The sequence below is a fragment of the Acinetobacter sp. ANC_7513 genome, from assembly GCF_056779915.1.
Genome location: NZ_JBWYIW010000008.1, coordinates 57,672 through 115,342, shown reverse-complemented (window position 1 = coordinate 115,342; position 57,671 = coordinate 57,672). Strand labels below are relative to the sequence as shown.

Below are 57,671 nucleotides of genomic sequence, written 5' to 3'. Positions count from 1 at the left end.
GTTGGAAATGAGTACGTACCCACTCGACAAACTCCTTAGCGCCTTCAAACGGTCCCATATCTGCAATAACAGCTTGAATGTCATTTAAACCTAAACCATGCTGTTTAAGAATATTTAAACGCTGAGTCATGAGCACATCGTAGTCTGGAATATCTCGAGTTGTTGCTTCAAGCTCTTTAATTCCTGTTTTTTTTGCAAAATTAATCCAAATTTCAGGAACCAAAACGCCTTCAAGATCTAGACAAACGATTTCCATGATACTGCCCTCAGCATTAATAAAATTTGCAATATCATAGCCGAAGATTGTTGAATATCGATGTAATTTTTTAAATCTATTTTATTCATAAGTATTTATTTTTATTTCATAAGATAAATCTCTGAATTCAACTAAAATATACATCAAATATTTTAATATAGGACTTGTTGTTTCCAAGCCTATATCGCCAGGATTCTCATGACTACCATTCCAAGCATAGATTTAATTGATGCACTTGCATCAGAGTATGAAGATAAATCCCCTTCGGAAATTATAGCCTTAGCTTTAAATCAAACAGGTGAAATTGCCATTTCATTTTCAGGTGCTGAAGATGTTGTATTGATTGATATGGCTGCAAATTTAGGTAAACCTTTTCGCGTGTTTAGTCTAGATACAGGTCGCTTGCATTCAGAAACTTATCAATTTATCGAGACTGTTCGTAAACACTATAATATCAACATTGAAATATGTTTCCCGGAAGCTGAAGCTGTTCAGAATCTGGTCAACGAAAAAGGACTGTTTAGCTTTTATCAAGATGATCATAAAGAGTGTTGTGGTATCCGTAAGGTTCAACCTCTTCGTAAAAAGTTAGCAACACTTGATGGTTGGATCACGGGTCAACGTAAAGATCAAAGTCCGGGTACACGTACTGAAATTCCAGTCATTCAAGCTGATCTAGGTTTTTCAGGTGAAGGTAAACAACTCATTAAATACAACCCTTTGGCGAATTGGACGAGTGCTGACGTTTGGAATTATATTCGCATGATGGAAATTCCATATAATCCATTGCATGAAAAAGGTTTTATTTCAATTGGATGTGAACCATGCACGCGTCCAGTACTTCCAAATCAGCACGAGCGTGAAGGTCGTTGGTGGTGGGAAGAAGCAACGCATAAAGAATGTGGTTTACATTCAGGTAATTTAAAAAAGTAAAAACTGTCTCACAAAGTTTTAAGCCACTGATTTAAAGTGGCTTTTTTGTACTGACCATTCATTAAAAAAATTTATGCCCCCTCCAACAAATACGTCTATACTGATCTCTTGGATTGATAATTCTAAAAAACAATTTTAGAAATTTGCAGTGAGGCAAACCTAGACTATGCGCCCATTACACCCGCTTGATTTTATTTTCTTATCTTTGGAAAAAAGACAACAGCCCATGCATGTTGGCGGATTATTTTTATTTGAAATTCCAGAAGATGCGCCACCAACCTTTATTCAAGATTTAGTGGCAGATATTCGCAACTCAAAATCTATTCCAATTCCACCGTTTAATAATAAATTAAACGGACTGTTTTGGGACACAGACACTGAATTCGATCTTGATCATCACTTCAGACATATTGCTCTACCACATCCTGGTCGTATTCGTGAGCTACTCACCTACATTTCCCAAGAGCACAGTTCATTAATTGATCGAGCTAAGCCATTATGGATGTGTCATATCATTGAGGGCATTGAAGGCAATCGTTTCGCCATGTATTTCAAAATACATCATGGGATGGTCGATGGTATTGCAGGCATGCGTTTAATTGAAAAATCACTCTCTCATGATCCAAATGCAAGAAGTATCGTTCCGCCATGGTGTGTTGAAGGTCCGCGTGCTAAGCGACTTAAAACACCTAAAGTAAGCCGTGCAAAACAAATCTTGTCTAATTTGAAAGGTCAAGTGCAGTCTACACCGGGTGTATTCAAAGTGCTGTCTGAAACTGTCTTTAAAGATATGGGACGTAATCCGGACTATGTATCTAGTTTTCAAGCCCCAAGTAGTATTCTGAATCAAAAAGTCAGCTCATCACGTCGTTTCGCTGCTCAGTCATATGAGTTTAAGCGTCTCAACCATATTTCAAAATCACTGGGTGTGACCATTAACGATATTGTGCTTGCGATTTGTTCCGGTGCTTTACGTGAATATTTAATCAGTCAAAGTGCTTTACCAGAAAAACCATTAATCGCTATGGTTCCTGTCTCCGTTCGTACGGATGATTCAGATATGTCAAATCGTATTACGATGATTCTGGCGAACTTAGCGACACATAAAGCCGATCCATTAGAACGACTCGATCTTATTCGTCGTAGCGTAATGAATGCGAAACAAAAATTCAAACGCATGACTTCAGATCAGATTCTCAACTATAGTGCCTTCGTATATGGTCCTGCAGGTTTAAATATCATCTCTGGTTTAGCACCTAAACGTCAGGCATTTAACCTCGTTATTTCTAACGTACCAGGGCCTAAAGAGCCGCTATATTGGAATGGTGCACGTTTGGACGCACTTTACCCTGCTTCTATCGTACTTGATGGTCAAGCGTTGAATATCACAATGACCAGTTATATGGATAAATTAGAAGTCGGTTTAACCGCATGTCGAAATGCTTTGCCTAAGATGCAAAATTTATTGACCCATTTAGAAGATGAGATTCAAAGATTTGAAAAAATTGTGGGTCTACCTGAAGATGACAAACGGCAGATTATGAAAAAGGCTACTAAGCGTAGTGTAACAAAGAAACAAGTAGTAGCGGATATAGAAGTTGCAAATGAAAAACCAGCTTAAGTCTGTATATTTCGATATTTACAAAAAAATTAAGGGGCTTTAAAAAGGCCCCTTAATTTTTAATATTACGACACTGCTTGATTAATTGCTGACAGAGCGAAACGACCATCGCTTGTGTAACTCGAACTTCTTGACCTTGATCGTTGAGCATCAAGCAAGCGCTTTTGTTTGAATCCACAATTTGACGATGGCTACCCGCTAATTGTTCCGTTAAATTCATACCCACTTTGACCTCACTTTGCTAAGACAACATCGCTGTCTTTGGCTATTCGATTTGATTTCTTAAGTATTGAGAAATCGAGATCGAATGTAAAATCTCAGTTGTAACAAGTGTTTAACGATATTCTGTTACAATTTCAATTCAAAATGATATCGTATTGCTCTTGCGTGTATAAATTTTCGACTTGGAACTTAATGACACGTTTCACAAAATGCTCTAAATCAGAGACGGCCGCAGCTTCTACGGTTAATAATCGATCCACAACCGATGGATGCGCAACGACAGTAAAGTCAGTCTGAGACTCAAAATCTCGAGCATATCTTAATATCTCTCGAAAGATTTCGTAACAAACAGTCTCGGCACTTTTCACATAACCACGTCCCTGACACGTTGGACAAGACTCACATAACAAATGTTCAAGTGATTCACGCGTCCGTTTACGCGTCATTTCTACTAAGCCAAGCTCAGACACTTGGGTGATTTTAGTTTTTGCATGGTCACGTTCTAAGACTTTTTCAAATTGCTTAAGCACTTCATCACGGTGTGAGGCCTCTTGCATATCAATAAAGTCAATAATGATAATTCCACCTAAGTTGCGCAGTCTGAGTTGACGCACAATGACTTGTGTCGCTTCCATGTTGGTCTTAAAGACGGTGTCCTCAAGAGAGCGTCCACCTACATATGAGCCTGTATTGACGTCAATAGTGGTCATGGCTTCTGTCTGATCAATCATGAGATAACCACCAGACTTTAATGCAACACGTGTTTGCAGTGCTTTTTGAATATCTGTTTCAACATTGTATAAGTCGAATATCGGACACTCACCAGGATAATGTTTCAGACGATCAACCATATTTGGTACAAACTCAGCCACAAACTCTTGTAGCTTGCCAAACACTTCTCTTGAATCGACTTGAATTTTTACCGTATCTTCATTTGCCAGATCACGGATGATACGTTGAGGAAGTGGTAGCTCTTCAAAGATAAGTGATGGCACCACGACACTTTTTTGTTTACGTTGAATAAATTCCCAAAGTTTTGCCAAATACGCCATATCTTGCGCAATAGCGGCTTCTTCGATCCCCTCTGCTGCAGTTCGTACAATGACAGAACCGGGTAACTTATGTTCAGCTTGAATACGCTCAATGATCGAACGTAAACGATCACGCTCTTCTTCTGATTCGATTCGCTGAGACACGCCAGTATGATGTCCATAAGGCATCATCACCAAATAGCGAGAAGGAATGGAAAGATCAGTACTTAAACGCGCACCTTTCGTGCCTAACATATCTTTCATGACCTGCACTGTCAGAATCTGACCTGGTTGCAGAAGATCAAAGACATTTGGCGTCGGTTGATTACGAGGCCAAATCATGTCATTGATATGTAAAAAAGCAGTACGAGATAAGCCAATGTCTACAAATGCCGCTTGCATACCAGGCAATACACGTACAACTTTGGCTTTATAAATATTCCCGACTAAACCACGTTTAGCGTTGCGTTCAACAAATAGTTCGTTGACCGTCCCATTTTCAACTAACGCCACCCGACACTCCATTGGGGTGACGTTAATCAACAACTCGTCAGACATAAAAAACACTCAAAACATTATAAAAATTTTTTAAAAGGTTAATTTAGTGCCTTAACCACTTTTCAATATTTGATTCAGTAACTGTGATGTTTCATGTAAAGGCAAACCCACCACATTGGTGTAGCTACCTTCAATACGAGGAACAAACTTTGCGGCGATTCCTTGTATTGCGTAAGCCCCTGCTTTTCCTACAGGTTCCCCAGTTGACCAATATTCTTCCATATCATGATGACTGAGTGATTGAAAATCAACCTTTGTGCTCACTACCGTACTTATTGTTTTATGTTGTGAAGCCACACAAAGGCCACTGAGAACTTCATGCTGACGTCCTGACAAGGATTGCCAAATTTCAAACGCATGTTGCTTCGAGTCAGGTTTGCCAATAATTTGCCCATCTAAACTGAGGCTTGTATCTGCAGCAATGACCACCGCATCTGGAAATTGTGCTAAAACAACCTGAGCTTTTTGTTCTGCCAAACGTCGAACATAATCATGTGCTTGCTCACCATCATGTACAGACTCATCGATTTCTGGACTAAAAATATCAAATTTAAGTCCAAGCTGTGCAAGCAGTTCTTTACGCCGAGGCGAGCTCGACGCCAGGATTAAATTCGCCATTTTCTAAGCAAATAATACAAGATGGGCCAAGTTAAAATACTGCTCATTAGTGGCTGCCAATGACGAGTTATCGAAAATTGCATATCGGAAATAATTTGTGCAAAAAGGACGTAAATCAAATGTGCCAATATAGCAACACTAGCGATTGCCCAAGTATTTCCAAACGTCATTAAACGGCGTTCACGCACAAACCAACGGATGCTAAATGTTAGTAAAACGAAGCTTAACGCATGTAATCCAAGGGGTGCATCAAGCAGTAAATCGGTAAATAATCCGACTGCAAAAGCAAACCAAACACCACACCATGTCGGTTGAAGCAAGATCCAATACATCGTAATCATCAGCATGATCAGCGGTCGCCATCCTGCCAATGAATAAGACAGCGGATACACCACCAAGACTGAACCAATAATGATTGAAAGCACGATGATCCATAGTGGATCACGTGTTTTAACTGATGATATTTTTTTAGCGCTGAGCATGAGGTTGCTCCATGGCTAATGAGTCTGAGAACAGTACCACTACATGGTGTCCACCGGCCAACTGAGCTGCAGGTTTCACGTCTATCTGCGCAAACTCACCGGTATTTTCACGCTTAACTTTGGACACTGTTCCGACCAAATAACCCGCAGGAAAATGTTGTCCTAAACCTGAACTATACACCTTGTCCCCGACTTTGACGTTAGCGCTGGTCGGTACATATTCCATTTTCAGACGACCTAAATCACCAGTGCCTGACACAATGGCACGCATGCCAGAGTTTTCAAGACGTACTGATAGGGAGTGTTCTTTATCAGACAATAACATGACACGGCTACTGTGCGGATAAACATTGATGATCTGCCCCATGATACCGTTATCATCCAACACCGTTTGCCCGACACGCAGTTGGCTCGCAGCACCGCGGTTAATGATAATGATATGACGTAATGGATCAGCATCTGTGCCGATCACCTCAGAGATTTCCATACGACCGTCAATGATCAAAGGCGTATCCAATAATCCACGTAAGCGCGTATTTTCAGCGGAGAGTTCTGAGAGTTTTTGAAGGCGAACCTGAGCCTGAAGCAGCTCTGCCTGCATCGCAGTATTCTCACGACGCAATTGCGCTTCAGACTTGGTTTGTTGACTGAGCCATTCTTTCGATAAAACGGGATAACTTGCAATGGCATAAATGGGATTGTATGCCGCGTACAAGACATCTCTTGCTGGTTGAATCAAGTGTGGAGCACGCCAATTAAACATTAACACGAACAAACACACGATGACTGCAATGATGAAAGAGCGAAAAGATGGCGGTTGTCTTGAAAACAGATTCGGTTGCACCGCCTCGTCCTTAAATTAAATTACAGAAAATTAACCAACAAACAGCATGTCATGGTTCGGGTTGTCAAAGAGTTCTAAGACTTTACCACCACCACGTGTTACGCAAGAAAGCGGATCTTCAGCAACTACTACTGGCAAACCTGTTTCTTGTGACAATAACTTGTCTAAGTTACGTAATAGCGCACCACCACCAGTCAATACAATACCGCGCTCCGCGATATCTGATGACAACTCAGGAGGTGTTTGTTCAAGCGCAGATTTCACTGCAGAGACAATGCTTTGCAATGGATCAGTGATTGCTTGAGTAATTTCATCAGAAGTCACCGTAATTGCGCGCGGAACACCTTCCGCCAAGTTACGACCTCGAACTTCGATTTCTAGCACTTTGCCATCTTCATCCGGAAGTGCCATACCCACTTCTTTTTTGATGGTTTCAGCTGTCGTTTCACCAATGACGCAACCGTGTGCTTTACGAACATAATGAATAATTTGTTCGTCAAAAACATCACCACCAATGCGTAATGAGTCTGCATAGACACAACCTTGCAATGAAATGATTGCAATTTCAGTTGTACCACCACCTACGTCTACGACCATCGAACCACATGCTTGCTCAACTGGCATGCCTGCACCAATCGCTGCTGCCATTGGCTCTTCGATTAAACGTACATCACGTGCGCCTGCATTGAATACAGCCTCACGAATCGCACGACGCTCAACCAAAGTTGATTTACATGGCACACACACCACAACACGCGGCGCTGGTGGGAAAAGACGCTTTTCATGCACTTTACCAATAAATTGGTTTAACATGGTCTCAGTGACTTCGAAATCCGCAATCACGCCATCTTTCATTGGACGAATTGCAGAAATATTCGCAGGGGTACGACCAAGCATTTGCTTAGCATCCAAGCCAACAGCGGCAACTATTTTTTGTGAACCACTGTGACGAATTGCCACAACAGTCGGTTCATTTAATATAATGCCCCGTCCTGGCGCATAAATTAGTGTATTAGCGGTGCCTAAATCTATGGCTAGATCTGGCGAAAACAAGCCAATTAGTCGTTTTAGAATCACGGGTCGTTCTCAGTTCAACGTTATATAGACGTAAGATGGCAACTTTAACTAAATGTGATGCTTTGGACAAGTCAATCGCTTATTATAACGCATGATATTTTGAATATTTTTATTACTGATTAGGTGAGACAGCATGTCAGCATCAGATGCTCAGCAATCTGCAGATTTAAATGCACAAACCGTTTCAAGCATTGCACACTTAGCACGCTTGTCTTTGGATGATACTCAATCTGCTGAATATGCTCAAAGTTTGAATAAAATTTTAGGTATGATGGAAACCTTGAAAGGCATTGATACCGAAGGTGTTGAGCCATTAAAGAGCCCATTTGACCATCCACAGCCATTACGTGAAGACGCTGTGTCTGAACAAAACCATCGTGATGACTATCAAGCCGTTGCACCAGCTGTGCAAGACGGTTTGTATCTTGTTCCACGTGTAATTGAATAATTGTTCAGTTTTGCCCTATTTAAATTTTAGTTAAGAATTTTTCTCATGACAGATTTACATCGCTTATCGGTTCGTGAACTTATCGATGGTTTAGCAACCGCTAAATTCTCTTCACGTGAATTGACGCAACATTATTTAAACCGTATTGAAAAAATTGATGCACAAGTCAAATCATATGTCACTGTGACTGCTGAACAAGCATTGGCTCAAGCTGATGCAGCTGATGCAGCGATCAAAGCAGGTACAGCGACCACTTTGACTGGTTTACCTATTGCACATAAAGATATTTTCTGTACGCAAGGCATTAAAACCACGGCTGGTTCTAAAATGCTAGACAACTTTATCTCTCCGTACGACGCAACCGTTGTAGCGAAAGGTAAAGCTGCGGGCCTAGTGACTTTAGGTAAAGTGAACATGGACGAATTTGCCATGGGTTCTACATCAGAATCATCTTACTTCGGTGCAACGGCGAACCCTTGGGCTTTAGATCGTGTCCCAGGCGGGTCATCAGGTGGTTCTGCTGCGGCTGTAGCAGCTGACCTTGCACCGTTTGCGACTGGTACAGATACAGGTGGTTCAATCCGTCAACCTGCATCGTTCTGTGGCCTTACAGGCTTAAAACCAACCTATGGTCGTGTATCACGTTTCGGTATGATTGCCTATGCATCATCACTTGACCAAGGCGGTCCAATGGCACGTTCGGCAGAAGACTGTGCGTACCTTATGAACGTGATGGCAGGTCATGACGCAAAAGATTCAACATCTGTACAAAAAGATGCTGATGACTACGTTGCAAACTTGAACGGCACGTCTGTAAAAGGATTACGCATTGGTATTCCTAAACAGTACTTTAATGTTGAAGGTTTGGCTGCTGACGTTAAAGCACGTGTTGAAGAATCTCTAAAAAAATTGGAAGAGATGGGCGCAACGCTTGTTGAAATTGACCTCAACATGACTGAAGCTTATGTTCCAACCTATTACCTGATTGCCCCTGCTGAAGCATCTTCTAACTTGTCACGTTTTGACGGCGTACGTTATGGCTACCGCTGTGAAGATCCAAAAGACATCATGGACTTGTACAAACGTTCTCGTTCTGAAGGTTTTGGTGCTGAAGTTCAACGCCGTATCTTGATTGGTACTTATGCGCTGTCTGCAGGTTATTACGATGCGTACTATGTCAAAGCACAAAAAGTACGTCGTTTAATCCAACAAGATTTCTTAAAAGCATTCGAGTCTGTTGATGTGATTGCTGCGCCTGCTGCGCCGACAACGGCGTATAAGATTGGTGCAAACCTTTCTCCAGTTGAAATGTACTTGGGCGATATCTATACCATCGCGGTCAACCTTGCAGGTCTCCCTGCGATTAACGCGCCTGTTGGTTTTGATCAAAATAATTTACCTGTTGGCTTACAGTTGATTGGTAACTACTGGTCAGAATCTCAATTGTTGTCTGTGGTGCACCAATACCAACAAGCAACTGATTGGCACACCAAACGCGCTGCAATTGCTGAGGAGAATGCATAATGGCGAAGAACAATGCAAAACCTAAGTCAAATTTGATTGATGGTTGGGAAGTCGTTATTGGTATTGAGATTCACACTCAACTTGCGACTAAATCTAAAATCTTCTCAGGTTCTTCAACTGAATTTGGTCAAGACCCAAATACACAAGCGAGCCTTGTTGATTTGGCAATGCCGGGCGTACTGCCTGTATTGAACAAAGAAGTGGTTGATCTTGCCATTCGCTTTGGTTTGGGTATCGATGCTTACATCGACCAAGCGTCTGTATTTGCACGTAAAAACTATTTCTACCCTGACTCTCCTAAAGGCTACCAAATCAGCCAAATGGACAACCCGATTGTGGGCTTGGGTCATATCGACATCCAACTTGAAGATGGTACAGTTAAACGCATTGGCGTGACACGTGCGCACCTTGAGGAAGATGCAGGTAAATCGATTCATGACCAATTTGAAGGTATGTCAGGTATCGACTTAAACCGTGCAGGTACGCCACTTCTTGAAATCGTATCTGAACCTGATATGCGTTCGGTTGAAGAAGCGGTTGCCTATATTAAAGCGATTCACACGCTTGTACGTTGGTTAGGTATTTCTGACGGGAACATGGCAGAAGGCTCTTTCCGCGCCGACTGTAACGTGTCTTTACGCCGTCCAGGTCAACCATTCGGTACACGTTGTGAATTGAAAAACTTGAACTCATTCCGTTTCATTGAACAAGCGATCAATGTTGAAATTGAACGTCAAATGGAAATCTTGGAATGGGACGGTACCATCGACCAAGAAACTCGTTTGTTCGACCCGGTGAAGATGGAAACGCGTTCAATGCGTTCTAAAGAAGAAGCGAACGATTACCGCTACTTCCCTGACCCAGACTTGTTGCCTGTGATCATTGCAGACGAACAAATTGAAGCGATTAAAGCGACTATGCCTGAGCTTCCTGCTGCACGTCGTGCGCGCTTTGTAGCTGACTTTGGTGTGACTGAATACGATGCGCACGTTTTAACATTGACTCGTGAAATGAGCGAGTTTTATGAGGCTGTGGTCAACGCTGCTGGCGGTGCTGCACAAGGTAAGATTGCGGCGAACTGGGTAATGGGCGAATTCTCAGGTGCTTTAAACAAAGCGGGCTTAGAGTTGGTTGACTCTCCTGTAACAGCAGAGAAACTTGGTGGCATGATTGCACGTATTGTGGACAACACGATTAACGGTAAGATTGCGAAACAAGTGTTCGGCTTTATGTGGGAAGAAGGCAAAACTGCGGACGAGATTATTGCTGAAAAAGGCCTGAAACAGGAAACTGATACAGGCGCAATTGAAGCAATTATTAAGGACGTACTTGCTGCGAATGAGAAGATGGTTGAAGAGTATAAATCTGGTAAAGAGAAAGCCTTTAACGGTCTTGTGGGTCAAGTAATGAAAGCAGCGAAAGGTAAAGCTAACCCTGCTCAAGTGAATGAATTAATGAAGAAATTGATTGGTTGATCTGATCAGTTTTGAAAAAGAAAACCCGCGAAAGCGGGTTTTTATATTAAAAAGCTTTTTTCTCATGCAAAATCTGGAAATTCTGATTAGCCAATATAACTGCTTTTTGAGTGACAGGAGAAATTTTATTAATATCATCAAAACCATATAGATTAATCAGTATATCTAACTCTGGTAAATTTTCTTTAAGTGCTATTTTAGATTCTTCATCACTACTTGTTTGAATATTTAATTTACTTAAAATGATTTTAGATGTGGACTCTCTATAGCTCTTCAAATCACTTGAGAAATACCCCTTAGATTCAAGATATTCAACATTAATTTCTTTAGGATTTTGACTAATAAAATAATTTAAAAATCGCTGATATCCTTTTTTCATTGCATCAAAATACAACCTTTTTAAATTTTCTTTTTTCTCATTACCTATATCAACTCGGCTATCAATTTTCTGATATTGCTGTAATACATCTTCTTTAAGATTAATTGAACGGATTAAATGTGCAAATGAAATAAAATTGATGTGATTTTTGGAAAGAAACTTTAGTGACTCTATCATTTCATCAATTACATAATTATCATCGTCATTTTCTTCATCAATTTTGCTTATTAATAAATTAGCCAATAATTCTTTTGGGGCTTTATCTTTATATCTAACGATAGTTTCTACACTACTATTTAAAAGATATTGAAAGTTAGAGTCTGTAGCCTTTTTTAAAAATTGCTTAATAGCTTTCGAATCCTCAGTATCAACTTTTTCCAGTACTTCTGTCAGTTTTCTATTAATGTCATTCTTGAATTCAAAAACTTCCTGATTAACAATTTTGTTTTGTTCTTCAAAAATTGTAGGTGCATGTTGTAAGATTAGTTGAGGTACTCGGCGATCAATTTGATAATCAATAGCTTCCATAATCTCAACCATCTTTGGTCCTTGGTGAATGGTTAAGTCTCTACCTGCTTGCTGAACTAAACTATTATCTGAGGCTTCCGCTTCCATCTTAACTTTTTCTAACATACTTACTTTCCACTCTTACTTTTAATTTTTTTCTTTAATTTTACATCACGACCTGCCTGAATAACTGTTGATCCATTAGTCGCCTTTGCTGAAATACTTACGCCTGACTTACCTCCAAATAGTGCAATTATAGCTGCTAATAGACCATGTAAAGCTGAAAATATAATAGCCCATGTATTGTAGTCATATCCCAACCAATCAATTTTAAAAAAAACTGCACTTCCTATTGTCAAAACCCAAGCAACAGCCACTAATAAATATAAAATTTTCAAAGCACAGCCTTTGTTTTTAAATAAAGTTAAGTTATATCAGAAACATGCATCGATTTCATAAAATTTATTAACTTCTAAATATCAGTTTTTAGTTATGTATTAAATCATGAGCATCAAAAAAGTATCCTCTATCGCCAAACTCAAAGACTTACGACTTGCCCAACTTTCAAAGTCTTTCTATATGCCTGAATTAAATCCTCACCCTCTTGCACAACAGTGTCTCTCATCCCATAGGGAGATGGAACTTTCAATACTTATCAAATGTCATCCTATATTCTGCAATGGAAATCCCCTCTCCTTCTAGGAAAGGGCTAGCGAGAGGTTAAACAAAATTTAAGAGAAAACACTGTCCTATTTTTAGCCCTTCAATCCCCTTACTTTGGCTCTCTATAATCAATCCATACATTGCAAACCACGCAAAGCAAACTAGGCAAATGAAAATGAACAGTACAATTCTTCTTGCACAAAGCTACGGACAACCCGAAGTCCTTGAATTTACAGACTACACACTCCCACCATTAAACCCTGACATGGCACGCATCCAAGTCAAAGCCGCAGGAATCAACCCCATTGATGCACGTCGAATGACAGGCGAATTCAAACACGCACAACTCCCACAAACCTTTGGAACTGAATTTGCTGGAGTAATCGTAGACGTACCTGAAAACAGTACTTGTAAAGTCGGTGACGAAGTTCTTGGTTCAGGTGGTGCATTTACCCATGCCACAGTGATTGATGTGCCTATCGCAAATTTAGTTAAAAAACCTAAAAATTTAGACTGGTCGATTGCAGGCTCGATTGCAGGAGCAGCTCAAACTGCCATGACCATTTTAGATGAAATTGGTCCAATGCAGAGCTTATTGGTACACGGTGGGTCAGGCGGTGTGGGTTCAATCACCATTCAATTGGCAGTGAGTCGCGGCATTACAGTTGTGGCAACAGCATCAGCAAAAAACCAAGACTATATCCGCAGTTTAGGTGCGATTCCTGTCATGTACGGCGAAGGTTTAATTGAGCGTCTGAAACAAGTCCATCCAGGTCAATTTGATGCTTCGATTGATATGGCAGGTAACGAGGATGCCACTCAAGCCTCATTGGCAACAGTGAAAAATGGCGGATTTATGGGCACGATTGCAGGACGCAAACTGTCATCTGCGAAAATCCAAGCGGTCTGGGTTAAACGTAATGTTTCCAATTTAAAACACGTGGTCGAAGGCGTTGCAGATAATACCTTCAATTGGACAGTCAGTCGTGAATATCCTTTTACAGAAGCACAGCAAGCCTATCGAGACATTTTAGAGGGTCATACGCAAGGTAAAAGGGTACTGTTATTCAAATAGTTTCTATGCGTACAATGTGAAAAGGCAGGATATCATCCTGCCTTTTCTCTAGTTTGAATTATGATGTTGAGTAACGCCACCCTACATTCATCAATCGATAACTTATTTATTTAATTACCATTTATTAAAATAAGAGATTAGCGAGTGATCCCAAGCTTGTTCCAAATATCTGGGGTGAGGAATGTTGTCACCAATTTATTTAAATCAATATAACGCACCACCCCTTTCAGCTGATTATTCACTTCAGGGTTTTTAATGATTTCTTCGCCTGCACTACGACCCAATGCTTGGAAACTGTCACCAACAGCTTGAATACCCTCAGCTTGAATCACCGCTTTAGTCTGTGTTGAACATTGCTCTACGATCACACGTTGCAAGACTTGCGCTAACTTTTGATCCAATGCCGTACGTTGCTCAGCACTGACATTACTAAAGCCTTTTAAATCAGGATGAGTAGATAATGCTGAATATGTCCACTGTAGTACTGTCGTTTTATCAGCAGCGGTCGTCGACTTGACCAAACAATCACTCAATTGATCTACAGCGGGTCCCGCTTTCGAAAATGTCGATACGCCCATGATCAAAGCCGATGCACACAGTGTACGTAAAGCAGTTTTATTCATTTTTAATGTCATCACTTAAACTCAATTTTCATCGTTGTCATTATGTTTTTGTTGTATCACATCCTGAACGCATTTCCCTACAGATTCACTGTAAAACAAGTAAGCACATGAAAATTTAGGTAGTAAATTTGCTAAATCACGCACATCAATGATCATCAATAAAGCTTCAAAACTAGTGGGAATAGACGTGAATTTCAAACTATCAATTTTTTAAATAGTTTTCACCAAAATATATAAATTGGATAAGTAGTCAAAAATCAGTAATGATCTTATTCAGGGCAAAAAACTCGGAATTAAATCATGGAAAGAAGAATTAAGATTGCGCTCATTGGTGGTGGTATTGCTGGATTAGCTTTAATGACCAACCTAGTAAAAAATAAAAAATTTGATGTGCATTTATATGAGTCAGCAGCACAGTTTTCAGAAATTGGCGCAGGCATTTCATTTGGTGCCAATGCTGTTAAAGCAATTGAGCTTCTAGGCTTGGGTGAAGAATATCACGCCATTGCGGATACAGTTGCTGCGCCTTATCAAGATATCTGGTTCCAATGGCGTAATGGCTATACCGATGAATACCTATCGGCTTCGATCGCACCTCAAGTCGGTCAATCTTCTGTGCATCGTGCTGATTTTTTAGATGCACTTATTCCATTCGTTCCTTCACAAAATGCACATTTCAATAAACGTGTACAATCTGTTGAAGCTTCAAGCGCTGGTGTTCGTTTAACTTTCCAAGATGGTGAAGTGGTTGAAGCTGATTACGTGATTGGTTGTGATGGTATCCATTCTGTTGTGCGTGATCATGTATTGGCATCGAATCAACTTCCAAAAGTCGATCCTCAGTTTTCAGGAACATGGGCTTATCGCGGCATTATCAAGTATTTAGATTTTAAACAGGTCATTGCAGAACTTGGACACGATCCTGAACTTGCAGATGTCCCACAAATGTTATTGGGGAAAGACAAACACATCTTAACTTTCCCTATTCGTAAAGGTGAAGAAATCAATATTGTTGCCTTTAAGTCAGATCGCAAGAATACAACTCTGCCAGAAGGTACCCCTTGGACACGACCAACAACCAAAACTGAAATGCTAGCTGATTTTGCGGATTGGAGTGAAAGCTGTCGCGCATTACTGAACTTAATTGAAAAACCTACCATCTGGGCCCTTCATGAGATTGAGCCACTTAAGACCTATCAAAACAGCGAACACAATGTCATTTTGATTGGTGATGCAGCACATGCGATGTTGCCACACCAAGGAGCTGGTGCTGGTCAAGGTCTTGAAGATGCTTTAATTCTTTCTTCATTATTCAAACATCTGGAACATCACTCAGCGCAAATCTGCACTGAAGACCTTGCACAACTCTCTCATGTCTATGAGCAACTGCGCAAAGAGCGTGCCATCCGTGTACAAAACACATCACGAGAATCTGGTGAGATTTACGAATTATATTCACCCCTGTATCCAGACTTTGACAGTGTAGGTCAACATTTGGCACACCGTTTTGATTGGTTATGGCAACACGATTTAGAAAAAGACGTTGTACTCGCACAACATCGCTTAGGCCAAGCAATAGAGAAACATCTCGTGGCTGAAGCCATATAAATAAGCAAAAACATTAACAGGACTGTTATCAACCGATTCATTGACCAGGGAGGTCTCCATGAATACGTTAAATGCAAATGAAATTATTGATCATGCCAAACTCAAAGCCATTCACTGGCGAGTCATCTTACTCAGCGCATTGATTATTATTTTTGATGGCTATGACTTAGTCATCTACGGTGTGGCATTGCCTAAACTCATGCAAGAATGGGCAATCGATCCAATGACGGCGGGCTTCTTAGGAAGTCTTGCCCTCTTTGGCATGATGTTTGGAGCCATCATTTTTGGCAGTATGAGTGACAAACTTGAAAAATATGGCTTTAGCCGTAAAAAACTGATTGCAGTTTGTATTGTCATTTTTAGTGGTTTTACCGTGATGTGTGGCCTAGCGAGCAATCCTCAAGAGTTCGGGATCTATCGCTTTATTGCTGGCTTAGGTCTAGGTGGCGTGATGCCGAACGTTATTACACTAATGACAGAGTATGCGCCTAAGCGTTTACGCTCCACCTTAGTGTCATTGATGTTTAGTGGTTACGCTGTAGGCGGAATGTGCTCTGCCATTTTAGGTATGTGGCTAGTACCGCAATTTGGCTGGAAAATCATGTTTATGATTGCAGGTATTCCACTCATTCTATTGCCAATCATTTGGAAGTTATTGCCTGAATCCATCGATTATTTGGTTCGTCAAAATAAGCATAAAGAAGCTGCTCATATCTTAGAACAAATTGACACAAATCTAAGAATTCCTGCTGATATGCGCATTAGTCTGCATCAAGAAAACCAAGAGTCGTCTAAATCACCAGTGAAAGACTTATTTACTGAAAGTCGTGGTGTAACTACTGTTCTATTCTGGGCAAGTGTCTTTATGGCATTGGTATTGGTATATGCACTTGGTAACTGGTTACCTAAACTGATGATGGAAGCTGGCTACAACCTCTCAACCAGTTTAGTGTTCCTATTTGCGCTCAATATTGGTGGTATGCTGGGTGCAATCTTTGGTGGTTTTTTTGCTGATAAATTCAGTTTACCTAAAGTTCTTTGCACCTTGTTTGTGAGCGGCGCAATTTCCCTATTCTTGTTAAGCTATAACTTGCCAACCATGGTGCTTTACTTCTGTGTAGCAGTCGCAGGTGCAGCATCGATTGGCGGACAAATTTTATTGTTGGCTTATATGTCACAGTATTATTCATCTAACATACGTGCGACAGGTCTAGGTATGGCACTTGGCGTAGGTCGTTTAGGCGCAATTTTGGGTCCAATCTTATGTGGATGGTTACTTAGCCTTAATTTGCCAGTGCAATATAATTTCATTGCCTTATCTATCCCTTGTATGATTGCAGTGATCAGTGTGACTGCGATCCATCTCCGCAATAAAAAAATTGCAGGCGCAGCAAACGGCGTTAAAAACGTGGCTTATGAGTAGATGATTCATCAATAACATCTAAGTCATTAAAAATAAAAGAGAGAGTTAACTCTCTCTTTTTTTGTTACAGTGGTTATTCGATATAGCGACTGTCTCTAAATATTTACAAGGAATGTAAAGTTGATCGATTTAAGTCTGATTAAAGTTTTTATTATTATTTATCAAACTCAAAATATCAGTCACGCCGCAGAGCGCTTGAATCTCAGTCAACCTTCCGTCACCTATAATTTAAATCGACTGCGGAAAATGCTGAATGATCAGCTTTTTGTACGTGACAAGTTTGGTGTTAAACCCACTAAGCTTGCACAAAGTCTTTATCCAAGTTTTTACGAAGCGATTGTTAAAATTGATATGGCGATTGATTCTGCCAAGCATTTTGACCCGTTAACCTCTTCAAAAGTATTTCGTTTAGGCATTTCTGATTTAGGAGAAATTTGTTTACTTCCCTCGCTGATTGAATATTTAGAACAACATGCTCCCAATATCAAACTTGAAATTGAGGAAATTCACTCAGAAAAAGTAGAGGAATGGCTGGTTGAAGGCTTTTTGGATGTGGCTGTTTTTAATAGCAGTCACACCATTATGCCCAAAATTGAATCTCGAAATTTGTTTGAGGAACGTTATGTCTGTATCGCTAAAAAAGAGCATCCGCGCATACAGCAAAAGCTCAGCATGGACGCGTATTTATCGGAAAAACATGTTGCGATCAAATCGAGTACTGGTCATATTGAAATTGATCAGCGTTTAAAAGAACTCGGTCATTCTCGTCAGATCATGCTTGAAGTCCCCCACTTCAGTGTTTTGCAGAACGTGGTAAAACACTCAGAACTTCTGGTTACTCTGCCTTCGAGAGCCGCGAAGGTTTATCAGCAGCATACGGATATACAAATTTTTGAACTCCCTTTTGAGGTTCGTCCATTCAATGTCAGTGTTAACTGGTATAACCATAAGGATGACTTAGACGCACGTAAGTGGTTTTGTAAGATTCTAAAAAATATTTTCAGCACGCTCTAAGTTCCCACTCAGACATAAAAAGGCTCGTCTATACGAGCCTTTTTTTAATAATTTAAATCCATGATGGGCACTACTTTTCCAAAATAGATTCAAATGCTTTTAGACGTTTACGGATAGAAAGTAGTTCAATAATCGTTTTCCACGAACTCACCAAATATTGGAATGACTCACGAACACGATTGAATACACCCATAATTTGTTGGATCAATCCCAGTGTCAACAGGCCTGCTGCAATCGCGGGGAACAACACAAATAACATATAGAGATTGTCCAGTTGTCCATACCAACGTGCAAACAAGTTGAAATAGGCATAATGGAAATACAATTTGAAATAGTTAGCACGAATATTCTTAAAAAGTTGTTTTAAGGTTGCAGGTTGCGCACGATTTTCATGGTCTTCGCCGTACACCAACTCTTTACGATATGCCGCTTCTACTTTTTGATTATTAAATTCTAATCCTGGCAGTTTCATACCCACCACCATCAATAAGACAGTACCAAATACCGCCCATCCAATCGCAGCCCATACTAAAGAATATTGCAACTCACCAATAAACGGTAAAACAGGCACTTTCGCAGACAATGCAAATAATAAAGGAAGAAAGGCAATTAACATCAGTACTGCACGGACTAACTCGACCCCTAAATCCTCAACGATCGTTGCAAAACGCATGGTGTCTTCCTGTACACGTTGCGAAGCACCTTCGATATGACGTAATTTCTCCCAATGCTGAACATAGTATTCGTTCATTGCTGTACGCCATCTAAAAATATAGTGACTGGTAAAGAAAGCGCTGATGACGCCTGATGTCACTGAAATACTGGCCAAGCTGATAAAAGTCCATGATTCCGCATAGAGTTTATCCACCTCACCACCACCAGAATTTAAAATCTGTTGAATAGAATCCCAAAATGGTACATACCATGCATTCACAGCAACGCTGACTTGTACTGTTAACCAAATATTAAAAAGGATAAATGCAGATCCCCATACTGACCAACGCTGCCACGGATTGTCTGATTTTATTTTCCAAAACAGTGCAAATAAGGCGGTCGCCACCAAGAACCATAGATAGAACCACAAAAATTGCGGTGACCAAAAACGACTGATATTAATCGCAAGTTCAGCTTCTGCATAACCTTGAGGAAAACCTAAATATTCGCCCCATTGTTTTCCATCCGCAAAAAACCATAAAGCGAGATTAATAAAAAACCATAAGACGACAGAGAGAAAAAACCACTTTGGGTTTGGAAAAAATGACTTAAACATTCAGCGCTTATATCCCTAATTTTGTTTGAATGAATTTTCTGAATAGTAATCCTAATTCTGCTGAGTCGGTGCGTTTTTTAGAAATTTTTTGTTATATCTATTGCACGCTCAGCATTGTTGTAACATAAAAAAGCCCCGCAATGCAGGGCTTTTCATCGACTTTAATTAATCGCGAGTTTTCACATCGTACAATTCAATTTCAAAGATTAGATTAGAATTGGCTGGGATAATATTCCCCATTTTACGCTCACCATAAGCCAAATGTGCTGGCACAATCAGTTTACGCTTACCCCCAACTTTCATTCCAATAATACCTTGATCCCAACCTTTAATGACACGACCTGTACCAATCACAGTCTCAAAGTAATTACCACGGTCTAATGATGAATCAAACTTCGTACCATCTTCCAACCAACCAGTATAATGAGTGGTAATTAAAGCACCTTTTACAGCCTCTTTACCTTCACCTACCACCAAGTCAATAATTTCTAATTCAGCCGTCATGTGCTTACTCCAAATTTAATCTTTAAAATCTTAGTGGCTTACTGTAATTGAGTCCACTCAATCTCAGCTTGACCTTGATCTGAAATCAATGTCCACTCGCCATCCATCACATTTAATTGCAGTTGCATTGTACGTTCGCACAATGCTTGGATTTGTGCCGTTGTTTTTTCACTGAGTTGCCAGATTTGCACATTTTTCAATGTTTTCAATTTACTGTTGCGCTTATACCATTCATCCACTGATGATCCATAAGTGACCACCGCAACTTCCTTACAACGCGCACTCGCTTTTTTTACTTTATCTTCGTCCGGACTACCCACTTCAATCCATTTTTCTAACTGACCTGTTAAATCTTTCTGCCAAAGTGCTGGCTCATCAGTTTCAAATAAATCTTTAGTAAATTCTAAATGCTCATCTGCAAAACGAGCATATGCCAATACTCGAACCATCAAACGTTCAATCGTTTCCGACGGATGTAGAGCCATCGTTAACTGATAGTCGCCATATTGATGAACATCCATATTGGCTATGTTTAAATCTGCTTTATAAATCGTCGCTTTTAACGCCATAAGGGGTATCCTCAAATTTGGTGCTAAGCATACCCGATTCAGCGTACATTGAGAAAATGCTTTTCAATCCGTCTGTATTCTGAGTTGAATGATCTAACGATTTTATTGATCATCGATTCGCGCCTTAAGAATTGATTGCTCTAAATGCTCCCAATCTTGATTCTGCTGGGTTATCACTTCAATCCGATTATCAATATTCTCTTCGCCTGATTTGTAATTGAATTGATCAGGATTAAAATTGAATGTCATCCAACCTTGGTTGGTATTGAAGATGCCTTTAATACGTACCCAGTGTTTTAGCTCACAAAGGATGTCTAATAATTCATAAAAATCAAACTGCCAACGTTTTGGAAGCTTCCATCCTGCCACAATATACCCTTGAGCCTGTTCGACGTAATGATACGGCAATTGCTTTACGGCTGGCATTTCCTCATCAACTTTGAACTGTCGCTGAACCTTGAATAAGGGTTGCATTGAACGCTGAATTCCCACATAAGGATAATCAATTTGTTCTAAGCGAATATTGCCTTGATCAGCTTCAAGCCAATGTGGAATATAAGCTAAATATTGTTGTTTTAAATCAGCCAATTCTTTTCGATCCATGTCATTCATGTCCGAAGCATGAGACACAACCACAACTTGAGCCGCTTTTAACTGATCTTGATATAAACTCTGCCTCATCCAATCAGAGTCATGTAAACGAGATCCATCAATCACGGTCACTACAGAACGCATGGCAACTAGATGTTGCCAATGTGGTTCAGTCAGTTGTTCAACCAACTGTGCAGGATGACCCAACCCTGTCGGCTCTATAAATAGCCGATCTGGGTGAGATTCTTGTAATAACCGAGACAATGCAATTTGCATTGGCAATTGACTTGTACAACACAGACATCCACCCAATAGCTCTTTGATTTCATAGCCATCATTATTTGGCAATAACTGTTGATCAACGCCAATTTGACCAAACTCATTCATCAATACAGCCCATCGCTCATTTTTAGGTTTAAATTTGAGAAGTTGTTGTAAAAGCGTGGTTTTCCCTGCACCTAAAAAACCTGTAATGATATGTGTAGGCACTGACTGAGTTGCAAGTACTTTCAAAATGGATCTCTGAATTTGAAGAGGTGTACGGATTCTTGTCGGAATTTATCTAAAAAACAAGTCTAGGATAATTTTCCTCATAATTTATATGAATGCATGAATTCAAAAGACTAAATGATTGGAATTAAATAGGATAAGTGAACTGTTGAATCAAAATTGAAAATATGTAAATCTATTTCACAGATCATTACTCTGAATTTAATTCAAAACTTCAATTTTGATTTTCTAATTTAACCTTTTCAAATGTAAAACTAAGTAAAAAAATTGCTGTTTTTTTCTTCACCATGACATATTTTTTGACAACTTTATGAGGCATATTGACTCTCATTGAGACAAAAAAACTACATTACACCTTGGTTTGTTAGTCGTGCGTTAACTATCGTGTTTCACTTTGTTGCATTGATTGCCCAATTGAGCTTCTGGACTTAGGATGAATTTCGTTGACTCGCTAACCGTATTAGATGCGATTCAGCTTTTAACATTTTACGCGATGATCTAGATTTAATTTCATATTCGCTTCTCTCCTCGGAAAGCTTATGAGATTAAATTCTAATTTATTTTATTGAATAAGGATGCCACTCATGAATTTAGTTAAAACTTTATTAGCAACTACACTTGCCTTCACAGCTTTCTCAACATTTGCTGCAACAGAAGCAAAAGATGAAAAAAAACAGGAAGTGTTGATTTCTTCTCAAGAACAACCAGTGAATGCTGAAACTACTGCTGCTGGTCAACCAACAGCTGCTCAACCGGGTACAGAGGTTGCAGCTGAAGAAGGTACTGAAGCTCCTGTAGCTCAACCTGCTCAGTAATTAATCAAAAATAAATTGACTGAATTTTAGACCAAGTCTTCCCCCGATGGCTTGATCTGATTAAAAGTAGAGCTTTGCTACAGCTCTACTTTTTTATGCCTGTTTTTTTTGAATAATTCTCTATAAATTACGATAAACACATATACATAATTATTATAAAACGATATAAATGAAAAATAAATCACATATTTTAACCAAAAAGCCAATTTAATTCTAATCACGTGACATGAAAATGAAGAAATTTCTTGGGATAGCTATACTCAGCCTATGGCTGGTTGCATGTTCCAAACCTTTACCAGAGGATAAACTGGATTATGTAGGACATTGGATTAGCGCGGACAGTCGTGTTCAATTGAATATTACTGCTAATGGTCGTATAGAATATAGTAACAATCAGCTCAGTAAAAAAACCGCCGTTTCAGCTCCAATTAAACAGTTTTCAGATACTGGATTTGAAACAGGTTTAGGTCCTATCAACACGAAATTTATTGTCACTCGTCACCCCTACAAGGATGCACAAGGGAATTGGTACATGATTGTCGATGGACATACCCTCGCCAAGCTACAAAATCCATAAAAAAAGACTTCACCATGTGAAGTCTTTTTTCTTAAACCGATTTCTTATATATGCTGCAAGAAGGATGATGATTTTCATTCAAACGAGCAATTTTACGATGCTCAGCAGCTTCAAAACGACAGCGTTTCCAGTCATTATCTAGGTTTAGCGGTGGAATTTGTTTTGGTTTCCCATGTTCATCCACAGCGACCATTGTGAAATAACAACTATTGGTATGTCGTACCGTACGTTTTTGAATATTTTGTGCTTCAACGCGGATCCCAATTTCCATTGAGGTACGCCCCACATGATTCACACTGGCTAAAAAAGTCACCAACTCACCCACGTGGATTGGTTCTTTAAAGTTCACTTTATCAACAGATAAAGTTACCACATAAGAACCTGAATATCGACTTGCACACGCATAAGCAACTTGGTCAAGCAGCTTTAAAATTGTTCCACCATGTACATTACCTGAGAAATTCGCCATATCCGGCGTCATTAATACAGACATCGTTAATTCAGACTGATCATCTGCAAGCGGTAACGCTTGGTTAAATTCGGACATAAATATTAGAACTCAATCATGACAGGAGATTTAATACACTATTATAACTTTTTTCTTGATTATAAAATGTTTAAATCAGAAACAAACTCCAATAATTTCAAGACTTGATAGCTTAAAAGTATCAGAGGAAATCATTCGCTCTCAGAAACTATGATAAATTTGCTTAAAATTTATTCATCTTTGACTAAACGAAGCATCTCAGCAGAAATATTATCGTATTTTAACTTTAACGATGCTTGATTCTTGACTTGGATTTCATAGGTTTCATCATAGTTAATTCGTATTATTTCGAATGTAATATCTGAATTTGACGCTAAATAAACAATTTGACCAACTTGAAAAACTGACACACTACACCTTAATTTATATTTCATCTTTTTAAGGGTTAGATAAAGTACTAACCCTCATTTTTATGACCCCAATATAACAATCATTCAATTTATAACAATGATTTTACTTATTTTTTTTATATATTTTATGAGACAATTAAGATCTGATTCAATTTAGCAATTTAAACAAACAGCTCTTTTACTATCATCATGGGCAGGATACTGATGAGCATCATATTGTCCTATCGTCCGATGACGTATCTGATCTAATAAACTAACTTTGTTCAATGCTGCAGTCATACCTGCTTGAATCGTATTTTCACGACCCTTAACATCAAAGATATGTGCTTTTTCTCTTAGATCTGGCTGTATCACAATATCTGCATTTTTTAGCTCGTTATACGCGATCTTATTTTGCATAATATTTATATTTTGATTAAACATCCCCCACACATTCGAGGTTTCCGTGTGCTCTGGCTGGGCCAAAATATCAACAGCAATGACAATATCTGCCCCTAATTCTCTCGCCACATTGACTGGTACAGGGCTCACTAAACCGCCATCAACATAATCCTTATCAGCAATTTTTACGGGAATAAACATACTTGGAATAGAGATAGAAGCTCTCACTGCTTGCCCAGTATTACCATAGTTAAATACTGTTAAATTTCCATTTTTTAACTCTGTTGCCACCACATACATTGGAATAGGAAGCCGTTCTAAGGGCATAAAGTCCACTTGTTTATTGACATAGTTCTCAACCTTAGCGCCATCAAAAAATCCTTGAATACCAATGTTAAAATCACGTACATCATTGACTTGCATATTTAATGCAACTTCACGTAACGATTTTGCTGATTTTCCACTGGCATATATTGACCCGACTATACTCCCTGCGCTGGTACCAACAATAAAATCAGGCTTGATTCCACGTTGCTCTAAAACTTCAATGACACCAATATGCGCATAGCCTCGCGCTCCCCCACTCCCAAGCACCAATGCAATACTTGGAGCATCAGTTTTCTTATGCTTATTTTTAATGATATGAGATGAAGCATCCACCAAAGGTGTAGACACAGATTTTGAAAGCTGAGCTTTGGCTACAACCTGTTGACAGGCTTGTAAGCCAATCAAAGGTAAGAGGGAAATCAGGAGTACAAACTTCTTCATTGCATCAGAAATTAAAAATCAAAACTGAATGAAAGCATATCATTGACAAGTCGTCTGTATGAATTTTTTATGACAAAAAGCCCCAGATGCGGGGCTTTTTGTACATGACATTTTATTAAGAAGATTTTATGTTAAGCAAAGAATTTTAAAATCATCTGAATTACAGTTGCATTAATTAAGTCAACAAAAAATGCGCCACATAAAGGTACAATGAGGAATGCTTTATGTGAAGGACCATACATATTTGTAATCGCCTGCATGTTTGCAACAGCTGTTGGTGTTGCTCCCATACCGAAACCACAGTGACCTGCTGCAAGAACTGCTGCATCGTAGTTTTTACCCATCACACGGAAAGTGATAAATGCTGCGTACAAAGCCATAGTTAAGGTTTGAGCTGTTAAGATTACAACCAATGGGCCTGCAAGATCAGCCAATTGCCACAACTTAAGTGAAAGAAGTGCCATTGCTAGGTATAACGATAAAGAGGCATTACCAAATACATCAATTGCACGATCGAAGATTTCCACTTTCATGAGACCTTCGAGGATGTTACGCAGGATAACACCACCACCTAATGCCCAAACGAAAGTTGGAAGCTCAAACCAAGTGCCTTTACTATAACCTGTCATAAATTCAGCAAATGCCAAACACGCAGCAAATAACCCTAATGTGGTAATCGCATTGTCCGCAGTGATTAAACGAACTTGATTACGGTTTTCAAAAGGCACAAACTCGCCTTGATCATTCGGATTTGCAATTGCATTCGCATCACGTGTGTCTTTTTCAACCGAATTCGTCACTGGTGATGAAAGCTGGTGCTTATTAATCAATAATTTCGCTAATGGACCACCAATCAAACCACCAATAATCAAACCAAATGTCGCACTTGCCATACCCAGTGCTAAAGCACCTTGAATACCATGCTCGACTTCTAAAATCTCACCCCATGCACCAGCAGTACCATGACCACCCGTTAAGGTAATAGAACCTGCAATTAAACCTATAAGTGGATCAATACCAAGTAACGTTGCAAGGCTCATACCGACAAAGTTTTGTACGATAATAAATGATGCGACACAGATCAGGAAGATCACCAGTCCCATACCACCTTCTTTGAGTTTGGCGAAGTTTGCACTCAAACCAATCGAGGCAAAAAACACCAACATGAAACTGGTTTGCAATTCACTACTCGTGGTAATGCTGTAACCCCACAAATTGTGAACAATTAACGAAACTATGGCAGCAACCAAACCACCAGCTACAGGCTCTGGGATATTGTATTTTTTTAAGAAGTCGATTTTGTTGACAAGAAAACGGCCAAGCAATAAAACTATTACTGCAGCAATTAACGTGTAAAAAGCGTTAAAAGTAAATTCCATCATTAATTCTCAGCAAATACAGATGACTGTTAATTCATATTATGCTTGTTTTTTAATCAATAAGATTTATTTCGAATCTCACATCCAAAAATAAACATATCCTTATTCAATATTGATTATCTAAAAGAATAGATAAATTTTTTAATTGAGTAACAATATATTAATTCCTCGATTTCATTGGATTCAATCTTGTTAATAAAAAACATACACTTTTCAAAATAAATCAGTTGCTCAAAACGCACTCTATTCTTAGACATACGTTTGGCTAGATACAATTGATTTATGGCTCAAACAAACACTTAAATATGTTTTAGTGAACTTAAAATGATTAAGAAATTCCTGATGATCAGGACTGCTCACTGTTTAAGCCGAACATTATGCACTTTTTTTTATAATTCGCATTACTTTTGTTTATTCAATCAGCAAAATTCAGACATTCTTTAGTCTGAACTGATGAATGACAAGTGAATAAAAAAACCGAGACTATGCTCGGTTTTTTATAACTCATGCTTAGAAGCTGTATTTCGCCATTAAGCCTACACGGTCATCATTATAGCTTTGACCTGCGAAAGTTTCACGCTTACCATTGATATATTCAACACCTAAATCAACAGGTTTCACAGGTGTATAGATAAAGTTAATCCATGCTTGTTGAACAGTTTCATTTGCACTTGGGTTCGCTTTAGCATATCCCGTGCTGTCATCAGCATAGTGTGCGCCATAAGCCAGTGTTGAGCGTAACTGAGGTGAGAACTTATATGTAGCACCAAGTTGGGTTGCAATAAACTCATTTTGTTCAATATTGTTATTTGCATCGACAACATAAGCACTATTTGAGCCATATAAATAGTTGCTGTTTCCTTTTACATAAGACACGTCAGCAGATACTTTGAGTGGTTCGCTAATTTGGTAATTTGTACCGATCGCTACACCAAAACCAGTCTTATCATCACCAGCGGTATCAGATTTATAATTTTCGATTAAGGCACGAGCTGAAGCATTACCTTTACCCTCTGCATAAGCTTGCGTGACTTTTGCAGTTAAAGTTGGAAGACGGTATTTAATACCATCTCCAGTAGAATTACCCTCTTCAGCTGAAATAAATAATTGAGTTGTTGGCGCTAATTTGTGAGACCAACGCACTTGCGGTAAACGGTTTGTTCCGCCACCAATGTTGGTACCAAAATCGATCATTTCTGGAGCATGATTTGACAAGAAGTTTGAAGTAGTTTGACCGAATAACCAATTATTTAGTGTTAAATACGCATGACGAATACGTAATGCTTCATTTGAGCCTGCAAAGTCCACTTCTACTTTACCACCAACGTCTGCCCCTTCTACTTTAGATTTGAAATCTAAACCAAGACGTGTTGTTTTTGCAGTTGCACGTAATTTATCTTCAACTAACGGATTATTACTCGTTCCAACGCTGTTTACAGCATTAAAGTCATTGTCAGCACCTTCAATGATATAGTTCGCATCCCCACGTACAAAACCATATAGATTCACTTCAGCACCTGCTTTAGTTTTCAAGTTTGTAGGCGCTGCTGCTACTGGTTGAGCTTTAACTTCAGCCAATCGTACTTGCTGCTGTTGTTGTACTTGATGTTGCTGTTGAATTAAAGCTTTTAACGCTTCAACTTCTTGGCGTAATTTTTGAATTTCATCTTTTTCAGTCGCTGCTTGTGCAGTAGAAACTGCAAAAGTTGCAACTGCGATTGCTAAACTTTTCTTTAAAAATGTTTGATGTTTTGATTGACTCATTAAAAATCTCCAATTATTTCATCTTGCATCCGTGCACATATGCTTGGTCAACCTGCTGAATCCCAATCACAACGTTTGATTAATTTAAAATAATCAACGATGCACTAAACTGCTTTTTTTTAAATTTGATGAATTGATTAAAATAAATACGTAACATAATGTGTATTCGTTGTAACTTAATCTAGCAACTTATGTTTCATAATTAAATGTTTTTTATTGTCAAAACCAATTTTCTCAATCACAATTTCTGATGATGAATTGAAAAAAGTTTATATCTGTATAATTTATAAAATCTTTATTTAAAAGCATATTCAAAATTATACCTTAGTCGTAGAGACATCATGGATCATCCAAAATTATTCAAATAGGAGTTGCAATGTCCACAGAACATACTCAAGCCGTTGATGAAGTGATCACTGGCCGCCAATCTATACGTGCCTTTTTAGATCACCCCGTAGACACAAAACTTATCCAAGAAATCTTAGAAGTCGCATCAAGAGCACCTTCTGGCACAAATACTCAACCCTGGAAAGTCTATGTGGTGACAGGCGCACGTCGTCAACGTTTAATTGATCAAGTTTGTCATGCACAAATGCAACTTTATCAAAACCCTGAACTTGCTCAACAATACAACGAGACTTTTGCTTATTATCCAGAAACATGGATTTCCCCGTATATCGATCGTCGTCGTGAAAATGGTTGGGGACTTTATGGGTTGCTGGGCATTCAAAAAGGTGAAAAGGATAAGATGGCTGCACAACATCTTAGAAACTATCAATTATTTGATGCACCTGTTGGCATTTTCTTTACCGTGGATAAAGCCATGGGCATTGGCTCTAAAATGGATATTTCCATGATGATTCAAAATGTTATGCTAGCAGCAAAAGCACGTGGTTTAGATACATGCCCTCAAGCGGCATGGAATCATTTTCATCAAATCGTCACTGATGTTCTGGATGCTCCTGCCAACGAAGAACTCGTTTGTGGGATGGCTTTAGGCTATGCCGACCCTGATGCGCTTGTGAATACTTTCAGAACACCTCGAGTTCCAGTTGAAGAGTTTGCTGTTTTCTTGGAAGACTGATTTTTTAAGGATCAAAACGCTCATTCAGTTAGGGTGGTTTTATAAAGACAAACAGTTAATTTCAAGCATATAATCCCTATTTAAATTAGATGAATATTCAACTTATATTCATCTCCCCCTATCCTCTATTCATAAAGGATTCTGGTTTGAACAAATGGCTGATTCAGCTTAAAAAAGCGACCTATAATACTTCATTTATGTATAACCTGCGGATGATCGTCGCTTTCGCAGGTACCGCGTTTATTCCCTATCTGTTAGATCAGCAATTGATGACGATCCCATTAACATTAGGGGTTGTTGCTGCTGGGCTGAGCGACATCGATGATCGCTTCTCAGTACGTATCATGAATCTGATTTATACCTATATTGGTTTCTTTATTGCGGCAGCTTCTGTTCAACTGTTATTCCCGTATCCTGTGCTTTTTGCTTCAGGCCTGATCATCTCTTGTATTGGTCTCATTTTACTAGGCTCATTAGGCAGACGTTATGCCACCATCTCATATGGTTGCTTAGTAATTTCTGTATATGCCATGCTAGGTGTTGATATTTTTGACGAATGGTACATGCAACCTAGTCTTTTGGTGATTGGTGCCATTTGGTATGGGATTTTGTCTACGCTTAGTTTCTTAATTTTTCCAGCTCGACAAGTTCAAGATCAGCTCTCGAAAAGCTATTCTTCACTCGGTGATTTCCTTTTTGCTAAATCCAATCTCTTTGATGTGGATATGACAGCGAATAGCTACCAAAAAAGTATGATCAGCTTGTCGCTGGAAAATGGGAAATTAGTAGGTATCTTTAATGATATGAAAACCACACTCCTTACCCGATTAAAAGGAGATCGTGGTCAAAGTGATACCCGTCGCAGCTTACAATATTATTTTATTGCACAGGACATTCACGAGCGAGCTGACTCGGCACATATTGATTATCAACAATTAACCAAAGCCTTTGAACATAGTGATATTTTATTTCGCTTCCAACGTATTCTTACACTGCAAGCAAAAGCATGTAAAGATTTAAGTGAAAGCATCTTAAATCGCACAACTTACCAGCATAATCCACGTTTTGAACATGCATTTAGTAATCTCAGAAAGTCATTAGAAAAAATCCGTGATGAACAAAAACATGATCTTATCTGGGTTAATGCTCTTTTTGCCTTACTCCAGAACTTAAAAGCCATCGATGCTCAATTACGAAATCTTGAAACTGAACGGCATATTAAATTTGACCGCACTAAACATTTAGAAAACCAACTTAAAGATGACGATCTGAAAGGTTGGGAAGATATCGTTTCTCGTATCAAACAAAATTTAACCCCTGAATCCGTACTCTTTCGACATGCAATTCGTGTTTCCATCGTACTTTTCATCGGATATGTTTTTGTTCAAGTCACCAATATCGAATACGGTTATTGGGTACTGTTAACAGCCCTATTTGTTAGTCAACCAAACTTCAACGCCACAAAACGTCGACTCAGACTCAGGATCATGGGAACACTCGGTGGCATTATTCTTGGTTTTGCAATTCTGTATTTCGTTCCTTCTGTCGAAGGTCAACTCTTATTATTAATTGTGAGTGGCGTCCTATTTTTTGAATTACGCAGTAAGCAATATGCGCAAGCCACTGCCTTTATTACGATCTTAGCCTTAATTAATTTCAATTTGGACGGTTTAGGTTTCCAAGCGGCATTTCCTCGAATGTTAGATACTTTAATTGGCTGTGCATTGGCATGGTTTGGGGTGAGCTTTATTTTTCCAGATTGGAAATTCAGACGACTCCCCCATTCAATCAGACGTTCACTTGAAGCTCAATGCCAGTATCTTACTGAAGTCGTACAACAGTATCATCATGGACGTAATAACAGTTTGAACTACCGCGTAGTCCGCCGCACTGCACATAATCGTGATGCTGATGTTGCATCACTCATATCGACATTAGCAACAGAACCTGATTTTGATCCAACACAAAAAGCTTTAGCATTTGAGTTCCTCTGTCTCAATCATACGTTTATCAGCTATATTGCTGCGCTAGGTGCACACCGTGAAAAAATTCAAGATCAGTCAACATTAGAACTACTTCAACAAGCGTTAAATGATATCCAAGGTGCTTTTTTGCGAGATGAATTCCCTGAGCTAAATCTGACAAATTTGGAGTCCTCGATTCGTGAACGTTTGAATAAAGATGATCAGGATTCACATAAATCATTGATTGTTTTACAGCAACTTTCTTTAATGCTTGGTGTATTAAGACGATTAAGTACCTTAAAACAAAGTTTAAGTCATGAACATGATACTCAATCCAGCGCATTGGCATCACTGTAAATGTTGAATTTTCAAGGCAGTAAATTAGTACAATATACTCCCTGATTGTATTAATTTAATGCTAAACTCTGCTCAGATATACACATTTTGTTAACGAAACTATGACTGCAAAAAACTTATACGCCTACACTTTACAACCCGTTCCTTACGAGGTTACTGAAGCTGAACAACGCCATGCGCAACTCGCAATCTGGCGCAGCACAAATAAAATTGGAACTAAAGCTTGGGCTATTATGGGTGCAATTACTGCGCTTGCAATTTTGGGTCTAATTTTTATTAAAAATTACTCTACTGTATTTTGCTGGGTGGCTTTAGTCTGTGTGCTGACATACTTTTTAGTGCGAAAGTTTGGACTAGAATGGTACGCTAAACGTAAAATGAATGAGTTTCCAGTACAAGAAATTACTGGAATTAAATTAGGTGTTCAGCCTCATGGTATCGTGATGCGTCAAAAAATGGGACTACAAGAAGGTGTAGGTTCAATTGGTTGGAAAGATATCTATGAGTGGTATAACACGCCAGATTTCATTTTGGTGAACTTTAAAGTTAAAGGTCAGCAAGGCGCTTATATCTTGCCAAAACGAATGAACAGCAAAAATTTCTCTTTCGAGACCATCCGTAAACATCTAAAAGAAAGCGTTGGTGAGCCAAAATCACTGTAAATACGGCTTTATATTAAAACCTCCAACTTTGGAGGTTTTTTTATCACAATTTTTTATATGAGAATGAGAATAAATATTATCTTCAAATACATTCCACTTTTTTTGAGTTAGGTTATAATCGCACCATTCAAAAATTCCAATTCACTCAGACCCTTATGTTCAAGAAAATATTTTTCCAGTTACACTGGTTTTTCGGAATAACAGCAGGCCTTATTTTGGCACTTATGGGTGTCACTGGGGCAATATATTCTTATGAGCAGCAAATTATCAAGCTGATCAATCAGGAAAGTTATACAGTTGTTACTGAACAACGCCCAAAATTAACGCCAGCTGAAATTTATCAACATTTCCAGCAGGAGCATCCTGATCTTAAAATCAATAGCATTACGATTGCTGCTCAACCTACTGACTCATCGAGTATCAATGTTGCGAAGGAAGGTGAACGTCGTGGTTTAACCATGATGATCAATCCCTACAGTGCTGAATTACTTCCTGAAATTAAAGGTCGAAAATTCTTTGCATTCGTACAACAACTTCATCGTAACTTGACAGTCGGACCAGTTGGAAAACAAATTACCGGTGCATGTACACTGATTCTTATTTTCTTTGTCCTCAGTGGCTTATATCTACGTTGGCCGAAAAAACACAGTTTCAAACAATGGTTTTCAGTTAAACCCAAATTAAAAGGTCGAAACTTTATTTGGGATTTACACGCAGTCGTTGGAACATGGGTGGCCATTTTCTATCTCATGTTGGCTTGTACAGGTTTATATTGGTCATATGACTGGTGGCGCAACGGCATGTTTAAAGTGCTTGGTGTTGAGCGCCCGCAACCCCAAATGCAAGCGGGTGGTCCTGGTTCAAATGCTGGCCCAAACGCTCATCGTGAAGGACGTGAAGGACGTGAAGGACGTGAAGAGCGTAAATTACTCCAAACAGAACAGATTCAATTTGCGCTCAACCAATCTTGGTCCACTTTTAATCAACAGTTTAAAAATCAATTTTCTTCCGTAACCTTCAACATTCCTAAACGTGCAAACGGTGAATTAGAACTGAGTTTCGTTGATCCTGTTCCGCAACATGAACGCGCTCGTAACAAAGCAACTGTCGACTTAAATACGAATCAATTGAAAGATGTTGAATTGTACGAAGACAAAAAGCTCAATGAAAAAATCATGAGCAGCATGTTACCTGTACACCGTGGCAGCTTCTTTGGTCCTATTTACCAGTTCTTCGCGATGTTTGCTGCACTCGCTATGCCGTTATTCTTTGTGACGGGTTGGATGCTCTATCTCAAACGCCGCAAGCAAAAACAATTGACCCGTGAAGCGAAGCAAAATTTAGCAGTGGTTGATGTTGATCCAAATGCAAAACCTTGGCTCATCGCTTATGCAAGTCAAACTGGTGTATCCGAGCAATTGGCTTGGCGTACAGCTTCAATTCTGCAATCAGCACGCCAACCCGTCACTGTTAAATCAGTGCAAAGCCTGACCACTGATGAGCTACAAACAGCATCTCAAATTCTGGTGGTCGCGAGTACTTATGGTACAGGTGAAGCCCCCGACTTAGCTGCAAGCTTTGAAAAGAAATTGATGTCTCATCCACTGAATCTAAGTCATGCTCAATTCGCAGTTATGGCACTTGGTTCAAGTGAATATCCTGACACTTATTGTAGTTTTGGTCATCGTATTTATGATTGGTTCAATGCATCTGGTGCAACTCCGCTCTTTAATGTGATTGAAGTAGACAATGCCAATAACCAAGATATTCAAAAATGGACAGATGCACTCGCACAAGCTGCTCAATTGGAATTAGCAACATTATCTATTGATAAAGTCTTTGATCAATGGAAACTGCAAAAACGCACACTGCTCAATCCAAACAGTTTGGGTCAACCTGCTTATAATTTAGAGCTTGAGTCTGATCACGACGCGATCTGGCAAGCTGGAGATATTGCAGAAATTCAACCAGGCAATAGCATTGAACGTATTCAAGCATTTTTACAACAACACAACTTAGATGAGGCTTTAGTTCTCGAAACTACAGGCCAAACCTTAGTTGAAAGCCTGTGGAATAAAAATTTAAATAGTGAGACTCAGCCATTTAATACAGCTGAAGAACTCGTTGAGCAGCTTGAAAACTTACCTACTCGTGAATATTCGATTGCTAGTATTCCAACTCAAGGCATGATGCGATTGGTGGTACGTCAACAACGTGATGAACAGCAGCAACTCGGCTTAGGCTCAGGCTGGTTAACACATCATGTTGCGGTTGGTGCTCAGGTACAACTTCGTATTCGAACCAATGAATCATTCCATTTAATTGATGATAATCGACCGATTATCTGTATCGGTAACGGGACAGGGATCGCAGGGCTAATGAGCTTGATTTCAGCTCGCGTACGCTTGGACTACACTGACAACTGGCTCATCTTCGGTGAACGCCAACGCGAACATGATTTCTTTTATAAAGAAACAATCGAAGCTTGGCAAAATACAGCGATGTTAAAGCGTATTGATCTTGCGTTCTCTCGAGACCAACCAGAAAAAGTCTATGTACACCATATTCTGCGTCAAAATGCGGATGAAGTCGTTAAATGGATTCATCAAGGTGCTGTCATCTATGTGTGCGGCAGTATCAATGGTATGGCAAGCGATGTTGATCTAGCCTTAATTGAAATCTTAGGTGAAACTACTGTAGATGAATTAAGACAAGCTGGTCGCTACCGTAGAGACGTTTACTAACACGGTTATTATGATCAGAACCGAGCACGATTTTTACTTAATCTGCTCGGTTTTTTTTATGCGATATACTTTTTCTCATTTCCTACTAGTGATGACATCGAATGTATACAAGGATTTTAAAATTTTTCGCTTGGTTAATAGCATTGATACTATTAATCGATGGAATCATTTTAATGAGTCAAAATAAAATTCATTTGGGTACTGTACTTCCAGCATTTATTGGCATAGTGATCATTGTATGTCTACTTTTTAATAGGAAAATCCAACACTACCGTTTGAATCACTCTAACTTTAACTTGTTTTGGAAAATGGGATGGACAATTTTTTCCATCTGGTTAATCAGTTTGGCTATTTTTTTTAATTTTTTAGCCAAATCGAATCATTCCCCCATCATGAATACACCACCTGATGCGATTATTATTTTAGGTAGTGGTTTAATCAATAACCAACCCTCCCCAACGCTTCAGGCTCGATTAGACCAAGGTGCAATGATCGCCGCTCAATATCCCAGCAGTTCTGTTATTGTGACTGGCGGTTTGGGATTTGATCAGAAAATTACTGAAGCTGCAGTGATGAAAGCATATTTGATCAACAAATATCGTATTCACCCACAGCGTATAGTTGAAGAAAGTCAAAGCACCAGCACCGAACTCAATTTAAAAAACACTGTTCCGCTGCTAAACAGAATAGGCTTAAACCAAGATAGTCGTATTGTAGTTGTCACTAGTGATTTTCATACACCACGTGCTGCAGCCATTGCCCGATTTCAAGGTTATACCCAAATCACATCAATCAGTGCTGAAACTCCTTTAACCACACGATATAACGCATGGCTTAGAGAATATTTTGCTTATATTAGTGGCTGGATCTTAAAAGAATACTAAATTTTTTATTTATCATGTATTCGGATTTTTCGAGGAGAAGGAACCCCTTCTCTATTTAATTTTTCAGGTTGATCGATCGATAACTGGTATAGATAAGCTTTTAGGTCAATTAGAAATTGTCGCCCCGATACCAAAACATTTTGACCTTCTGGCATCAAGTTCAGTGACAAGTGAGTATTATGTTGTCGAATATAAGGAACAACTTGTTCAATAAATGGTATCAGTTGGATTTCCTCCACATGATATTTTTCCCACTTATCACGAACCAATAATTGTGCCATTCCTTTACTTTGCCAAACAGCAAGCGTGCGCTGACCAGATGGAGTGGAGCACAATGCCCAACCATCATTATATAAACTATAAACTTTAGCCTGAGCTACAATTGTTTCCATAAATTGTTGGTATTGTTCTTTTGGAGAGACAACTGTAGAGGCAATAGAGGTACTTGAAGGCTTACGCTGGTATGGATTTCTCATAATTCTATTATAAACATGAATTCATCATATTTTATATAAATTATAGAAACTTAAAAGACTTTTTATAGAAAGAATATGGTGGGCGCTGACGGGATCGAACCGCCGACATTCTGCTTGTAAGGCAGACGCTCTACCAACTGAGCTAAGCGCCCTTGAGGAATAAAAATAGCACCGCTATTTTTAAGATGCAAGAAAGAAATCTTGCTGATTTAAACCATTATATCTAGACAAGGGATCTAGAAAATGGCGCAGCGGACGGGACTCGAACCCGCGACCCTCGGCGTGACAGGCCGATATTCTAACCAACTGAACTACCGCTGCAACGGCAACTGCTTACGCAATTAGGGTCATATAAGCTTTTCAGCTTGAATATGGTGGGCGCTGACGGGATCGAACCGCCGACATTCTGCTTGTAAGGCAGACGCTCTACCAACTGAGCTAAGCGCCCTTATTAGGCTTTGATTTTTAGGATGGCGCAGCGGACGGGACTCGAACCCGCGACCCTCGGCGTGACAGGCCGATATTCTAACCAACTGAACTACCGCTGCATCACAAAAAATCTGGTGGGCGCTGACGGGATCGAACCGCCGACATTCTGCTTGTAAGGCAGACGCTCTACCAACTGAGCTAAGCGCCCTTAATAAGGTCATTACATAAAATGGCGCAGCGGACGGGACTCGAACCCGCGACCCTCGGCGTGACAGGCCGATATTCTAACCAACTGAACTACCGCTGCACTTATGTAATATCTCTATTAAAGTACAAACAATCTATTAAGTTTAAAGTGGCGCAGCGGACGGGACTCGAACCCGCGACCCTCGGCGTGACAGGCCGATATTCTAACCAACTGAACTACCGCTGCACTAAAACTTAACGTAAAGGCTTGGTGGGCGCTGACGGGATCGAACCGCCGACATTCTGCTTGTAAGGCAGACGCTCTACCAACTGAGCTAAGCGCCCTTTACGACTTCATCGTTTGTGTGGTGCATTATAGAGAATCCTCAGATACTGTCAAACGCTTTTCTACAGGTTTCTCAGTTTTTCAGTTTGAATGATTAAAAAATAGATCATTTCTCTTGAAAAATCGCTTTTTTGTCTATTATTTGCCTGATTAGAGATATGTTTTTATTTTTATTCAAAGTTTTTATCACAACACATTTTACGATTCTGATTTAAATTTGATCCAATTCGATCTCTTGTTCTGAAATATAGACTAAAGCGCCTTCGTCCAATATATCAAATAGCTCAATGACATCTGCGCTGTGCATTCGAATACATCCATGTGATTTAGGAATACCTAAAGGTTCTGACTCTGGCGTACCATGAATATAGATATATCGATTATAGGTATCACAACCCTCCCCTTGATTAAAACCAGGTTCTAAACCTGCTAACCAAAGAATTCGAGTTAGAATCCAGTCACGTTCTGGAAATTGCTCACCAAGTTCCACATCATAGATCTCCCCAGTCCAAATACGTGCTTTAAAAACAGCATTGATTGGGTGGTCATCGCCAATTTTTTGTTCAATGCGATGCCATCCTCTTGGTGTTTTACCTGAATTTTCCTGTTCACCTATACCGTTCAATCCAGTAGACACCAAATAGCTTTTTTTCATACGTGGTACATATAGAACTTGTTTCGCCATATCAATCAGGATATCCGCCTGACTTAGGGTATAACTTTCAAGATTTGGGTTCATACAAAACTCAGGGTTAAATTATTTTTAATCATTTATTTAAACAATATTTTTTGATTCAGGTCTTAACCACAACCAAATCGCGACAATTAGCATGGTGAGATTCGTAAAAATTTTTACTAAATCAGGAGCATTGGTATAAAGCATAAGAATACCGCTGATCAACATCATCATCGAGGCGAGCCATTTTGCTTTGCGTGGAACCGTGCCATGCTCACGCCAATTTCGCAGTGTTGGTCCATATTTAGGATGATTGAGTAGCCAATCATCAACCTGTGGCCAACCTTTTGAAGCAGCCCATGCGGCAAGAATTAAAAAGACTGTGGTTGGCAATCCTGGCAATAGCGCACCAATAAAACCTAGAGTCACAAAAATAATGACCAAGCTCCGCCAAAACACGATTTTCATACCGCAACTCATTCAGTTGAATCTCACTAGTATATATGCTTTTGTGGTAGTGTCTGATTATAAATTTATTTTCAATTTTGAATTCTAGTTGGAGTAATGGTGCAATCTGATTTTTATGAGCCATGGCAGAACTTTCATCATACAATTGTACGTCAACTGGCTTTTGTCATCGCAAGTCCTAATATTATTCGTTTTGCGCCTAAAGAATTAACGATCGTTCATCCTTTTGAATTGCACCATGAACAATTTTGGCAAACTCAGTACGAAAAATATATCTCCAGACTGCATGATCTAGATCAAAACCCACAAGAGCTTATTGATTTTATTCAGCAACTTAAAAGTACGCGTCTAGGTTTGCGCTTTGAATATTTAATGTGGTTCTGGCTGCAAGATGATCAACGCGATCAAGCTGATTTTTCGCTGTTAGATCACAGTGTTCAAATCATTGACGGCCGCCATACTTTGGGTGAAATTGACTTTGTGATATTAAATCATCACACCCAAGAAATTGAACAATGGGAAGTTGCACTGAAATTTTATTTAGCAGAACAAGACTTTCAACTTCAACATTGGTACGGATTAAATCGAAGCGACACTCTATTTAGAAAGCTCAATCATTTTACGCAAAAGCAATTTCAATTTACTCAAGCCAATACTTATAAAATTGATCGAAAAATTGCGGTGATGAAAGGTCAACTCTACTTTCCGTATCATACCGAACTTCAAACCTTACCCAACTGGGTCAGCCCACATCGTCGTATAGGCACATGGGGACATCAATTACGATCATCTTTTTATCGACTGGAAAGACAGGAATGGATTTGTCCGAATGCAAGTCAGACTTCAAATGAAGCACATTGGTGGAGTAATGGGCTTTATCACAATGTACAAACAAATCAGTTTTATATGTACCGTCAACCAGCTTTAAAGCTCCCTTACGTGTAGTTCGTGTAATAAAAAAATGTATCGAATACAATTAATAACATTCTGATAATAAAACTCTCATATTCTTCTAAATGATTAATTTTTATTCTGATTAAGCATCAAAATAATTTACAATCATTGGAGATAATGATGAAAAAAGTATTAGCCGCTTCATTCGTAGTTGCATTTGTATTAACTGGTTGTAATACATTCAAAGGTTTTGGACAAGACGTTTCAAAAGCTGGGGAAACTGTAACAAATACTGCTGAAAAAACTTCAAACGAAATTCGTAACAACTAATTCGAAGTTGAAGCTAAAAGCCCTATTTTTTAATAGGGCTTTTTTTATTTAAATTTGATTTCCTTGAATGATTAATATTTTGCATCAAATTCAACATACTTTATGATAGATCGACTTTGACCAATTCGATTTCTCTCCATGACCCAATCTGCAACACTCGATTTAAGCTTACAATTACTTCGCCAACCTTCAGTGACTCCAGTCGATCATAACTGTCAAAATATTATGGCTGATCGATTATCAAAGATTGGTTTTAACATTGAAAATATGCGGTTTGAAGATGTAGATAACTTATGGGCTCGTCGCGGGACTGAATCACCTGTGTTTTGTTTTGCGGGTCATACTGATGTTGTTCCTACAGGCAATCTAGAAGCGTGGAACTCCGATCCATTCGCCCCAGAAATTAGAGATGGAAAGTTATACGGGCGTGGCAGTGCAGATATGAAAACGGCGTTGGCAGCCATGGTGATTGCCTCTGAACGTTTCGTTGCTAAGCATCCAGACCACAAAGGTTCGATTGCTTTTTTGATCACTTCAGATGAAGAAGGTCCATCTATCAATGGAACAGTGAAAGTTGTAGAAACTTTAGAAGCACGCCAAGAAAAAATGACATGGTGTTTGGTCGGTGAACCGTCAAGTACGAATACTTTAGGTGACATTGTTAAAAATGGCCGTCGTGGGTCTCTCAATGCCAATTTAACAGTGAAAGGTAAGCAAGGGCATGTGGCCTATCCACATTTGGCGATTAACCCAATTCATACAGCCTCAAAAGCAATTGCTGAATTATGTGAGACAGAATGGGATCAAGGCAATGAGTATTTCCCTGCAACGTCTTTCCAAATCTCCAATATTTCTGCTGGAACGGGTGCAACCAATGTTGTGCCTGGCACGATGAACTTATTATTTAACTTCCGTTATTCTACAGAAGTTACTGCTGATGAATTAAAAGCACGTACACATGAAATTTTAGATCGCCACGGCGTTGAGTATGATATCGAGTGGACACTATCAGGTTTACCATTCCTTACCCCTGTTGGAGAGCTCGTCAATGCTGCCAAAAAAGCGATTTTGGATGTGACTGGCACGACAACAGAATTATCAACCAGTGGTGGTACATCAGATGGTCGCTTTATCGCACCAACTGGAGCTCAGGTACTCGAACTGGGAGTACTTAATGCCACGATCCACCAGATTAATGAGCATGTTGAAATCGCACATTTGGAACCTTTGGCTGAAATTTATGAAAAAATCTTAATTGAGCTATTGGCATAACATTAAAATTTAACAGCAATGAAAGATAAAAAAGGATGCAAATGCATCCTTTTTTAATTGGCTTAAAATACTTCAATCGTGTTTTAAAAGCTGATTGATCTGCTCAATCAACACTGCTTCTTGGAAAGGTTTACCCATATAAGCCGATACACCAAGTTCAAGAGCATGTTGTTTATGCTTATCCCCCACTCGTGAAGTGATCATAACCACAGGTAAGTTCTGCAAATGTGGTTGATTTCTCAGCCATTGCATTACTTCAAAACCATCCATTCTTGGCATTTCAACATCAATTAACATTAAGGCAGGTGTTGAATGCTGTAAATATTCAAGTGCTTCAATGCCATCTGTAGCTGTGACAATCTGGTAACCATAACGCTCAAGTAGTTTAGATGTCACTTTTCGAACTGTGACCGAATCATCAACCACTAAAATCGTAGGTGCCTCATTGTCATGTTTTAAATTTGAGAGCTTCGACTCTGGATGTACAGACCAATCCTGCTGAGTGAGATATTGAACCACACGATTTACATTTAAAATTGGGCAAATTTCTCCACTGCCCATAATGGTTACACCGCTGAGATAATCAATTTGATGGATAAGTCTCCCAGTCTGTTTCACAATAATTTGTGAATTAGTTCCTAAGACTTCATCAACGAATAAAGCCACAGGTTGAGACTGGTGCATATTCACCAAAATCACTGGAACTTTTTGGGTTTCTGAATATGGTGAGTTTCTTTTTATATGTTGATTTAACAACACGAAGTCAGCCAAATCGTTTAATTGATAACTTGCTTCATGCACCCTCAACAACTGACTCTGTTGTTTCGCATGATTTAAATCATGTCTATCGATCATTTCAACACGTTGTATTTGATGTAACGGTAAGGCAAAGAATTGATCTGCAACTTTTACCATCAACGCTTCAGTAATAATTGAAGATTTAGGAATTCTGATTTCAAAACAAGTTCCTTGTCCTCTTTCCGAAGTAACATGAACATGCCCACCCAGTGCCTGTATTTCACTTTTTACGACATCTAAACCGACACCACGTCCTGAAACCGTTGTTAATTTTGCAGCAGTGGTAAAGCCTGGTCTAAAAATCAATTGTAATAGTTCAGTTTCAGAATATTCCCGTTCAGTATTGAGCCAACCAAATTCAACAGCTTTTTGCTTAATCTCTTGTGAATCAATTCCTCGACCATCATCCTTGATCAAAATACTCAGCTCATTGTGATGATTCACCAGTGTCAGTTGCATGACTGCTTGTTCAGGTTTATTTAATTTCAACCGCTGTTCTGCTGACTCAATTCCGTGATCAATCGCATTACGCAGAATATGCTCAAGTGAGGTGATCAACTTTTCAAGAATACTACGATCTAATTCGATGTCTGCATGTTCAATCTGTAACTGAACAGATTTATTCAGATTCATCGAAAGTTGCTTGCATAAGCGTTCAAGACGCATTTGTATCGTCTTGAATGGCACGACACGAGTACGCATCAACGAGTGTTGGATGTTGTTTTGTATTCTTGCCTGCTGAATCAATATACTTTCTGCAGACTGAAGCTTTTCGTGCAGAGTGTTTGTGATATCTAACAAGTCTGATGTTGACTCTGATATTGATTTTGAGAGTTGATTAAGTGATGAATATTGATCCATTTCTAAGGGATCAAATCCATGCTCGGCGGAATTATGTGATCTACGTTGTAATAAAATTTGGGATTCTAATTCCCCTTCCATCCGTCTCAATTGTGAAGTAAGGCGCTGAATGGTTTGATCCATTTCTACCAAATTTGACCGATATGATTTTAATTCTACTTCGACTTGCGAACGTTGAATCAAATCCTCCCCAATCAAATTAAGGGTTGCTTCAATTACAGCAGTAGAGACTGAAAGTGTCTCGTTCGCTACGGCAGATTGCACAAACTTTTGCAAATTACCACTCATTGGAGGCGGTAAAACACTCTCCTTAGCGTTAGATGGTTCAGTCTGATGTGAGTTTTGCTGAATGGAAGAAGAGTCAAACTTTGATGAATTATTATGCGTAGTGACTAAATCACTTAAATTGGTTTCAAGGTCCGCTGATAAAGTTGAATGAATACTAAAATCTGAAGACATGTGGTGAGTGATATCATTTTGCATCGAATGTACTAAGTTCAGCTTCGAGTCACCACCCTTAAGATTTAAATGTCCAAGCTCAATTAAACCCTGAATAAGCCTTAATGCCTGTTCTATCGGATAATCAACAGACTCAGTTTTAATGATTTTGACACGCCGTACCAAATCCTGCTGTAAGGCTTTAATCAAAATAATGAAACTTTTTATATCAATGTGTTGCTCTGAAATGAGTTGAAGATATACAGATTCAAGCTCATGGATTAGATTTGCAAAGTAATCTGCTTGCAACATGTATGCACCACCTTTCAACGTGTGCAGTTGCCGCATAATTTTTTGGATACACGTAGCATCTTCTTGATACTCTAACCATGTATTGAACAAGTCTTCGATTTGAGACAAAATTTCTTCCGCTTCCTCGACAAAAAAACCACTTACTTCGCGATCTAAGCCCTGTTTTGCTTTCGCTGAATCTTTGAGTGCGTAATCTATATTGAGTAATGTCAGAATTGTTTCATCTAAGGATCGAGCAGATACTTCGCTCTCCTGCTCTATAGTACCACTACAATTCGATTGATTGGAAAAACTGAAGTATTCATGATTAAGTTGTTTTAAATCATCTAATAGTTGCTGAGAAGCCTCATTATTTTGAGCCAATTGACCTATAGCAAGTTCATCAAATATTTCTAAGAGTTTTTCATGCCCTTGTTGTAAAACTCGGTGGACATTTGAGTAGGCAATTGAATTCGGTTCTCTTGCAATGTTGGAGTGAATTGAACTCAAAATTTCTGAAATTTTTCGAAGGAGATCAAAATCAACTTTAATGGCAAATTTAGCAATTGAACTGAGTTGTTGACTCAGTAAGCTCGAACGTTCAGTAGCACGTGTAGAGCTAACGAGGTTAGAAATACCATCTTGTACAAAGGTATCGATAAGAAAAACATCTTCTACACCCAAATCTACAATTTTCTTGAGTAACTCTTGCGGATCAAGATTTGGATCGTTCTGTGTAATCTGTTCTGAGAAGTCTCTCAATGCGATTAAAAAAGTATGCTCTAATGCCTGAAACTGTTGTTGTCTCGTTACGTTGTCACCTGTTGTTTGCAAGCTTTCTAAGTAATACTGGATTAAATCAATATACTGCGTTGTGAGCGCTTGCAATTCTTTATTGTTGGTATCAAGAAATGGATTACGTTGTATTATTTTTTCGAATGACTGACTCAATACTTCAATTTTCTCAAGTCCAACAATTGCAGAACTCCCCCTGAGAGAATGGACAACACGTGCAAGCGTATCTACCTGAAATTGTTGATTGGATTTATCCAACATATCTTGCAGGGATTTCAATTGTTCTGAAGCCTCAGCATAAAAACTTTGCAGAACCTCGTTATCCCATATTTGAGTATCCTCAAATGTGGCTGCTGAGAGTGAATTGGAATCACTCAAAGAGTGACATTCAATCCCGAAATCTAGATCAAGCTGTGTGAGATGAGCGTTGATCGCCAACAAAGGATGCAATGATTGATCTATGGTATTTGAATGTTCTAATTGCCGACCTAAAAGCAATAGAGGTTTAACATCTAATTGAATCGCTTGTTTAACTGTTAAACTAGGCACAATGATGTAGCGATATATACGAGAGATCAGCTCAACATACTCAAGGACCAGTTGACTCCATGAACGTTGCTGATCAAGCCTAATATTCAGTATTGTCTCAACGGTCCATGCAAGCTCAGAAACTGAGTTGAATCCAAGCATTCGACCTGAACCCTTTAAGGTATGAAAATTACGGCGCAATGCTTGCCAAATATTTAACTGTTCTAAATCATTCGATAAGACTTGAAAATTTTCTGATATTTCTAGAAGTAATTCCTTAAGCTCTTCAGCAAAGGTGGTAATAAGCTCCTCATCTTCAAAATTTAATTCATCTTGAGGAAGCTGCATATCGACATATGCACGATAGAGTGCTTCTGAAAGATATAATTGTATTTTATTAGGATTATTATTTTTCATGGCTCAATCACTCAGGTAATTTGAAGTTTGCAACTGATTTCCTTAAAGAATCAGCCATTTGAGTGAGTTCTGCTATCGATTGAGCAGTATCTAAGGTTGAAGCATGATTTTCTCGTGTGACATCTTGCACAAGCGACATTGTTTTCGCAATTTGACCCGCAGCAGCTGACTGAACTTTTGAGGATGCTGAAATATTCGCAATCAGTTGAGCCAACTGTTTTGAAATCAACTGAATATCTGCAAGTGCTGCTCCTGCATCTTGAGCAAGTCCAGTCCCCTTAACCACCTCAGAAGTTGTTTGCTCCATAGAGCGAACGGCCTCATGCGTATCTAATTGAATATTTTTTACCAATATCTCAATATGTTTGGTCGCAGCAGTTGAACGTTCAGCTAAACGCTGCACCTCATCAGCAACACTCGCGAAACCTCGTCCAGCATCGCCTGCCATTGCGGCTTGAATGGCTGCATTTAAAGCCAACAGATGCGTTTGCCCTGCAATGTCTTCAATGGTTGCAACAAAGTTTCCAATCTCTTGAGTAGATTCACCCAGCCTTTTAATTTTTTTAGATGTTTCTTGAATCTGCCCTCGTATTTGATCCATTCCATCTATTGATCGTTCAACCACTTCCCCACCCTTCGCTGCGATAAGTACAGCGCGCTGAGCAACTTTTGCAGATTGCGCTGCATTTTCATAAACGTGATCAATTGAGTCCGCCATGTCATGAATGGCGAGCGATGTATTTTGGATTTCACGAGCTTGCAGCTCTGAAGATTGCGCCAATTGTGAACTCATGTGCTGAGTTTGATGAATATATTGGGTAACTTGTTGAGAAGCCTGATTAATTCTCATCACCAAATCACGCAAATGATCTATCGCTACATTAATTGAATCCGCGATTGTCCCCGTAAAATCTGCAGAAACCGCAGCATATTTGGTCAAGTCGCCTTCAGCTAAATCCCCAATTTCATCTAAAAGCCGATAAATCGCGGTTTGATTCTTCTTATCTTTATCCACCAGTTCCATTAAACGCAGACGATCTTCTTGGCTTCTCAAAATAAAAAGTTTAATTACAGCAAAGGTGAAGCTCGATAAACTAATCAACAATAAAAGTGACAGTAAAATCAGTAACCACGTAGAACCTGTGCGAATTTCATTGAGGGCTACTTGAATTTTTTGTAACTGAGACTCCGTGATATTGCTTTGAGACTCTAACCACAGCCGATCTACTTCATTTAAAGCTGGACTATAAAAATAAACTGATTTTACATTTTCAAGTTGTGAACTAAAAATAAGCTGAGAGTTTTTGAGAATCTGTAATGTGTAATCTGTAGGATTATCCTCAAACTGTTGAGTCTGAATAATCATCATTTGATTGAGATATTTCAGTTCCCCCACCCCACGACTTTGCTCCACCGTACGTGGGAGATTAAACATAAGAAACAATAAAATCAGAAAAGCACAAACGAGGCTAATAATAGCCATGATTAAATAAGACTTCGTTTGGGCAGATTGCCCAAACAGCTCTGAAAACTGTTCAAGTTTTAACTTAAGTGAAGCTTTCCATCCCTGTGTGTTGGAATCTGAATCATTCACATTCCGACTGGTCTTTTTTAACCGTAAACTCACTCAGCTCCCCCAAAAAACTATTGCTGACTAGACATTAAATTGAATTAGATGTGAACATATGCTTTAGGCGATCATGCTCATATAGCTGACTCATCATCAGCACAGCTACAGGTGTTGAATGATCGAGAAAATAACCTTGGCAAAATAATCTATATGGTTCTGCGATCAAATCCGAACCGGCGCTATAGGTATTATTCTTATAATGTTTTACACCGAGGACTTCATCCACAAGTAATCCAACACAGTCTTGCCCCACGTTAAAACATAAAATTTTAACATTAGCGTGTAGTTGTGTGGTTTTACCCAAAGCAAATTGCTTTAGATCTAATACGGTCAGTACTCGACCTCGCAAATTCGCCAAACCTAAATACCACGGCGGCGTAAGTGGTAAAGAAGTAATGCTCAGTAAAGGGCTAACCTCCGCAATATCACCAAGTGGGGTAATAAATTGCTGCTGCTCAACTTTAAAACATACACCAGACCAGAGGTCCTGATTTTGCACATCACGGTACTCATTTACTTGAGCCGAATTAGCATTACTGGCTTGCGTTAACCAGTGTTGTTGATCACTTTCATCTTGAGTGATCATGCTGTGCCTGTATTTAAATATTGCTGAATAACATCAAGTAATCTTGATTCATCTACAGGTTTGATCAGGTAGTCGACCGCGCCTTGTCTTTTGCCCCAAATTCGATCCGTATCCTGATCTTTGGTACTGACAATGACAACTGGAATATGCTTCGTTACATCAGCTCTTGCAATTTGCCGAGTTGCTTGAAATCCATTCACACCAGGCATCACCACATCCATAAGTACAAGATCTGGTTGTTCTGCTTGCGCTAAGGTAACACCATCTGCACCATTGGTTGCTTCTAGCACTTCATAGCCATTTTTGGACAGAATTTCTTTAAATCTAAACATTTCTGTTGGAGAGTCATCTACCACTAAGATACGTGTCATATTTTGTTTTCCCAGTACTTAACGTGAAGCGACAAGTTTACGAATCGCATTCAATAGCTCATCTTTACTGAATGGTTTCGTGAGGTATTCATCAGATCCAACAACTCGTCCTTTTGCCTGATCAAACATACCATCTTTACTGGATAACATGACCACTGGAATATGTTGGAAATTTTGTGAGTTTTTTAACAATGCGCACGTTTGATACCCATCTAAACGCGGCATCATAATATCTACAAAAATAATATCAGGTCGAGTTTCAGCAATTTTAGATAATGCTTCAAATCCATCTACTGCAGTTACAACGTCATATCCTTCACGCTGTAATAAAGTTTCTGCGGTCCGACGAATCGTTTTTGAATCATCAATGACCATCACTTTAATATTTTGCAGATTATCATCCATTGAATGATCCTTCCTGAGATGAGATTTAAAGAAAAATGAAACGCTTAATTTAGAGAATAACCATTATTTTCTAACATAACATTACATTGATTTTCAATGCAGTTGAGTACTCGCGGAGAGATTGTGTCACAAAGCTTCAGAGAATTTAAGGGTGAATCAGATTAAGCGTAAATTATTTAACGGTTTATATTTATAAATTTACCAGAACCACATAAAATGCTTGTTATTAAAAGCAAAAATTAAAGAATTGAATTGATATCACGGGGGCCGATTCCAATGTTTAATCTTTCGCACAAATCAAGAATTGGGTTAAAGCATCTTCATCATAAAACATTCTTAGTGATCATGATGACATTTGGTTTATGTATCAGTGAAGCAATTGCTAATACCACAGTGACCAAACCGTCTTGGTATCGTTATTATGATAAAAATGGCGTAGCTAATATTAGTAGCTCGGTAACACCCGAGCATATTCGTCACGGTTATGAAGCACTTGACCGTAATATGCAAGTGATTAAAAAAAATCGACCTTATGATGCCGATAAAGAACAGCAACAAAGTGCTGTACGTACGCAACAAGCCAAACAACATGAACAAGATTTACGCTTAAAACGCGCTTACGGTTCTAGTAAAGTGGCTGCGAACAAACGTGATGATATGTTGAAAAACATCAACCAACAAATCACCTTTCAAAAACAACAGTACCAACAACTGGAGCAAGATCGAATATTGTTTAAAAAGCAGGAACAGACCTATATCAAGAAAGGGAACCCTGTCCCTAAAAACTTACAACATCGAATCACTTATAATGCACAGAATATGAGTAATATCCAAAAAAATATTGAATCTTTACAAACAAACTATCGAAATACTCAGTCACAATACGACAATATTATCAAGCGCTTAAAAACTCTTGAATAAAGAAGAGTTTGTCTGAATGGAAAGGAATTATCACATGCCGAATGCGACTCGACACAGCAGTCAGTTTAAGAAATATCTCGTATTAGGAACGCTGTGTACGAGTTGTCTTTTAGCCGCTTGTCAAAAAAATGACGAAAGTGTACAGCCAACCTCATCCACCCCTCAAAAAATTGAATTAATACAACAGGACTTAGTCAAAGTTGAAAATGGGGTCTCAAATCTGAAATTTGCTTTCACAGGCACCATACGCGCTGTGAATCAAAGTACAATTCAAGCGCAAGTGACTGCCACTGCTAGTCAAGTCTCTGTACAAGTCGGTGAAAGGGTGAGTAAAGGACAAGTCTTGGTACGTTTAAATAATCAAGATAATGCAGCCCGACTCGCACAAGCTCGCGCTAATCTTGCTTCTGCACAAGCGCAGGCACAACAAGCTGCAAATATGGTCACTCGAAAAAAACGACTTTATGATCAAGGATATGTTTCTAAGGTTGAATATGAACAAAGTCAAGTGGAGCATAAAGCTCAACTCGAAACTGTACGAGCTCAGCAAGCAAATGTGGATATCGCACTGAAAGCCGATGCTGATGGATTAATTCGTAGCCCCATTTCTGGCGTGATTACCAAACGTCAAGTTGAACCTGGTCAAACCGTTTCAATGGGTCAAACACTATTTGAAATCGTAGATCCACAAAAATTAGAGATTCAAGCAAAACTCCCTGTCGAATCTCAACATGCGCTCAACATTGGAAACAACATTGAATATAAAATTCAAGGGACTACCCAAAATTATACTGCCAAGTTAACACGCATTTCCCCAATGGCCGATCAAATCAGTCGTCAGGTTGAGTTTTTTGCTCAACCAAATGAATCAATCAATTCACTGAGTATTGGTGCTTTTGTCGAAGGTTTCATTTTAGATGACAAACAAATTCAGGGGCAAAAAGTTCCTCTTGATACTATTCAAGATGCAGATGGCAAACCTTATCTGTGGATCATCCGTGATCAGAAAATTCAGAAAGCCAATATTCGAATTCTGGATCGACAACCCAACGAGAATATTGCAATGATCAGTGGTCTTCAGCCAACGGATTACATCAGTAGAATTAAGTTTAATAATGATGACTTAAATAAAACAGTCTCAATTGCTTCAAAGTAAGACAGGATCTGAACTATGTGGTTAACTCGAATCAGTGTGAAATATCCTGTCTTTACGATCATGATGATGCTATGCCTGATGGTATTGGGCTTATCATCATGGCAACGAATGGGAGTTGAAGAATTCCCTGATGTCGATTTCCCATTTGTGGTCGTGTATACCACTTATCCAGGTGCTTCTCCTGAAACTGTTGAATCTGAAATTACCAAAAAGATGGAAGATCAGATCAATACGATCTCAGGTGTTAAACAAGTGATATCGCAGTCGAGTGAAGGACTCTCTACAATTATCACTGAGTTTAATTTGGATGTTCCTTCAACCGTTGCAGCTCAAGATATTCGAGACAAAATTGCGCCAGTGACAGCTGAATTTCGTGATGAAATTACTGATCCTATTGTTGAGCGCTATGACCCTTCCGCAGGTGCCATCATGTCGGTGGTATTTGAGTCTGAGAATATGTCACTCCGAGAGCTCAGCTCTTATTTAGATCAAAAAATTGTTCCTCAATTGAGAACTGTTCGTGGGGTAGGTACAGTTAATCTGCTAGGTGACTCGCAGCGTCAAATTCGTATTGAAGTTAATCCACAAAAATTACAAAGTCTTGGTGTTGGCGTTGATCAAGTCATTAACACACTAAAAGGCGAAAACATTGAAGTCCCTGGGGGCACACTCAAACAGTCAAATTCAGAGCTGGTTGTTGAAATTAAATCAAGAGTAATTCATCCCCAATCCTTTGGGGATCTCATCGTCGCGAGTAAAAATGGCACGCCAATCTATTTAAAACAAGTAGCTGAAATTTACGACAGCCAAGCTGAACTCGAGTCGAGTGCATTCATTAACGGTCAAAATGCTGTCGCGTTGGATATTCTCAGAAGCTCTGATTCAAATGTAATTGATGTTGTAGATGCGGCTTATAAAACACTAAACCGTATAGAACAACAACTCCCGAAAGGGACAACATTGAAAGTAGTTGTCGATACATCTCGAGGCATACGAGCAAGTATTGGTGATGTTGCCCGTACAATTATTGAAGGTGGTGTACTTGCGGTTGTCATCGTTCTACTGTTTTTAGGTTCATTTAGATCGACGATTATTACAGGCCTTACCCTGCCAATCGCCTTACTTGGTACATTAACGTTCATTTGGGCTTTTGGTTTTACCATCAATATGATGACTCTTCTTGCCCTGTCTTTAAGTATTGGTCTTCTTATTGATGATGCAATTGTGGTACGTGAAAATATTGTCCGCCATGCTGATATGGGGAAAGATCATGTGACTGCTGCTTTAGATGGAACCAAAGAAATTGGGCTGGCAGTTCTCGCAACCACTTTGACTATTGTTGCGGTGTTCTTACCAGTTGCATTCATGGGCGGTATTATCGGTCGTTTCTTCTACCAATTTGGCGTGACAGTGAGTACCGCCGTACTGATCTCAATGTTTGTCAGTTTTACGCTCGATCCAATGCTCTCAGCTCACTGGGCTGAACGTCATCATCCAAATAAAAAACCGAGCGCATTGAAACGCTTCTTCAATGGGATCTCAAATAAACTTGATTCATTAAATGAAGTGTACGAGAAGCTGCTAAAACTGGCACTAAGATTCCGCTTTCTAACAATTGTCGTTGCTGTTGCTTCACTGTTTGGCGCGCTCGCGCTATCGAAAATGGTGGGAACAGAGTTTGTACCTGTTCCAGATAAAGGTGAAATTCGGATCAAATTTGAAACGCCCGTAGATGCTTCACTCGAATACTCTCAGGCAAAGTTAAAACAAGTTGAATCTATTATTCGACAGCATCCAGAAGTTAAAGGAACGTACGGCGTTATTAATGGGGTGACTGATCGCGGGAAAAACCATGTAAGCATCCGAGTCAGTTTAAGTCCTCGTCAAGAGCGCTCTCAGACACTGACTGATTTAACCAATGAGTTTCGTGATCGACTACAAACAGTGGCGGGTATTACCCTCACCTCTATTGCTTCAGCAGATGAAACTGTGTCTGGTGGTCAAAAGCCTGTCATGATTTCCATCAAAGGACCTGAGCTAGATGAATTACAAAAAATTTCTGATCGTTTCATGGTGGAAATGGCAAAAATTGATGGTGTCGTCGATTTAGAAAGCTCGCTCAAAGAGCCTAAACCTACCCTTGAAGTGCATGTAAATCGTGTACTTGCAAACGATTTAGGATTATCAGTCAGCCAAATTGCCAATGTGATCCGCCCTCTCCTTGCTGGTGATGATGTAACGACGTGGAAAGACGAAAAAGGTGAAACCTATGATGTCAATTTGCGCCTCTCTGAAGATCAACGTACGCTTCCAAGTGACATCAATAATTTATATTTAAAATCGCAAAAAGTGGATGCGAATAATCAACCTATCTTGGTTCCGCTCTCAAGCGTAACAAGCACACAAGAAAGTTATGGTGCATCTCAAATCAACCGTCGTGATTTAGCACGTGAAGTCATGGTTGAAGCCAATACTTCAGGTCGACCTGCAGGTGATATTGGTCGAGATATTAAAGCATTGCAAGATAACTTCGAGATGCCTGCTGGCTATGGTTTTGAAACACAAGGTGCAAACGCAGATATGGAAGAATCGATTGGGTACGCTGTTACAGCCGTTACACTTTCTATTGTATTTATCTATATTGTTTTAGGCTCTCAATTCAATAGTTTTATTCATCCTGCGGCGATCATGGCCTCATTACCATTGTCATTGGTCGGAGTATTCCTTGCATTATTCTTATTTAACTCAACAATGAATTTATTCTCCATTATTGGCATCATCATGTTAATGGGATTAGTAACCAAGAATGCGATTCTCCTCATTGACTTTATTAAGAAAGCTATTGATCGCGGTGAGACACGTTTTGATGCCATTATTGCTGCAGGTAAAACACGACTTAGACCCATTCTGATGACCACGAGTGCGATGGTCATGGGTATGGTGCCATTGGCATTAGGCTTGGGTGAAGGAGGTGAACAAAGTGCTCCGATGGCGCATGCTGTCATTGGGGGCGTCATTACATCCACCCTGCTGACCTTAGTTGTGGTTCCCGTTATCTTTACTTACTTAGATGACTTTAAGAATTTTATGGTGCGTCAAACACGAAAATTCATGTCATAATGTAGAGAATTGTCATGAGGTGTCATTCAAAATGCTCACCTCATTTTTTATCGTATAATCTTATGCTTTAACGCTCATTATTAGGACAAATTCCATGCGCGCGAGTCGCTTTTTATTTGCAACGTTAAGAGAAACCCCAAGTGATGCTGAAGTAATCTCTCATCAGCTGATGCTTCGTGCGGGTATGATTCGTAAATTGGCTTCAGGATTATATTCTTGGTTGCCAATGGGCGTACGTGTGTTAAATAAAGTCGAAGCGATTGTTCGCGAAGAAATGGACCGTGCTGGTTCACTACAAGTATTGATGCCTGTGACCCAACCAGCAAGTTTATGGGAAGAATCTGGTCGCTATGTGCAATATGGTCCAGAACTTTTACGCTTTAATGACCGTCACAACAACCCTTTTGTTCTCGGTCCTACACATGAAGAAGTCATTACTGATTTAGCACGTAACGAACTCAAAAGTTATAAACAATTACCCGCTAATTTTTACCAAGTTCAAACTAAATTCCGTGATGAAGTGCGTCCTCGTTTTGGCGTTATGCGCTCTCGTGAATTCGTGATGAAAGATGCTTACTCATTCCATGCAGATCAAGCTTCATTACAAGAAACTTACGACACGATGTACGATGCCTATTGCCGTATTTTTACTCGTTTAGGTTTAGACTTCCGTCCAGTACAGGCGGATACAGGTTCAATTGGCGGTTCAGGTTCGCATGAATTCCATGTATTGGCATCAAGCGGTGAAGACGATATTGCATTCTCAACTGAATCAGATTATGCAGCCAATATTGAAATGGCTGAAGCGATTCTTGTAGGTGAACGTGCTACACCAACTCAAGAATTAAAAATTATTGAAACACCAAATCAAAAGACTATAGCTGATGTATCTGCTTTCTTAGGTACCGATGCAAAACAGTCTGTCAAAGCTTTGTTGGTACAAGGAGTCGCTGAAGAAGGTAAAACTGCGCCTGTCGTGGCACTGTTCCTTCGTGGTGACCATGAGCTAAACGAAATCAAAGCTGAGAAACATCCGCTGATTGCATCACCACTTGCATTTGCAACTGAAGAACAACTGAGTGCTTTAGGCTTAACCGCTGGTTTTGTTGGTCCTCAAGGTTTAGTCGAAAAAGGGATTAATGTCATCGTTGACCGAGCAGCGTCAGTATTGTCTGATTTTGTTGCAGGTGCAAACGAATCAGGCAAACATGCGACGGGTGTGAACTGGGAGCGTGATGCTCAATTCACTGAAGTTTATGATCTTCGCAATGTTGTTGAGGGTGATCCATCTCCAGATGGTAAAGGTGTACTTCAAATTAAACGTGGTATTGAAGTTGGTCATATTTTCCAATTAGGTCAAAAATACTCTGAAGCTCTGGGCTGCAAAGTATTAGGTAAGGATGGTAAACCATTCACTGTAACAATGGGTTGTTATGGAATTGGGGTGACTCGCGTAGTCGCGGCTGCCATTGAACAAAATTACGATGAAAAAGGAATTATTTGGCCTGCTGCTATTGCACCTTTCCATGTCGCAATCGTTCCGATGAATGCTCATAAATCACCTCGTACTGTAGAGGCTGCTGAAGCACTTTATACAGAACTTCAAGCTGCTGGTTATGACGTGCTTTTAGATGACCGTGATGAACGACCAGGCGTTAAATTCTCCGATATCGAAATTACAGGTATTCCGCACCGTATTGTTATCGGTGAAAAAGGTTTAGATGCTGGTACTTTTGAGTACAAAGGTCGTTCTGATACTGAATCAAGCAACCTGAGTAAAGAAGAAATACTTGCTAAAATCGCCCAATAATTTGAGCATAAAAAATCCCGCTATTCGCGGGATTTTTTATAGACCGTTGATATTCACTTTCAAATCTTTCACAGATGTACCAATAGCCCCAAAGCTCCCCATTGAGCCATTCGCTAAACCATTAAAGACCGTCGGACTACTCGCCCCCTCACGTCCCAACATCACATTGTTGAGACCAACATTCATTTTACTAGATTGTCCTGTATTTCCGACGTAAATACCTAAAGGTGCAACACCTGCATGGAAACCAGATAATGAAAAGCCATTGTTTTGATCAGTAGCTTTAGCCTGAAAATCGAATTTTGCAGAAGAATTACCAGATACGAATGCAATAGGACAGCCTGAGCCTGTGCCACAGATTGATTGAATTGCGCCTCCAAACTGGACCATGTAGCCTTGTGGCACATTGCCTAATTGAACATTGATCTGAGGACGTTGGGATTGATTTAATGTAATTTCAAAGTTTCGATCAGCACTGCCTATTTCTAAAATTTTAGCGACACCAGGCACCAATTGCTTCAGATCATTATAAATCGATTTAGTTTGTGTAGCACTAGACACCTGATTACTGCTGGCGATATAAAGTGCGAATGGACTCAATTTAAACCCTGTAATTTGCTCAGCAAAAGTGATACCTATATTGGCAAATGGCGTGCCATTGCCTCCGTCTGTATCAATTTTTGCATTGATTGTAGACGAACCAGGGGTATGCCCTAAAAATTGAACCTGAATTGGATTACCAGTTGGACCTGCGACCACTAAGCCAGCTGCTTGTGAATAATTTTTTCCTAATATTGGATCTTTAATTCCGTCTTGATCAATGATCGCAGCCTGTGTGAACTCGATCTTATCCATTCCAATACCAATGCTGATCCCATCTTGACCAGTAGTAGATGAAAGAGACTGATCATCTAATGGTTGCATAGCAAAACACGGGAATCCCACCGCAGTGGTCAAAATAAGTAAACTGAATCGTCTTGTTTTTATCATATTCATGAGTCTATCCCTCAACTTTCCATATTTACTTATTAATTTCGAGGCGTAATGCGCAATTCACTATTCAAACGACCGCCAGTAATAGCCAGTTCTCCTAAACGAGCGCCAGCACCTACAGTTGGAGGATAGAAGTTGATGTCTCTTGCTCTAAAAACACCCGAAGTTGTCTTTTGAGGATTGAACATCAAGGCAGCATTCACACCAAATTGTCCCGCACCATTTTGATCTTTACTAACAACCAATGCATTATTAAATGCAATTTTACCTGTCAAACGGTCTAAACCAAGTGTTGAACCATTATGAGGATCGGTAATTTGGAAGGTGTTATTGTCACCTTTCAGCTCTAATTCACCCACAAAAGTTAAGTTCTGACCATCTTCAGCAGCATTATTTGGAATTAAAGAAAAATCAACATCACCACCAAGACGTGATTTCACCACAAACATCACATCATCAGCTAAAGCAAAATTGTTGTCTGGTGATGAACTTCGCGTAGCACATCCTGCTGCTCCACTATTTAATTTACAGGTTTTATAAATGGTACCTGGCAGATATCCTGCAGCAACTTCTGTTGATAGAACAATCAACATATCGCGCAAGCTGACATTTACACTACCATTTTCTACGCCCATATTTCCTGTGCCCTTCGCGTACAGATCAATATTACGTAAACCCATATAGTAATCTGTTGATGTTGCCGTATCTCCACTGCCTACCTTACCGCCATCAACCACTAAAATTGACGTGGTTTTATTACCTAGCGCTTGACCATTAGCTCGGTCTACCCCAGAGGTACTCATTGCAAAAGACAAACCAATTCTTGAGGTATTACCCGTTGTAGCAATCATGTTTTTAACAACATCGGAGCCTGCTAAAGTGTAATAAAAAGCTTGATCTGCACGAACTGATGTTCCATATAGAGCAAGATTGGCATTCAGATTATAAAAAGGCAGTGCCAAACCCCACTCATTTTTAACATTTGTATTCGCAAACAAGTTAGCTGCTGGTGTTCCTGCACTATTGGTAAAACGTCCACGGCGGGAAATAGACTGAAATTCAGCACCACGAATCGCAGCAATCAAGCTGTATGGATTATCACCAGTTACTGCATTATGAATTTGGTGCTGATAATCAGTTGCTAAGGTTAAATAACTTCCATTACCAAAACGACTTTTTTGGAACACTTCGTTTTCAGGTAAGCGCAGTGTTTTTGTATCGGCTAAATTGAGATACACGTTACCGCTATCAAAAGATGCTCGAGTATTTGGTCTTAACCCTGTTAAGTTACTAAACTCAAAACCGTATGCATTTAGACCTGCCCCACCAATTTCTAAAGTCGTTGCTTGTCCATCACTTCCGAGCATTGAATC

At 39.4% G+C, this 57,671-nt stretch carries 51 protein-coding genes, 8 tRNA genes and 1 pseudogene (2 of these 60 cut by a window edge); 23 read left to right on the top strand and 37 right to left on the bottom strand.

The features are described 5' to 3' along the window. Window positions 1-256 carry the 5' portion of a bifunctional phosphoserine phosphatase/homoserine phosphotransferase ThrH gene (thrH, locus tag AC1M9B_RS10090; protein ID WP_035269809.1) on the bottom strand. It extends 362 nt beyond the left edge of the window, so only the first 256 of its 618 coding nucleotides appear in the window; its start codon is at window positions 254-256; the stop codon falls past the left edge of the window. Between the two features lie 198 nt (window positions 257-454). Between thrH and AC1M9B_RS10085 the strand changes: the two genes are divergently transcribed. Together AC1M9B_RS10085 and AC1M9B_RS10080 are read left to right on the top strand one after the other, a co-directional pair. Continuing rightward, window positions 455-1,189, top strand: coding sequence for a phosphoadenylyl-sulfate reductase (locus tag AC1M9B_RS10085; protein ID WP_035269807.1), 735 nt, complete (start codon window positions 455-457; stop codon window positions 1,187-1,189). 166 nt (window positions 1,190-1,355) lie between these two features. Further along, on the top strand, window positions 1,356-2,810 hold the full coding sequence (locus tag AC1M9B_RS10080) for a WS/DGAT/MGAT family O-acyltransferase (protein WP_481609019.1): 1,455 nt from the start codon (window positions 1,356-1,358) through the stop codon (window positions 2,808-2,810). A 52-nt stretch (window positions 2,811-2,862) separates the two neighbouring features. On the opposite strand, the gene AC1M9B_RS10075 is transcribed toward AC1M9B_RS10080, so the two are convergent. From AC1M9B_RS10075 to AC1M9B_RS10050, 6 genes are all read right to left on the bottom strand, one after another. Next, window positions 2,863-3,030, bottom strand: coding sequence for a PA1571 family protein (locus AC1M9B_RS10075; protein ID WP_171076802.1), 168 nt, complete (start codon window positions 3,028-3,030; stop codon window positions 2,863-2,865). A gap of 136 nt (window positions 3,031-3,166) precedes the next feature. Then, complete coding sequence (gene rng / locus AC1M9B_RS10070; protein WP_035269804.1) at window positions 3,167-4,621, bottom strand: ribonuclease G; 1,455 nt, start codon at window positions 4,619-4,621, stop codon at window positions 3,167-3,169. Between the two features lie 51 nt (window positions 4,622-4,672). Then, on the bottom strand, window positions 4,673-5,239 hold the full coding sequence (locus AC1M9B_RS10065) for a Maf family nucleotide pyrophosphatase (protein ID WP_035269801.1): 567 nt from the start codon (window positions 5,237-5,239) through the stop codon (window positions 4,673-4,675). Then, window positions 5,227-5,721, bottom strand: coding sequence for a rod shape-determining protein MreD (mreD, locus tag AC1M9B_RS10060; protein ID WP_481591637.1), 495 nt, complete (start codon window positions 5,719-5,721; stop codon window positions 5,227-5,229). Before mreD ends, AC1M9B_RS10065 begins: the two co-directional genes overlap by 13 nt. Further along, the gene (gene mreC / locus AC1M9B_RS10055) at window positions 5,708-6,565 is read right to left on the bottom strand and encodes a rod shape-determining protein MreC (RefSeq protein WP_035269796.1); all 858 of its coding nucleotides are present in this window, start codon (window positions 6,563-6,565) and stop codon (window positions 5,708-5,710) included. Before mreC ends, mreD begins: the two co-directional genes overlap by 14 nt. A gap of 30 nt (window positions 6,566-6,595) precedes the next feature. After that, window positions 6,596-7,642 (bottom strand): rod shape-determining protein, encoded by a 1,047-nt coding sequence (locus tag AC1M9B_RS10050; RefSeq protein ID WP_035269793.1) that lies wholly within the window; start codon window positions 7,640-7,642, stop codon window positions 6,596-6,598. A 133-nt stretch (window positions 7,643-7,775) separates the two neighbouring features. On the opposite strand from AC1M9B_RS10050, the gene gatC reads away from it, so the two are divergent. From gatC to gatB, 3 genes are read left to right on the top strand one after another with little or no spacing between them, the layout of a single operon-like run. Next, window positions 7,776-8,090, top strand: coding sequence for an Asp-tRNA(Asn)/Glu-tRNA(Gln) amidotransferase subunit GatC (gatC, locus tag AC1M9B_RS10045; RefSeq protein ID WP_035269791.1), 315 nt, complete (start codon window positions 7,776-7,778; stop codon window positions 8,088-8,090). 45 nt (window positions 8,091-8,135) lie between these two features. Continuing rightward, window positions 8,136-9,614 (top strand): Asp-tRNA(Asn)/Glu-tRNA(Gln) amidotransferase subunit GatA, encoded by a 1,479-nt coding sequence (gene gatA / locus AC1M9B_RS10040; RefSeq protein WP_481609018.1) that lies wholly within the window; start codon window positions 8,136-8,138, stop codon window positions 9,612-9,614. Further along, entirely contained in the window at window positions 9,614-11,089 is a 1,476-nt protein-coding gene (gatB, locus tag AC1M9B_RS10035; protein WP_481609017.1) for an Asp-tRNA(Asn)/Glu-tRNA(Gln) amidotransferase subunit GatB, read from the top strand. Before gatA ends, gatB begins: the two co-directional genes overlap by 1 nt. Window positions 11,090-11,135: 46 nt before the next feature. Here gatB and AC1M9B_RS10030 read toward each other — a convergent pair whose 3' ends face one another. Next, a complete protein-coding gene (locus AC1M9B_RS10030) occupies window positions 11,136-12,101 on the bottom strand; it encodes an LPO_1073/Vpar_1526 family protein (RefSeq protein WP_481609016.1) in 966 nt (321 codons plus the stop codon). Between the two features lie 2 nt (window positions 12,102-12,103). Continuing rightward, the gene (locus AC1M9B_RS10025; protein ID WP_481609015.1) at window positions 12,104-12,373 is read right to left on the bottom strand and encodes a hypothetical protein; all 270 of its coding nucleotides are present in this window, start codon (window positions 12,371-12,373) and stop codon (window positions 12,104-12,106) included. 440 nt (window positions 12,374-12,813) lie between these two features. On the opposite strand from AC1M9B_RS10025, the gene AC1M9B_RS10020 reads away from it, so the two are divergent. Continuing rightward, window positions 12,814-13,713 (top strand): NADP-dependent oxidoreductase, encoded by a 900-nt coding sequence (locus AC1M9B_RS10020; protein ID WP_481609014.1) that lies wholly within the window; start codon window positions 12,814-12,816, stop codon window positions 13,711-13,713. Window positions 13,714-13,850: 137 nt separating this feature from the next. Here the strand turns inward: AC1M9B_RS10020 and AC1M9B_RS10015 are convergent, their stop codons facing one another. Next, window positions 13,851-14,336: a hypothetical protein gene (locus tag AC1M9B_RS10015; RefSeq protein WP_481609013.1), complete on the bottom strand. Its 486-nt coding sequence runs from the start codon at window positions 14,334-14,336 to the stop codon at window positions 13,851-13,853. A 300-nt stretch (window positions 14,337-14,636) separates the two neighbouring features. On the opposite strand from AC1M9B_RS10015, the gene salA reads away from it, so the two are divergent. From salA to AC1M9B_RS10000, 3 genes are all read left to right on the top strand, one after another. Beyond that, entirely contained in the window at window positions 14,637-15,944 is a 1,308-nt protein-coding gene (gene salA, locus AC1M9B_RS10010; RefSeq protein WP_481609012.1) for a salicylate 1-monooxygenase, read from the top strand. 58 nt (window positions 15,945-16,002) lie between these two features. After that, the gene (locus tag AC1M9B_RS10005) at window positions 16,003-17,367 is read left to right on the top strand and encodes an MFS transporter (protein ID WP_051586596.1); all 1,365 of its coding nucleotides are present in this window, start codon (window positions 16,003-16,005) and stop codon (window positions 17,365-17,367) included. A 123-nt stretch (window positions 17,368-17,490) separates the two neighbouring features. After that, window positions 17,491-18,381, top strand: a complete 891-nt coding sequence (locus AC1M9B_RS10000) for a LysR family transcriptional regulator (protein WP_481591665.1) — start codon at window positions 17,491-17,493, stop codon at window positions 18,379-18,381. A 70-nt stretch (window positions 18,382-18,451) separates the two neighbouring features. Here the strand turns inward: AC1M9B_RS10000 and sbmA are convergent, their stop codons facing one another. The 4 genes from sbmA to AC1M9B_RS09980 form a co-directional block, all read right to left on the bottom strand. After that, window positions 18,452-19,651: a peptide antibiotic transporter SbmA gene (gene sbmA / locus AC1M9B_RS09995; protein ID WP_035268365.1), complete on the bottom strand. Its 1,200-nt coding sequence runs from the start codon at window positions 19,649-19,651 to the stop codon at window positions 18,452-18,454. 165 nt (window positions 19,652-19,816) lie between these two features. Next, window positions 19,817-20,155, bottom strand: coding sequence for an FKBP-type peptidyl-prolyl cis-trans isomerase (locus tag AC1M9B_RS09990; protein WP_035268363.1), 339 nt, complete (start codon window positions 20,153-20,155; stop codon window positions 19,817-19,819). A gap of 38 nt (window positions 20,156-20,193) precedes the next feature. Further along, the gene (locus AC1M9B_RS09985; RefSeq protein ID WP_035268360.1) at window positions 20,194-20,724 is read right to left on the bottom strand and encodes a YaeQ family protein; all 531 of its coding nucleotides are present in this window, start codon (window positions 20,722-20,724) and stop codon (window positions 20,194-20,196) included. 102 nt (window positions 20,725-20,826) lie between these two features. Next, window positions 20,827-21,828: a CobW family GTP-binding protein gene (locus AC1M9B_RS09980; RefSeq protein WP_481609011.1), complete on the bottom strand. Its 1,002-nt coding sequence runs from the start codon at window positions 21,826-21,828 to the stop codon at window positions 20,827-20,829. Between the two features lie 581 nt (window positions 21,829-22,409). Here AC1M9B_RS09980 and AC1M9B_RS09975 point away from each other — a divergent pair. Further along, complete coding sequence (locus AC1M9B_RS09975) at window positions 22,410-22,640, top strand: hypothetical protein (RefSeq protein WP_035268355.1); 231 nt, start codon at window positions 22,410-22,412, stop codon at window positions 22,638-22,640. 232 nt (window positions 22,641-22,872) lie between these two features. Then, on the top strand, window positions 22,873-23,217 hold the full coding sequence (locus AC1M9B_RS09970; RefSeq protein ID WP_092766987.1) for a hypothetical protein: 345 nt from the start codon (window positions 22,873-22,875) through the stop codon (window positions 23,215-23,217). A 31-nt stretch (window positions 23,218-23,248) separates the two neighbouring features. Here AC1M9B_RS09970 and AC1M9B_RS09965 read toward each other — a convergent pair whose 3' ends face one another. From AC1M9B_RS09965 to AC1M9B_RS09945, 5 genes are all read right to left on the bottom strand, one after another. Continuing rightward, window positions 23,249-23,764, bottom strand: a complete 516-nt coding sequence (locus tag AC1M9B_RS09965; RefSeq protein WP_035268353.1) for an acyl-CoA thioesterase — start codon at window positions 23,762-23,764, stop codon at window positions 23,249-23,251. Window positions 23,765-23,934: 170 nt separating this feature from the next. Then, entirely contained in the window at window positions 23,935-24,114 is a 180-nt protein-coding gene (locus AC1M9B_RS09960; protein ID WP_035268348.1) for a hypothetical protein, read from the bottom strand. Between the two features lie 153 nt (window positions 24,115-24,267). Continuing rightward, window positions 24,268-25,263, bottom strand: coding sequence for a patatin-like phospholipase family protein (locus AC1M9B_RS09955; protein WP_481609010.1), 996 nt, complete (start codon window positions 25,261-25,263; stop codon window positions 24,268-24,270). 131 nt (window positions 25,264-25,394) lie between these two features. Next, window positions 25,395-26,642, bottom strand: a complete 1,248-nt coding sequence (gene gltS, locus AC1M9B_RS09950; protein ID WP_481596313.1) for a sodium/glutamate symporter — start codon at window positions 26,640-26,642, stop codon at window positions 25,395-25,397. 510 nt (window positions 26,643-27,152) lie between these two features. After that, entirely contained in the window at window positions 27,153-28,406 is a 1,254-nt protein-coding gene (locus AC1M9B_RS09945) for a DcaP family trimeric outer membrane transporter (protein WP_481609009.1), read from the bottom strand. 376 nt (window positions 28,407-28,782) lie between these two features. Between AC1M9B_RS09945 and AC1M9B_RS09940 the strand changes: the two genes are divergently transcribed. The 5 genes from AC1M9B_RS09940 (at window position 28,783) to AC1M9B_RS09920 (ending at window position 36,101) form a co-directional block, all read left to right on the top strand. Next, window positions 28,783-29,490 carry a nitroreductase gene (locus tag AC1M9B_RS09940; protein ID WP_481596314.1) on the top strand — a complete coding sequence of 236 codons (708 nt, stop codon included), beginning with the start codon at window positions 28,783-28,785 and terminating at the stop codon, window positions 29,488-29,490. Between the two features lie 146 nt (window positions 29,491-29,636). Further along, window positions 29,637-31,811, top strand: a complete 2,175-nt coding sequence (gene yccS / locus AC1M9B_RS09935; protein ID WP_481609008.1) for a YccS family putative transporter — start codon at window positions 29,637-29,639, stop codon at window positions 31,809-31,811. Between the two features lie 101 nt (window positions 31,812-31,912). Beyond that, the gene (locus AC1M9B_RS09930) at window positions 31,913-32,473 is read left to right on the top strand and encodes a YcxB family protein (protein WP_035268336.1); all 561 of its coding nucleotides are present in this window, start codon (window positions 31,913-31,915) and stop codon (window positions 32,471-32,473) included. 155 nt (window positions 32,474-32,628) lie between these two features. Further along, complete coding sequence (locus AC1M9B_RS09925) at window positions 32,629-35,217, top strand: PepSY domain-containing protein (RefSeq protein ID WP_481609007.1); 2,589 nt, start codon at window positions 32,629-32,631, stop codon at window positions 35,215-35,217. A 101-nt stretch (window positions 35,218-35,318) separates the two neighbouring features. Then, window positions 35,319-36,101, top strand: coding sequence for a YdcF family protein (locus tag AC1M9B_RS09920; RefSeq protein ID WP_481609006.1), 783 nt, complete (start codon window positions 35,319-35,321; stop codon window positions 36,099-36,101). Window positions 36,102-36,106: 5 nt separating this feature from the next. Here AC1M9B_RS09920 and AC1M9B_RS09915 read toward each other — a convergent pair whose 3' ends face one another. The 11 genes from AC1M9B_RS09915 to AC1M9B_RS09865 form a co-directional block, all read right to left on the bottom strand. After that, window positions 36,107-36,577, bottom strand: coding sequence for a DUF2750 domain-containing protein (locus AC1M9B_RS09915; protein WP_035268330.1), 471 nt, complete (start codon window positions 36,575-36,577; stop codon window positions 36,107-36,109). A 76-nt stretch (window positions 36,578-36,653) separates the two neighbouring features. After that, window positions 36,654-36,729, bottom strand: a tRNA-Val gene (locus AC1M9B_RS09910). Between the two features lie 92 nt (window positions 36,730-36,821). Beyond that, a tRNA-Asp gene (locus AC1M9B_RS09905) sits at window positions 36,822-36,898 on the bottom strand. Between the two features lie 51 nt (window positions 36,899-36,949). Further along, window positions 36,950-37,025, bottom strand: a tRNA-Val gene (locus tag AC1M9B_RS09900). Between the two features lie 23 nt (window positions 37,026-37,048). Beyond that, a tRNA-Asp gene (locus tag AC1M9B_RS09895) sits at window positions 37,049-37,125 on the bottom strand. 13 nt (window positions 37,126-37,138) lie between these two features. Next, window positions 37,139-37,214 (bottom strand) — tRNA-Val (locus AC1M9B_RS09890). 22 nt (window positions 37,215-37,236) lie between these two features. Beyond that, a tRNA-Asp gene (locus AC1M9B_RS09885) sits at window positions 37,237-37,313 on the bottom strand. 49 nt (window positions 37,314-37,362) lie between these two features. Beyond that, a tRNA-Asp gene (locus AC1M9B_RS09880) sits at window positions 37,363-37,439 on the bottom strand. Window positions 37,440-37,461: 22 nt separating this feature from the next. Beyond that, window positions 37,462-37,537 (bottom strand) — tRNA-Val (locus AC1M9B_RS09875). Between the two features lie 212 nt (window positions 37,538-37,749). Beyond that, entirely contained in the window at window positions 37,750-38,277 is a 528-nt protein-coding gene (gene elsL, locus AC1M9B_RS09870) for a cell wall-recycling L,D-carboxypeptidase ElsL (RefSeq protein WP_035269058.1), read from the bottom strand. 36 nt (window positions 38,278-38,313) lie between these two features. Further along, window positions 38,314-38,682, bottom strand: coding sequence for a YbaN family protein (locus AC1M9B_RS09865; protein ID WP_035269059.1), 369 nt, complete (start codon window positions 38,680-38,682; stop codon window positions 38,314-38,316). Window positions 38,683-38,778: 96 nt separating this feature from the next. Between AC1M9B_RS09865 and AC1M9B_RS09860 the strand changes: the two genes are divergently transcribed. The 3 genes from AC1M9B_RS09860 (at window position 38,779) to dapE (ending at window position 41,178) form a co-directional block, all read left to right on the top strand. Then, the gene (locus AC1M9B_RS09860) at window positions 38,779-39,627 is read left to right on the top strand and encodes a DUF1853 family protein (RefSeq protein ID WP_035269060.1); all 849 of its coding nucleotides are present in this window, start codon (window positions 38,779-38,781) and stop codon (window positions 39,625-39,627) included. Between the two features lie 126 nt (window positions 39,628-39,753). After that, window positions 39,754-39,906 carry an entericidin A/B family lipoprotein gene (locus AC1M9B_RS09855; RefSeq protein ID WP_092766976.1) on the top strand — a complete coding sequence of 51 codons (153 nt, stop codon included), beginning with the start codon at window positions 39,754-39,756 and terminating at the stop codon, window positions 39,904-39,906. 138 nt (window positions 39,907-40,044) lie between these two features. Continuing rightward, window positions 40,045-41,178, top strand: a complete 1,134-nt coding sequence (gene dapE / locus AC1M9B_RS09850) for a succinyl-diaminopimelate desuccinylase (protein ID WP_035269063.1) — start codon at window positions 40,045-40,047, stop codon at window positions 41,176-41,178. A gap of 72 nt (window positions 41,179-41,250) precedes the next feature. Here dapE and AC1M9B_RS09845 read toward each other — a convergent pair whose 3' ends face one another. From AC1M9B_RS09845 to pilG, 5 genes and pseudogenes are all read right to left on the bottom strand, one after another. After that, window positions 41,251-45,306: a hybrid sensor histidine kinase/response regulator gene (locus tag AC1M9B_RS09845; protein ID WP_481609005.1), complete on the bottom strand. Its 4,056-nt coding sequence runs from the start codon at window positions 45,304-45,306 to the stop codon at window positions 41,251-41,253. Window positions 45,307-45,313: 7 nt separating this feature from the next. Next, window positions 45,314-46,438 (bottom strand): annotated as a pseudogene (locus AC1M9B_RS09840) (methyl-accepting chemotaxis protein); the annotation flags it as partial. A gap of 529 nt (window positions 46,439-46,967) precedes the next feature. After that, window positions 46,968-47,522 (bottom strand): chemotaxis protein CheW, encoded by a 555-nt coding sequence (locus AC1M9B_RS09835; protein ID WP_481596321.1) that lies wholly within the window; start codon window positions 47,520-47,522, stop codon window positions 46,968-46,970. Continuing rightward, the gene (locus AC1M9B_RS09830) at window positions 47,519-47,893 is read right to left on the bottom strand and encodes a response regulator (RefSeq protein ID WP_035269071.1); all 375 of its coding nucleotides are present in this window, start codon (window positions 47,891-47,893) and stop codon (window positions 47,519-47,521) included. Before AC1M9B_RS09830 ends, AC1M9B_RS09835 begins: the two co-directional genes overlap by 4 nt. An 18-nt stretch (window positions 47,894-47,911) precedes the next feature. Continuing rightward, window positions 47,912-48,298: a twitching motility response regulator PilG gene (pilG, locus tag AC1M9B_RS09825; protein ID WP_035269072.1), complete on the bottom strand. Its 387-nt coding sequence runs from the start codon at window positions 48,296-48,298 to the stop codon at window positions 47,912-47,914. Window positions 48,299-48,646: 348 nt separating this feature from the next. On the opposite strand from pilG, the gene AC1M9B_RS09820 reads away from it, so the two are divergent. From AC1M9B_RS09820 to AC1M9B_RS09805, 4 genes are all read left to right on the top strand, one after another. Next, a complete protein-coding gene (locus AC1M9B_RS09820) occupies window positions 48,647-49,219 on the top strand; it encodes a hypothetical protein (RefSeq protein WP_481609040.1) in 573 nt (190 codons plus the stop codon). Between the two features lie 34 nt (window positions 49,220-49,253). Beyond that, entirely contained in the window at window positions 49,254-50,375 is a 1,122-nt protein-coding gene (locus tag AC1M9B_RS09815; protein ID WP_481609004.1) for an efflux RND transporter periplasmic adaptor subunit, read from the top strand. A gap of 15 nt (window positions 50,376-50,390) precedes the next feature. Beyond that, a complete protein-coding gene (locus tag AC1M9B_RS09810; RefSeq protein WP_481609003.1) occupies window positions 50,391-53,495 on the top strand; it encodes an efflux RND transporter permease subunit in 3,105 nt (1,034 codons plus the stop codon). Window positions 53,496-53,589: 94 nt separating this feature from the next. Continuing rightward, the gene (locus AC1M9B_RS09805) at window positions 53,590-55,305 is read left to right on the top strand and encodes a proline--tRNA ligase (RefSeq protein ID WP_481609002.1); all 1,716 of its coding nucleotides are present in this window, start codon (window positions 53,590-53,592) and stop codon (window positions 55,303-55,305) included. A gap of 36 nt (window positions 55,306-55,341) precedes the next feature. Here the strand turns inward: AC1M9B_RS09805 and AC1M9B_RS09800 are convergent, their stop codons facing one another. Both AC1M9B_RS09800 and AC1M9B_RS09795 read right to left on the bottom strand, forming a co-directional pair. Next, window positions 55,342-56,301: a DUF6160 family protein gene (locus AC1M9B_RS09800; protein WP_481609001.1), complete on the bottom strand. Its 960-nt coding sequence runs from the start codon at window positions 56,299-56,301 to the stop codon at window positions 55,342-55,344. A gap of 32 nt (window positions 56,302-56,333) precedes the next feature. Further along, window positions 56,334-57,671, bottom strand: the 3' portion of a protein-coding gene (locus tag AC1M9B_RS09795; RefSeq protein WP_481609000.1) for a DUF6160 family protein. The gene runs 1,131 nt beyond the window's last position; the window shows 1,338 of its 2,469 coding nt (coding positions 1,132-2,469); the start codon falls outside the window, past its right edge — the gene reads right to left on this strand; it ends in the stop codon at window positions 56,334-56,336.

Excerpts from the sequence above, each read along its gene's own strand:
- AC1M9B_RS10085 (WP_035269807.1), top strand. The coding sequence starts at position 455 with ATGACTACCATTCCAAGCATAGATTTAATTGATGCACTTGCATCAGAG.
- AC1M9B_RS10080 (WP_481609019.1), top strand. The coding sequence starts at position 1,356 with ATGCGCCCATTACACCCGCTTGATTTTATTTTCTTATCTTTGGAAAAA.
- AC1M9B_RS10075 (WP_171076802.1), bottom strand. The coding sequence starts at position 3,030 with ATGAATTTAACGGAACAATTAGCGGGTAGCCATCGTCAAATTGTGGAT.
- rng (WP_035269804.1), bottom strand. The coding sequence starts at position 4,621 with ATGTCTGACGAGTTGTTGATTAACGTCACCCCAATGGAGTGTCGGGTG.
- AC1M9B_RS10065 (WP_035269801.1), bottom strand. The coding sequence starts at position 5,239 with ATGGCGAATTTAATCCTGGCGTCGAGCTCGCCTCGGCGTAAAGAACTG.
- mreD (WP_481591637.1), bottom strand. The coding sequence starts at position 5,721 with ATGCTCAGCGCTAAAAAAATATCATCAGTTAAAACACGTGATCCACTA.
- gatC (WP_035269791.1), top strand. The coding sequence starts at position 7,776 with ATGTCAGCATCAGATGCTCAGCAATCTGCAGATTTAAATGCACAAACC.
- gatA (WP_481609018.1), top strand. The coding sequence starts at position 8,136 with ATGACAGATTTACATCGCTTATCGGTTCGTGAACTTATCGATGGTTTA.
- gatB (WP_481609017.1), top strand. The coding sequence starts at position 9,614 with ATGGCGAAGAACAATGCAAAACCTAAGTCAAATTTGATTGATGGTTGG.
- AC1M9B_RS10030 (WP_481609016.1), bottom strand. The coding sequence starts at position 12,101 with ATGTTAGAAAAAGTTAAGATGGAAGCGGAAGCCTCAGATAATAGTTTA.
- AC1M9B_RS10020 (WP_481609014.1), top strand. The coding sequence starts at position 12,814 with ATGAACAGTACAATTCTTCTTGCACAAAGCTACGGACAACCCGAAGTC.
- AC1M9B_RS10015 (WP_481609013.1), bottom strand. The coding sequence starts at position 14,336 with ATGAATAAAACTGCTTTACGTACACTGTGTGCATCGGCTTTGATCATG.
- salA (WP_481609012.1), top strand. The coding sequence starts at position 14,637 with ATGGAAAGAAGAATTAAGATTGCGCTCATTGGTGGTGGTATTGCTGGA.
- AC1M9B_RS10005 (WP_051586596.1), top strand. The coding sequence starts at position 16,003 with ATGAATACGTTAAATGCAAATGAAATTATTGATCATGCCAAACTCAAA.
- sbmA (WP_035268365.1), bottom strand. The coding sequence starts at position 19,651 with ATGTTTAAGTCATTTTTTCCAAACCCAAAGTGGTTTTTTCTCTCTGTC.
- AC1M9B_RS09990 (WP_035268363.1), bottom strand. The coding sequence starts at position 20,155 with ATGACGGCTGAATTAGAAATTATTGACTTGGTGGTAGGTGAAGGTAAA.
- AC1M9B_RS09985 (WP_035268360.1), bottom strand. The coding sequence starts at position 20,724 with ATGGCGTTAAAAGCGACGATTTATAAAGCAGATTTAAACATAGCCAAT.
- AC1M9B_RS09975 (WP_035268355.1), top strand. The coding sequence starts at position 22,410 with ATGAATTTAGTTAAAACTTTATTAGCAACTACACTTGCCTTCACAGCT.
- AC1M9B_RS09970 (WP_092766987.1), top strand. The coding sequence starts at position 22,873 with ATGAAGAAATTTCTTGGGATAGCTATACTCAGCCTATGGCTGGTTGCA.
- AC1M9B_RS09965 (WP_035268353.1), bottom strand. The coding sequence starts at position 23,764 with ATGTCCGAATTTAACCAAGCGTTACCGCTTGCAGATGATCAGTCTGAA.
- AC1M9B_RS09955 (WP_481609010.1), bottom strand. The coding sequence starts at position 25,263 with ATGAAGAAGTTTGTACTCCTGATTTCCCTCTTACCTTTGATTGGCTTA.
- gltS (WP_481596313.1), bottom strand. The coding sequence starts at position 26,642 with ATGGAATTTACTTTTAACGCTTTTTACACGTTAATTGCTGCAGTAATA.
- AC1M9B_RS09945 (WP_481609009.1), bottom strand. The coding sequence starts at position 28,406 with ATGAGTCAATCAAAACATCAAACATTTTTAAAGAAAAGTTTAGCAATC.
- AC1M9B_RS09940 (WP_481596314.1), top strand. The coding sequence starts at position 28,783 with ATGTCCACAGAACATACTCAAGCCGTTGATGAAGTGATCACTGGCCGC.
- AC1M9B_RS09930 (WP_035268336.1), top strand. The coding sequence starts at position 31,913 with ATGACTGCAAAAAACTTATACGCCTACACTTTACAACCCGTTCCTTAC.
- AC1M9B_RS09925 (WP_481609007.1), top strand. The coding sequence starts at position 32,629 with ATGTTCAAGAAAATATTTTTCCAGTTACACTGGTTTTTCGGAATAACA.
- AC1M9B_RS09920 (WP_481609006.1), top strand. The coding sequence starts at position 35,319 with ATGTATACAAGGATTTTAAAATTTTTCGCTTGGTTAATAGCATTGATA.
- AC1M9B_RS09915 (WP_035268330.1), bottom strand. The coding sequence starts at position 36,577 with ATGAGAAATCCATACCAGCGTAAGCCTTCAAGTACCTCTATTGCCTCT.
- elsL (WP_035269058.1), bottom strand. The coding sequence starts at position 38,277 with ATGAACCCAAATCTTGAAAGTTATACCCTAAGTCAGGCGGATATCCTG.
- AC1M9B_RS09865 (WP_035269059.1), bottom strand. The coding sequence starts at position 38,682 with ATGAAAATCGTGTTTTGGCGGAGCTTGGTCATTATTTTTGTGACTCTA.
- AC1M9B_RS09860 (WP_035269060.1), top strand. The coding sequence starts at position 38,779 with ATGGTGCAATCTGATTTTTATGAGCCATGGCAGAACTTTCATCATACA.
- AC1M9B_RS09855 (WP_092766976.1), top strand. The coding sequence starts at position 39,754 with ATGATGAAAAAAGTATTAGCCGCTTCATTCGTAGTTGCATTTGTATTA.
- dapE (WP_035269063.1), top strand. The coding sequence starts at position 40,045 with ATGACCCAATCTGCAACACTCGATTTAAGCTTACAATTACTTCGCCAA.
- AC1M9B_RS09845 (WP_481609005.1), bottom strand. The coding sequence starts at position 45,306 with ATGAAAAATAATAATCCTAATAAAATACAATTATATCTTTCAGAAGCA.
- AC1M9B_RS09835 (WP_481596321.1), bottom strand. The coding sequence starts at position 47,522 with ATGATCACTCAAGATGAAAGTGATCAACAACACTGGTTAACGCAAGCC.
- AC1M9B_RS09830 (WP_035269071.1), bottom strand. The coding sequence starts at position 47,893 with ATGACACGTATCTTAGTGGTAGATGACTCTCCAACAGAAATGTTTAGA.
- pilG (WP_035269072.1), bottom strand. The coding sequence starts at position 48,298 with ATGGATGATAATCTGCAAAATATTAAAGTGATGGTCATTGATGATTCA.
- AC1M9B_RS09820 (WP_481609040.1), top strand. The coding sequence starts at position 48,647 with ATGACATTTGGTTTATGTATCAGTGAAGCAATTGCTAATACCACAGTG.
- AC1M9B_RS09815 (WP_481609004.1), top strand. The coding sequence starts at position 49,254 with ATGCCGAATGCGACTCGACACAGCAGTCAGTTTAAGAAATATCTCGTA.
- AC1M9B_RS09810 (WP_481609003.1), top strand. The coding sequence starts at position 50,391 with ATGTGGTTAACTCGAATCAGTGTGAAATATCCTGTCTTTACGATCATG.
- AC1M9B_RS09805 (WP_481609002.1), top strand. The coding sequence starts at position 53,590 with ATGCGCGCGAGTCGCTTTTTATTTGCAACGTTAAGAGAAACCCCAAGT.
- AC1M9B_RS09800 (WP_481609001.1), bottom strand. The coding sequence starts at position 56,301 with ATGAATATGATAAAAACAAGACGATTCAGTTTACTTATTTTGACCACT.